This window comes from Methanooceanicella nereidis (assembly GCF_021023085.1).
In the GTDB taxonomy this organism is placed as follows: Archaea; Halobacteriota; Methanocellia; order Methanocellales; family Methanocellaceae; genus Methanooceanicella; species Methanooceanicella nereidis.
Window position 1 is genome coordinate 57,672 of sequence record NZ_PGCK01000010.1, and the last position, 57,671, is coordinate 115,342.

Annotated in this window: 60 protein-coding genes (2 of these 60 cut by a window edge); 23 read left to right on the plus strand and 37 right to left on the minus strand. The window is 46.5% G+C overall.

Going from position 1 to position 57,671, the window contains the following annotated elements:
* Positions 1 to 1,042, minus strand: partial view of a phosphoheptose isomerase family protein gene (locus CUJ83_RS11865; RefSeq protein WP_230742534.1) — the 5' portion only. It extends 122 nt beyond the left edge of the window; only the first 1,042 of its 1,164 coding nucleotides appear in the window; the start codon lies at positions 1,040 to 1,042; its stop codon lies beyond the left edge, outside the window.
* A gap of 128 nt (positions 1,043 to 1,170) precedes the next feature.
* Here CUJ83_RS11865 and CUJ83_RS11870 point away from each other — a divergent pair, with 128 nt between their 5' ends.
* Positions 1,171 to 1,965, plus strand: coding sequence for a hypothetical protein (locus tag CUJ83_RS11870; RefSeq protein ID WP_230742535.1), 795 nt, complete (start codon positions 1,171 to 1,173; stop codon positions 1,963 to 1,965).
* On the opposite strand, the gene CUJ83_RS11875 is transcribed toward CUJ83_RS11870, so the two are convergent.
* The 3 genes from CUJ83_RS11875 to CUJ83_RS11885 form a co-directional block, all read right to left on the minus strand.
* The gene (locus CUJ83_RS11875) at positions 1,962 to 3,275 is read right to left on the minus strand and encodes a TrpB-like pyridoxal phosphate-dependent enzyme (protein ID WP_230742536.1); all 1,314 of its coding nucleotides are present in this window, start codon (positions 3,273 to 3,275) and stop codon (positions 1,962 to 1,964) included. The genes CUJ83_RS11870 and CUJ83_RS11875 overlap by 4 nt on opposite strands.
* Before the next feature lie 180 nt (positions 3,276 to 3,455).
* A complete protein-coding gene (locus CUJ83_RS11880) occupies positions 3,456 to 3,806 on the minus strand; it encodes a hypothetical protein (RefSeq protein WP_230742537.1) in 351 nt (116 codons plus the stop codon).
* A 437-nt stretch (positions 3,807 to 4,243) separates the two neighbouring features.
* The gene (locus tag CUJ83_RS11885) at positions 4,244 to 4,555 is read right to left on the minus strand and encodes a hypothetical protein (protein ID WP_230742538.1); all 312 of its coding nucleotides are present in this window, start codon (positions 4,553 to 4,555) and stop codon (positions 4,244 to 4,246) included.
* Positions 4,556 to 4,646: 91 nt separating this feature from the next.
* Here CUJ83_RS11885 and CUJ83_RS11890 point away from each other — a divergent pair, with 91 nt between their 5' ends.
* The 4 genes from CUJ83_RS11890 to CUJ83_RS11905 all read left to right on the plus strand — a co-directional run bounded on the left by CUJ83_RS11890 (position 4,647) and on the right by CUJ83_RS11905 (position 6,991).
* The gene (locus tag CUJ83_RS11890) at positions 4,647 to 4,943 is read left to right on the plus strand and encodes a hypothetical protein (protein ID WP_230742539.1); all 297 of its coding nucleotides are present in this window, start codon (positions 4,647 to 4,649) and stop codon (positions 4,941 to 4,943) included.
* Between the two features lie 37 nt (positions 4,944 to 4,980).
* Entirely contained in the window at positions 4,981 to 5,343 is a 363-nt protein-coding gene (locus CUJ83_RS11895) for a hypothetical protein (protein ID WP_230742540.1), read from the plus strand.
* Positions 5,344 to 5,834: 491 nt separating this feature from the next.
* Positions 5,835 to 6,650, plus strand: coding sequence for an SIMPL domain-containing protein (locus CUJ83_RS11900; protein ID WP_230742541.1), 816 nt, complete (start codon positions 5,835 to 5,837; stop codon positions 6,648 to 6,650).
* 89 nt (positions 6,651 to 6,739) lie between these two features.
* Positions 6,740 to 6,991, plus strand: coding sequence for a hypothetical protein (locus tag CUJ83_RS11905; protein ID WP_230742542.1), 252 nt, complete (start codon positions 6,740 to 6,742; stop codon positions 6,989 to 6,991).
* A 40-nt stretch (positions 6,992 to 7,031) separates the two neighbouring features.
* On the opposite strand, the gene CUJ83_RS11910 is transcribed toward CUJ83_RS11905, so the two are convergent.
* From CUJ83_RS11910 to CUJ83_RS11930, 5 genes are read right to left on the minus strand one after another with little or no spacing between them, the layout of a single operon-like run.
* Positions 7,032 to 7,694 carry a cytochrome c biogenesis CcdA family protein gene (locus tag CUJ83_RS11910; RefSeq protein ID WP_230742543.1) on the minus strand — a complete coding sequence of 221 codons (663 nt, stop codon included), beginning with the start codon at positions 7,692 to 7,694 and terminating at the stop codon, positions 7,032 to 7,034.
* A 5-nt stretch (positions 7,695 to 7,699) separates the two neighbouring features.
* Entirely contained in the window at positions 7,700 to 8,557 is an 858-nt protein-coding gene (locus CUJ83_RS11915) for a DUF7714 family protein (protein WP_230742544.1), read from the minus strand.
* On the minus strand, positions 8,554 to 9,528 hold the full coding sequence (locus CUJ83_RS11920; RefSeq protein WP_230742545.1) for an isocitrate/isopropylmalate dehydrogenase family protein: 975 nt from the start codon (positions 9,526 to 9,528) through the stop codon (positions 8,554 to 8,556). Before CUJ83_RS11920 ends, CUJ83_RS11915 begins: the two co-directional genes overlap by 4 nt.
* Complete coding sequence (locus tag CUJ83_RS11925) at positions 9,525 to 9,998, minus strand: 3-isopropylmalate dehydratase small subunit (protein ID WP_230742546.1); 474 nt, start codon at positions 9,996 to 9,998, stop codon at positions 9,525 to 9,527. The genes CUJ83_RS11920 and CUJ83_RS11925 overlap by 4 nt, the downstream gene beginning before the upstream one ends.
* Positions 9,995 to 11,236 (minus strand): 3-isopropylmalate dehydratase large subunit, encoded by a 1,242-nt coding sequence (locus CUJ83_RS11930; protein WP_230742547.1) that lies wholly within the window; start codon positions 11,234 to 11,236, stop codon positions 9,995 to 9,997. Before CUJ83_RS11930 ends, CUJ83_RS11925 begins: the two co-directional genes overlap by 4 nt.
* Positions 11,237 to 11,348: 112 nt before the next feature.
* Between CUJ83_RS11930 and CUJ83_RS11935 the strand changes: the two genes are divergently transcribed.
* Positions 11,349 to 12,530, plus strand: coding sequence for a homocitrate synthase family protein (locus CUJ83_RS11935; protein ID WP_230742548.1), 1,182 nt, complete (start codon positions 11,349 to 11,351; stop codon positions 12,528 to 12,530).
* Positions 12,531 to 12,540: 10 nt separating this feature from the next.
* Here the strand turns inward: CUJ83_RS11935 and CUJ83_RS11940 are convergent, their stop codons facing one another.
* From CUJ83_RS11940 to CUJ83_RS12000, 13 genes are all read right to left on the minus strand, one after another.
* Positions 12,541 to 13,170 carry a hypothetical protein gene (locus tag CUJ83_RS11940; protein WP_230742549.1) on the minus strand — a complete coding sequence of 210 codons (630 nt, stop codon included), beginning with the start codon at positions 13,168 to 13,170 and terminating at the stop codon, positions 12,541 to 12,543.
* 118 nt (positions 13,171 to 13,288) lie between these two features.
* Positions 13,289 to 14,788, minus strand: a complete 1,500-nt coding sequence (locus tag CUJ83_RS11945; protein WP_230742550.1) for a thiamine pyrophosphate-dependent enzyme — start codon at positions 14,786 to 14,788, stop codon at positions 13,289 to 13,291.
* A 476-nt stretch (positions 14,789 to 15,264) separates the two neighbouring features.
* Positions 15,265 to 16,245 carry a radical SAM protein gene (locus tag CUJ83_RS11950; protein WP_230742551.1) on the minus strand — a complete coding sequence of 327 codons (981 nt, stop codon included), beginning with the start codon at positions 16,243 to 16,245 and terminating at the stop codon, positions 15,265 to 15,267.
* Positions 16,245 to 17,165, minus strand: coding sequence for a methanogenesis marker protein 11 (gene mmp11 / locus CUJ83_RS11955; protein ID WP_230742552.1), 921 nt, complete (start codon positions 17,163 to 17,165; stop codon positions 16,245 to 16,247). The genes CUJ83_RS11950 and mmp11 overlap by 1 nt, the downstream gene beginning before the upstream one ends.
* 64 nt (positions 17,166 to 17,229) lie before the next feature.
* Positions 17,230 to 17,856, minus strand: coding sequence for an NTP transferase domain-containing protein (locus CUJ83_RS11960; protein ID WP_230742553.1), 627 nt, complete (start codon positions 17,854 to 17,856; stop codon positions 17,230 to 17,232).
* Positions 17,841 to 18,683 carry an adenosylcobinamide-GDP ribazoletransferase gene (gene cobS / locus CUJ83_RS11965; RefSeq protein ID WP_230742554.1) on the minus strand — a complete coding sequence of 281 codons (843 nt, stop codon included), beginning with the start codon at positions 18,681 to 18,683 and terminating at the stop codon, positions 17,841 to 17,843. Before cobS ends, CUJ83_RS11960 begins: the two co-directional genes overlap by 16 nt.
* A gap of 10 nt (positions 18,684 to 18,693) precedes the next feature.
* Complete coding sequence (locus CUJ83_RS11970; protein WP_230742555.1) at positions 18,694 to 19,629, minus strand: cobalamin biosynthesis protein; 936 nt, start codon at positions 19,627 to 19,629, stop codon at positions 18,694 to 18,696.
* A 1-nt stretch (position 19,630) separates the two neighbouring features.
* Positions 19,631 to 20,728 carry a threonine-phosphate decarboxylase CobD gene (gene cobD / locus CUJ83_RS11975; RefSeq protein WP_230742556.1) on the minus strand — a complete coding sequence of 366 codons (1,098 nt, stop codon included), beginning with the start codon at positions 20,726 to 20,728 and terminating at the stop codon, positions 19,631 to 19,633.
* A 320-nt stretch (positions 20,729 to 21,048) separates the two neighbouring features.
* Complete coding sequence (locus tag CUJ83_RS11980) at positions 21,049 to 21,237, minus strand: CxxC-x17-CxxC domain-containing protein (RefSeq protein ID WP_230742557.1); 189 nt, start codon at positions 21,235 to 21,237, stop codon at positions 21,049 to 21,051.
* A 15-nt stretch (positions 21,238 to 21,252) separates the two neighbouring features.
* Entirely contained in the window at positions 21,253 to 21,441 is a 189-nt protein-coding gene (locus CUJ83_RS11985) for a CxxC-x17-CxxC domain-containing protein (protein ID WP_230742558.1), read from the minus strand.
* 15 nt (positions 21,442 to 21,456) lie between these two features.
* Entirely contained in the window at positions 21,457 to 21,645 is a 189-nt protein-coding gene (locus CUJ83_RS11990) for a CxxC-x17-CxxC domain-containing protein (RefSeq protein ID WP_230742559.1), read from the minus strand.
* 407 nt (positions 21,646 to 22,052) lie between these two features.
* Positions 22,053 to 22,445: a hypothetical protein gene (locus tag CUJ83_RS11995; RefSeq protein ID WP_230742560.1), complete on the minus strand. Its 393-nt coding sequence runs from the start codon at positions 22,443 to 22,445 to the stop codon at positions 22,053 to 22,055.
* Positions 22,446 to 22,495: 50 nt separating this feature from the next.
* A complete protein-coding gene (locus CUJ83_RS12000) occupies positions 22,496 to 23,821 on the minus strand; it encodes a cobyrinic acid a,c-diamide synthase CobB (RefSeq protein ID WP_230742561.1) in 1,326 nt (441 codons plus the stop codon).
* A 171-nt stretch (positions 23,822 to 23,992) separates the two neighbouring features.
* Between CUJ83_RS12000 and CUJ83_RS12005 the strand changes: the two genes are divergently transcribed.
* Entirely contained in the window at positions 23,993 to 25,588 is a 1,596-nt protein-coding gene (locus tag CUJ83_RS12005) for a Na/Pi cotransporter family protein (protein WP_230742562.1), read from the plus strand.
* A 410-nt stretch (positions 25,589 to 25,998) separates the two neighbouring features.
* Here the strand turns inward: CUJ83_RS12005 and CUJ83_RS12010 are convergent, their stop codons facing one another.
* The 3 genes from CUJ83_RS12010 to CUJ83_RS12020 form a co-directional block, all read right to left on the minus strand.
* The gene (locus tag CUJ83_RS12010) at positions 25,999 to 26,781 is read right to left on the minus strand and encodes an ABC transporter ATP-binding protein (protein ID WP_230742563.1); all 783 of its coding nucleotides are present in this window, start codon (positions 26,779 to 26,781) and stop codon (positions 25,999 to 26,001) included.
* Between the two features lie 18 nt (positions 26,782 to 26,799).
* Positions 26,800 to 27,906 carry a FecCD family ABC transporter permease gene (locus CUJ83_RS12015; RefSeq protein ID WP_230742564.1) on the minus strand — a complete coding sequence of 369 codons (1,107 nt, stop codon included), beginning with the start codon at positions 27,904 to 27,906 and terminating at the stop codon, positions 26,800 to 26,802.
* Positions 27,907 to 28,033: 127 nt separating this feature from the next.
* On the minus strand, positions 28,034 to 29,044 hold the full coding sequence (locus tag CUJ83_RS12020; RefSeq protein WP_230742565.1) for an ABC transporter substrate-binding protein: 1,011 nt from the start codon (positions 29,042 to 29,044) through the stop codon (positions 28,034 to 28,036).
* Between the two features lie 363 nt (positions 29,045 to 29,407).
* Here CUJ83_RS12020 and CUJ83_RS12025 point away from each other — a divergent pair, with 363 nt between their 5' ends.
* The 5 genes from CUJ83_RS12025 (at position 29,408) to CUJ83_RS12045 (ending at position 35,714) form a co-directional block, all read left to right on the plus strand.
* A complete protein-coding gene (locus CUJ83_RS12025) occupies positions 29,408 to 30,877 on the plus strand; it encodes a cobyric acid synthase (protein WP_230742566.1) in 1,470 nt (489 codons plus the stop codon).
* Positions 30,878 to 31,148: 271 nt separating this feature from the next.
* Entirely contained in the window at positions 31,149 to 32,558 is a 1,410-nt protein-coding gene (locus CUJ83_RS12030; RefSeq protein ID WP_230742567.1) for an AAA family ATPase, read from the plus strand.
* A gap of 14 nt (positions 32,559 to 32,572) precedes the next feature.
* Positions 32,573 to 34,108 (plus strand): vWA domain-containing protein, encoded by a 1,536-nt coding sequence (locus CUJ83_RS12035; protein ID WP_230742568.1) that lies wholly within the window; start codon positions 32,573 to 32,575, stop codon positions 34,106 to 34,108.
* Between the two features lie 146 nt (positions 34,109 to 34,254).
* A complete protein-coding gene (locus CUJ83_RS12040; protein WP_230742569.1) occupies positions 34,255 to 34,890 on the plus strand; it encodes a hypothetical protein in 636 nt (211 codons plus the stop codon).
* An 83-nt stretch (positions 34,891 to 34,973) separates the two neighbouring features.
* Entirely contained in the window at positions 34,974 to 35,714 is a 741-nt protein-coding gene (locus CUJ83_RS12045; protein WP_230742570.1) for an MBL fold metallo-hydrolase, read from the plus strand.
* A gap of 8 nt (positions 35,715 to 35,722) precedes the next feature.
* Here CUJ83_RS12045 and CUJ83_RS12050 read toward each other — a convergent pair whose 3' ends face one another.
* Positions 35,723 to 36,682 (minus strand): cell division protein FtsZ, encoded by a 960-nt coding sequence (locus CUJ83_RS12050; protein ID WP_230742571.1) that lies wholly within the window; start codon positions 36,680 to 36,682, stop codon positions 35,723 to 35,725.
* A 352-nt stretch (positions 36,683 to 37,034) separates the two neighbouring features.
* Between CUJ83_RS12050 and thiC the strand changes: the two genes are divergently transcribed.
* Entirely contained in the window at positions 37,035 to 38,309 is a 1,275-nt protein-coding gene (gene thiC / locus CUJ83_RS12055; protein ID WP_230742572.1) for a phosphomethylpyrimidine synthase ThiC, read from the plus strand.
* A 155-nt stretch (positions 38,310 to 38,464) separates the two neighbouring features.
* Here thiC and phoU read toward each other — a convergent pair whose 3' ends face one another.
* The 7 genes from phoU to CUJ83_RS12090 all read right to left on the minus strand — a co-directional run bounded on the left by phoU (position 38,465) and on the right by CUJ83_RS12090 (position 44,077).
* Positions 38,465 to 39,118 (minus strand): phosphate signaling complex protein PhoU, encoded by a 654-nt coding sequence (phoU, locus tag CUJ83_RS12060; RefSeq protein WP_230742573.1) that lies wholly within the window; start codon positions 39,116 to 39,118, stop codon positions 38,465 to 38,467.
* A gap of 15 nt (positions 39,119 to 39,133) precedes the next feature.
* Positions 39,134 to 39,898: a phosphate ABC transporter ATP-binding protein PstB gene (pstB, locus tag CUJ83_RS12065; protein ID WP_230742574.1), complete on the minus strand. Its 765-nt coding sequence runs from the start codon at positions 39,896 to 39,898 to the stop codon at positions 39,134 to 39,136.
* Positions 39,898 to 40,758, minus strand: coding sequence for a phosphate ABC transporter permease PstA (gene pstA, locus CUJ83_RS12070; protein ID WP_439651970.1), 861 nt, complete (start codon positions 40,756 to 40,758; stop codon positions 39,898 to 39,900). The genes pstB and pstA overlap by 1 nt, the downstream gene beginning before the upstream one ends.
* Positions 40,759 to 40,760: 2 nt before the next feature.
* Positions 40,761 to 41,621 (minus strand): phosphate ABC transporter permease subunit PstC, encoded by an 861-nt coding sequence (gene pstC / locus CUJ83_RS12075; protein ID WP_230742576.1) that lies wholly within the window; start codon positions 41,619 to 41,621, stop codon positions 40,761 to 40,763.
* Between the two features lie 54 nt (positions 41,622 to 41,675).
* Positions 41,676 to 42,554, minus strand: coding sequence for a phosphate ABC transporter substrate-binding protein (locus CUJ83_RS12080; protein ID WP_230742577.1), 879 nt, complete (start codon positions 42,552 to 42,554; stop codon positions 41,676 to 41,678).
* Positions 42,555 to 42,819: 265 nt separating this feature from the next.
* Positions 42,820 to 42,972, minus strand: coding sequence for a hypothetical protein (locus tag CUJ83_RS12085; RefSeq protein ID WP_230742578.1), 153 nt, complete (start codon positions 42,970 to 42,972; stop codon positions 42,820 to 42,822).
* Between the two features lie 100 nt (positions 42,973 to 43,072).
* Positions 43,073 to 44,077 carry a phosphate signaling complex PhoU family protein gene (locus CUJ83_RS12090; protein WP_230742579.1) on the minus strand — a complete coding sequence of 335 codons (1,005 nt, stop codon included), beginning with the start codon at positions 44,075 to 44,077 and terminating at the stop codon, positions 43,073 to 43,075.
* Positions 44,078 to 44,397: 320 nt separating this feature from the next.
* Here CUJ83_RS12090 and CUJ83_RS12095 point away from each other — a divergent pair, with 320 nt between their 5' ends.
* The gene (locus tag CUJ83_RS12095; protein ID WP_230742580.1) at positions 44,398 to 45,159 is read left to right on the plus strand and encodes a 23S rRNA (uridine(2552)-2'-O)-methyltransferase; all 762 of its coding nucleotides are present in this window, start codon (positions 44,398 to 44,400) and stop codon (positions 45,157 to 45,159) included.
* Positions 45,160 to 45,518: 359 nt separating this feature from the next.
* On the opposite strand, the gene CUJ83_RS12100 is transcribed toward CUJ83_RS12095, so the two are convergent.
* Positions 45,519 to 46,154: a DedA family protein gene (locus tag CUJ83_RS12100; protein ID WP_230742581.1), complete on the minus strand. Its 636-nt coding sequence runs from the start codon at positions 46,152 to 46,154 to the stop codon at positions 45,519 to 45,521.
* Between the two features lie 214 nt (positions 46,155 to 46,368).
* Between CUJ83_RS12100 and mch the strand changes: the two genes are divergently transcribed.
* Positions 46,369 to 47,316, plus strand: a complete 948-nt coding sequence (gene mch, locus CUJ83_RS12105; protein WP_230742582.1) for a methenyltetrahydromethanopterin cyclohydrolase — start codon at positions 46,369 to 46,371, stop codon at positions 47,314 to 47,316.
* 607 nt (positions 47,317 to 47,923) lie between these two features.
* Here the strand turns inward: mch and CUJ83_RS12110 are convergent.
* Together CUJ83_RS12110 and CUJ83_RS12115 are read right to left on the minus strand one after the other, a co-directional pair.
* Positions 47,924 to 49,597, minus strand: coding sequence for a sulfate adenylyltransferase (locus tag CUJ83_RS12110; RefSeq protein ID WP_230742583.1), 1,674 nt, complete (start codon positions 49,595 to 49,597; stop codon positions 47,924 to 47,926).
* Positions 49,598 to 49,846: 249 nt separating this feature from the next.
* A complete protein-coding gene (locus CUJ83_RS12115; protein WP_230742584.1) occupies positions 49,847 to 50,107 on the minus strand; it encodes a DUF8738 domain-containing protein in 261 nt (86 codons plus the stop codon).
* A gap of 214 nt (positions 50,108 to 50,321) precedes the next feature.
* Between CUJ83_RS12115 and CUJ83_RS12120 the strand changes: the two genes are divergently transcribed.
* From CUJ83_RS12120 to CUJ83_RS12145, 6 genes are all read left to right on the plus strand, one after another.
* Positions 50,322 to 50,969 (plus strand): hypothetical protein, encoded by a 648-nt coding sequence (locus CUJ83_RS12120; protein WP_230742585.1) that lies wholly within the window; start codon positions 50,322 to 50,324, stop codon positions 50,967 to 50,969.
* 6 nt (positions 50,970 to 50,975) lie between these two features.
* Positions 50,976 to 51,650, plus strand: coding sequence for a competence/damage-inducible protein A (locus CUJ83_RS12125; protein WP_230742586.1), 675 nt, complete (start codon positions 50,976 to 50,978; stop codon positions 51,648 to 51,650).
* 301 nt (positions 51,651 to 51,951) lie between these two features.
* The gene (locus tag CUJ83_RS12130; protein WP_230742587.1) at positions 51,952 to 53,451 is read left to right on the plus strand and encodes a carboxypeptidase-like regulatory domain-containing protein; all 1,500 of its coding nucleotides are present in this window, start codon (positions 51,952 to 51,954) and stop codon (positions 53,449 to 53,451) included.
* 223 nt (positions 53,452 to 53,674) lie between these two features.
* Positions 53,675 to 54,631, plus strand: a complete 957-nt coding sequence (locus CUJ83_RS12135; RefSeq protein ID WP_230742588.1) for an aminopeptidase — start codon at positions 53,675 to 53,677, stop codon at positions 54,629 to 54,631.
* A 13-nt stretch (positions 54,632 to 54,644) separates the two neighbouring features.
* On the plus strand, positions 54,645 to 55,295 hold the full coding sequence (locus CUJ83_RS12140; protein WP_255668556.1) for an alanyl-tRNA editing protein: 651 nt from the start codon (positions 54,645 to 54,647) through the stop codon (positions 55,293 to 55,295).
* Positions 55,296 to 55,611: 316 nt separating this feature from the next.
* A complete protein-coding gene (locus CUJ83_RS12145; RefSeq protein ID WP_230742590.1) occupies positions 55,612 to 55,923 on the plus strand; it encodes a winged helix-turn-helix domain-containing protein in 312 nt (103 codons plus the stop codon).
* 7 nt (positions 55,924 to 55,930) lie between these two features.
* On the opposite strand, the gene CUJ83_RS12150 is transcribed toward CUJ83_RS12145, so the two are convergent.
* Positions 55,931 to 56,188, minus strand: coding sequence for a hypothetical protein (locus CUJ83_RS12150; RefSeq protein ID WP_230742591.1), 258 nt, complete (start codon positions 56,186 to 56,188; stop codon positions 55,931 to 55,933).
* A 168-nt stretch (positions 56,189 to 56,356) separates the two neighbouring features.
* Between CUJ83_RS12150 and CUJ83_RS12155 the strand changes: the two genes are divergently transcribed.
* Together CUJ83_RS12155 and CUJ83_RS12160 are read left to right on the plus strand one after the other, a co-directional pair.
* The gene (locus CUJ83_RS12155; protein ID WP_230742592.1) at positions 56,357 to 57,133 is read left to right on the plus strand and encodes an SAM hydrolase/SAM-dependent halogenase family protein; all 777 of its coding nucleotides are present in this window, start codon (positions 56,357 to 56,359) and stop codon (positions 57,131 to 57,133) included.
* 48 nt (positions 57,134 to 57,181) lie between these two features.
* Positions 57,182 to 57,671 carry the 5' portion of a RibD family protein gene (locus CUJ83_RS12160; RefSeq protein WP_255668545.1) on the plus strand. Its footprint extends 194 nt past the window's final position, so only the first 490 of its 684 coding nucleotides appear in the window; it begins with the start codon at positions 57,182 to 57,184; its stop codon lies off the right edge, out of view.

The window sequence follows — 57,671 nt, forward strand, 5'->3', positions numbered from 1 at the left end:
TTTTCGTCGCGAATATCTTGCTCATCTCTTTTTCGCCGTATAAACGCAGATCTTCTTCCGGAAGCGGGACATACATGATGTTTTTCGACATTCCCCAGGAGTCCATTAAAGCACCCAGCTTTGAGTCTTTGTTTACCATGATGGGGAAAATATCCGCGCCGTGAGACTTTGCGGACATGGCGCCCTCTATTATTTCTCGTGTATTGCCGCTGCCGCTTATCGGGATATACGCGTCGCCACGTAAGAATGCGGGAGTGGTAGGGCCGTCACGCATGAATACATTGTGCCCGAGGTGAGTGAGCCGCATGCCGAAGGCTTTCGCCACGAATCCGGAACGGCCGACACCATCCACGATAAAGTTGCCCCTGCGGTTCAATAGCTTATCTATCCATTCGGACAGGTGATCCCTTTCTATCTCCGATAAAAGTGTAGCGTTCTTGATAAAATGATTTACCTGGTTATAATATTTTGATGTCACTTTGCCGTCGCTATGCTCATAAAGAGCCGGTATCAGTGAGTTCAAGAGCACTGCAAGCTTAAGCTCGAACTCCGAGCCAAGTGCTATCAAATGCTTTCTGTCGACTGCTTTCATAGGGTCTATGACAAAAACATAGCCGTTATCATAATCCGAGACCATTTTATAGGCGGTGGAATTTACCCCCGAGGTTATCAGCAAGACCGGGACATTCAGCTTAAATGATTCCTCCAGATACCTCAAGACGCTTTTTGTCTCGCCGGAACCTGTCGCCGCAATGACGAGATTGTTTCTTTCAGGGTCTATGTAGCGGCGGATAGGATCGTCCAGCGTTAACGGGAAAATGTTCTCATACTTGGAGGACTGCTGTAAAAAGTCATATAGCGATAGAGCGCTTCTACCTTCGGCGATGCCGTATATCACTTTTGTGCATACGGTGTTCTCCAGTATGAAACCGCTTAGCAGTGCGATGAGTTCGCTTATTTTCTTTTTATCTATATCGTAAAGCTGCTTTATGAACCGCCTTTGTATCTCAACGGATTCATAATAGATGTCAGTAGAATACATCAAATATAGATTATGTAAAGTTAGATATAAAATTTGACATTAGTATAAATTCACAAAATTAAAAAATATAGACATTGTTTTGAATGATAAGTGCATAATATTAAGCAATTACCTATGTAGTGATGAAAATGAGCGCCGTACAAAGTGAGAATAAAGTTGTGATAATGGGAGTCGGGCAAAGCGGTTCGATCGTCACGAGCTTGATCAGGCAGTCGAACGCGGAAGCACATATCATAGCGGTCGACGATAACAAAGATATATTGGGCTCTGCCGATGCTGACGTAAAAATACTGATCAAGGATGGAAAATTCGAGCCGGAGCCTGAACTTGATGCCTTTAAACTGATATTTATCATAGCAGACCCTTCGGAAGGTTCATCCCTGACATATTCACAGGCAATAGCATCAAAAATGTCGGATAAGAGTTTTGTTTACGGCATAATGATCAAGCCCCAAAGAGGATGGACGGAAAAGGACAGGGACGTATATTCTTCATTCGATGGTGCCGCAGTCGTTGATGTAGGATGGGTCTTCGAAAAGAGAGGGAAGAGTGACGTTGAGGACGCCATGAGGATATCATTTAACTTTATCGCTCACACCCTGGCATTCATTTCGGCAGCGATAACGTCCGGCGACCTGAGCCTGGACGCGTTCAGGAATATACTCGCAGGAAAAGTCGCATCCTTTGCCGCCACATCTGTATCGCAGCCCGCCACCCTTTATATCCTCACTATGAGCGATATGAACAGGAGTATGGTAAGTTCAGGACTGATATTTATGCCAGAGGATACCGAAGATATTATTGCCCGCAGGCTATTCCTCGGTGTCGCCGGCACTCTGCCGCCCGCTTCGGACCTTGCCACGTTCAGGATAAAAGGCGTGGAGCCTTTCAGGATACTGGCTATACTCGCCCGCCCGTATTAAAGGCTGAAGATATTTGCATAGTTTTGAAGGTCTAAAAGCCCATGGCCGCTGAGGTTAAAGACAATGACCCCGGGGTCGCCGGTCTTTTTACACTCTAAGGCATGGCTTATGGCGGAAGCAATTGCATGAGAGGATTCGGGCGCGGGTATGATACCCTCGGTACGGGTAAAAAGCCTGCTTGCGGTGAACGTGTCCTCCTGCCCTATGGCCTCCGCGTCGATGATACCGTGATCATAAAGTAATGATACTGTCGGTGCCATGCCGTGATATCTGAGGCCGCCGGCATGTATCGTCTCCGGTATGAAATCATGGCCGAGAGTATGCATCTTTAATAGAGGCGTCATTCCGGCAGTATCCCCGAAGTCATACTCATAGCGGGAGGTACCTTCGGCAACGCCCGTCAGCGACGGCACGCTTTTAGGCTCGACAGCTATGAACCTGATGTCGTTCTTGCCCTTCATTTTGTCACGGATGAACGGGAATGTAAACCCTGCGAAGTTACTTCCGCCCCCGACGCATGCTATGAGCTTATCGGGTTTTTCGCCAATCTTTTCAAGCTGTTTTTTAGTTTCTAAGCCTATGACAGTCTGATGGAGCATGACATGGTTCAATACGCTCCCTAGAGAATATTTTGTCCTCTCGCTTTTCATGGCGATCTCTATCGCTTCGCTGATGGCGATACCGAGGCTGCCCGAACAGCCGGGGTCTTTCTTTAGCATACACCTGCCGTATTCGGTCGTATCGCTTGGCGACGGGATCACGTCCGCACCAAAAAGTTTCATGACATATTTACGATATGGCTTGCTATCATATGACGACCGGACCATGAACACTGTACACTTCATTCCGAAATATGATGCGGCCGCGCTAAGGGCAGATCCCCATTGGCCCGCGCCCGTCTCCGTAGTAAGGTGTTCAATACCTTCGGAATAGTTGAAGTAGGCCTGGGCTATGGCCGTATTAGGTTTATGCGAGCCTGCAGGGGAGACGTCTTCACGCTTATAATATATCCTTGCCGGGGTCTTTAAGGCGTCCTCAAGCCTTTTCGCCCGATATAGCGGCGTAGGCCTGCCGATACGTATAAGTGCTTCCCTTACCTCATCGGGTATCCTTATGTCGGTTTCTTCGGACAGTTCCTGCCTTACCAGCCCTTTAGGGAACAATGCCTCCCATTCCTCCGGCCTCAGCGGCTCTTTCGTCGCCGGATGAAGTGCTGCCGGGAGCGGCTCAGGCAGGTCCGGCAAAATATTATACCATGTCTTCGGCAGCTCATCAACGTCCAGTGTGACTTTTATGATATTTTCGGCCATAAGAACACCTTCAACGATCATTAACAAGAATACATGAGCGTATAATTATACACCATAACGTACATAATTATACATAATTATAAAATATTGTATAAGAAAAATTGGGACTTGAAGAAAATCCGGTCAGAGTTGAGTTTCGAGAAAAAAACCTGGAAGCGACTGCATTATCATGCAGTACGCTTAAAGCCACTCTTCGAGAAGATACTTATTCTCGGATCTGATAGTACAAAAGAGATTGTCATCTATAAAGTACTCTTCTTCCCCGGATAATAACATGATCTTTGCCGTCATGTCCTTTACGGAGAAGCATAATCTTATTTGCTTTCCACTGTCAGTCGTGGTAAAGTAGCAAAGTAACGTATCGTCTCCAACACTAATCTCCTCTTCGTCCCACTTTTCGAACGGAGGCGCTATTTCATCGTTCTTTGCGAGTATAGCGTACGCTGCACTCAGAACAACGTCAAGCGACGCTTCGGAAATAGCATTCCCGTTGAGCCGGTAGGCCCTGGTAGTACTATCCAACACTTTCATTATGTTACTATATGGCACGGTCATTATATATAAATTTATTGTTTGTTGTAATATAATTTTGTCTATTTTGATTTAAAAAGTGAACAATATTTAAAACATAACTGTATGGAGGGCTGATAATTATACAATAATCGCCGGGATCAATTACCATTTGTCCTGCTTAGAAGTATATCACGTCGGTTCGTGGTTCGATATCCCCGATCTTATGGCTTCAAAGGCAGCATAGAGGCTACATATTTCACTATTCGGGAAAAGAAATTGACCCCGGTTTCAAAAATTTTTTGATAGTATGCTTATTTTAAAAAAGAATTATTGAGCCTTCTGCTCCCATGTGCCCATTTATGTGAAAAAGTAGTAGACATTTGTGCCTGCTTTCTTTTATGGAACGACCGGAACGGACAGAGGTTAACGTAAGTATCGTAAAAACCGGTAAGGCGTCACATCCATTCCACAGTGATATGCACGTCATACTTTGAGATGCATATGCCGGTAGATTCGATAGCCTTGAAAAATGCGGAAATGACATCCATAGGATGATGACAAACGGCCGTTTCGGACACATAGTCAAACATAAATCGTTTAGGGTACAGCACAGATGCCTGGTCAAAACTGGTCTCTATCGTAAAGTCATATTTTTCTCCAAGCGAATCGACCATCTGTTTTTTTATCCCGTAAACCTGTTTTTCAAACTCAAGCATACATGGCAGGTCATTTCTGTCCTTCTGCTTAACGGTAAACATTACCTTCATCTAATATCCCGGCATAAATGAGGATCTATCTAATAATATGTTTTTCCCCGGAATGTCAATGATTTATATATGGCGGCGATAATTACTCATTATGGACTCTCCTTACGAAGCCGTGAAGAGGACCTTAGGGCAGGATATGGTGGAAGCCGCCGGTATCAATATCTTCAGGTTCCCGGGCACGAGGGATGATTTTGCGGACAGGCTTATAAATACGGGAGCGCAGCAATGTATCATAAAATATGGCCTAAGATTTGAAGACAGGCTGATCGACCTTGACGTGCTATTCCAGGTAGTCGATATCATAACGACGATAGACGGATGTGTCATATTTTATAATCCGGACAGCAGGATACTGGACCTTAAGGTCGTAAGGCGTCCGCCAGCGTAAGAAAGGATTATTTATTATAAGATTAAATTTGTTTTTAATGAAACATTCCATATGTTTATCGGAAAGGTCACGGATATTCGTCGAGTTAAGAAAAAAGGATCTCTCAAGCGACGAATATGTAAACATGATACTGGAAAACCTGCTTGACCTGAGCGAAAAAGGTCACTTCATCCCGGATCGTATCAGCATCATAGACGCTATTGAAAGCCATGTCATACTGAACCCGCAAGAGAACCTGATCGAGAAAAGCAGGGAACTCGAAAATATAATAGATATGTTAAGAGATGCTTTCCATGATAAAGTCCCTGCGCATATCTTTCGAGAAAAATGCAGGATAGCAGGGATGAACGAGAAAGATATTGAGTTCGCTGAAAACATGTTCAAAGAATGGCTGGTATGAGTCCTCAGGTGATATATACCAGTTATAATGAACAAATGATATTTTAGGAAGCGGAATATACGTCCGCTTCCTGCGTATCCACAACCATCCGGATATTCTCAAATATCATCTTTGGGAGGTGTCCTCCGAATGGAAATATAAGGCCCACATTATTTTGACCTACCAATTATTATGTTAGAGTCAGATAAGTTAAAGGTTTCTATGATAAAAACCAACATTACCATACATTTTGGTTATTTTCTAACAATATTATTAATGAAATACTAAAATAATAATAAAAATCCGGTATTTATCAAAACGGTCATTATCTTTAAAAAGAAACATTACTGATTTGTTTTCAATTTATTAAGCGTAAGCGATACATGGATATTTTTAGCAAATCGGCCATTTACAGGACATACAGTCAAAAATATAGCAAATTATGCCAAATTAACTAAAATTACAGATAAATAACTACGATCTGATTTGTAGTCTAAATAAATGTTATATACATGGCTATCGATGATTTATACGGTGAATCTCTTATGGAGTTTAAGCGAGGGTTTCTATTTGGTCTCGGCATGATCACTGCATTTGCCGTTTTACTTGCAGTGTTAGGCAATTCGTGCGTAAACGGCATAGGTGTCGCAAGTTCGGCATCGGAGAATAACGAGTCCGAAAGAACCGTAACAGTAACGGGTAACGGATATGTCTATACGGAACCCGACATAGCAAAGGTGAGCGTGGGCGTAGTGACTGAGGCTAACACCTCGTCCGAGGCGATGCAGATGAACGCGGACCAGATGGACGCCGTTATGAAATCAGTTAGAAGGTTAGGTATACCGGAGAAGGACATCAAGACAAGCCAGATCTCGGTACAGCCGGTATACAATTACCAGTATCAGCCAAAGGACGCTACGGAAAAGCCGAAGATAGTCGGCTATAAGGCCAGTAACACTGTCACTATCACTGTAAGGGATATGTCCAAAGTTGGCCCTGTTATCGATGCTTCATACGGGTCGGGCTCGAATAAGATCGATGGCGTGAGCTTTATGCTATCGGAGGAAAAGCAGTCGCTAGTCTATAAGCAAGCCCTTGAGAAAGCAGTGAAAGACGGTGCCGATAAGGCAAAAACCATAGCTTCAGCCGCGGACATAGAGGGAATGAAACTAAAGACAATATCCGAGTCCGGAGGCTTCTATCCGGTATATTATGACTCGTATAATATGGCAGCTGCGGAAAGAGCCAGTGGAGCTGCACCGACACCGGTATCTCCGGGCGAGCAAAAAGTCCAGGCCACAGTGACCATGGTATATACATTTGGCTAATATTTTTTAGCCTTGCTTTTTTTATTCCAATTTTTTCTCTTATTTTAGGTTTATATAGTAGGGCTTACTTATAATAGACATAGAGTATTATGACTGACAGAACGGCTGGAAGCATCGCTGTAATAATTTTAGGGACAATGCTTGCTATACTGCTATTAATATTCCTGGCGAGCACTTTCGACCTTCTCAATGATCAATATATAGAATGCTTGATGAACGGCGGAGGTCTATATTGCTGGGCAATAGACCAGTCGGCTAAAAACCTGCTGGCACTGGTAGCAATATTAGTCACATGCGGCATAGGCATAATATGGTATATCCTGTCAAGCGAACACACATGACCATCGAAAATTTTCCTTTTTTAACGCTGATAAAAGGTCATTATAAGGCCAGATATATGAAATACAACCCTATCAGTATGATCGCGAGCCCGATGGCAGTGTCCAGATAATTCCCGTACCTGGAGGTCATGTCCTTCAGTTTACCGCTTATCGTCCCTCCCGCAGAGCCGATAAGTGCAAGCGGTATTACCATTCCCGTTGAATAAAGGAGCATTGTGCCCAGTCCTTGCAGCGGGCCCTGGTATAGACCGATATAGGTAATGACTGCCAGAAGCATCGGGGCGCCCCGGCCGATGGTTATCGCGCCGAAAGAAAGGCCGAGTAAAAAAGTCCCTGCCGCAGTATTAGTTTTTGAGCCCTTGAACATATTGAATATACTTTTAATCGGGGGCTTATAGATCTTGAGGAGCTGTAAACCCATAAGTATCATAACCAGGCCGCCGAACGCCCATGCGACGGATTCATTGATCAATAAAAGGTAATCGCCCATTATACCGGCTATCAAACCAAGAGGTAAAAGAATGATGATCGTGCCTGCGGCGAACGGAATCATCAGCTTTAGGTTATCAAGGAAACTGGTATTTTTTTCGGATCCGGCGATATAGCCTACCAATCCTAAACACAGCACACTATTACACGGGCATATACCGGCGATGATCCCGAATATGAATATACCGATCAGTGTCGGTTCAAAAGCGGCCATGTTGATCAGTTTTTATTTTTTATCGCTTCGGTAAGAGCTTTTACTGCTTCGTAGATTTCACGCGGGTTCGCACCCCAGTGTACAGCTATGCCCTGGATCCCGCGGATACTTGTCAGCCCCAGCTTTTCTGACTGGCAGCATCGGAGCACGAAAGGACGCTCAGGCCGGATAGTCGATAGAAGGCAGATATTGACATGCTCATATTTTTTGTTCGGGAACCTTGCCTCGAACACCTGCTTTGACGTATCGCAGCCGATAAGTTTTATATCACCCTGCGGCTCGCCATCCAGAGAGTCCAGGAACAAGCCTTTAAGGCCAGAAGCATAGCATGGGAATATGATCGTATTATCCGGATCCTCAAACTCTTTTAAGTTTTTAGTATAATAGTTAAATGTAAGCATTAGCTCCCCGAACATTCCGGCATCGTCAAGCCTCTTGATATTATACTCAAGCCATGCGGGCTCGGGCGGCGCGATGTCGTATACATCTATAGAGGTTAGCCCGTCGGTGGACGGGGAATGTACGAAATTCAGGTGCTGGTCGATTCCCCTGAACACGACAGTATTGACCCGATCATCGCAGAGCCTGGAAGCGATCCTGATCAGGTTAGCGCGGTTCGAGAGATCTACAGGCCTGTCATATACCAGTGTCTCGTTTATCCCGGCTATTTTCTTAGCTTCCTTTTTCTTTTTCAAAAAAGTCCCTTCGCCCTCGCTCCTGACCTCATAGACCTCGCATCTGTCAGGGGCCTCGAAGACAAGTACATATTTCGACGAGAAATAGATGATATCTTCAGGACTGTATTCCTTTCTCAGATATTTGTTAATAGCGCCGATAAACTTGCAGTGCTCCGGGAATATCATATTTCCGCCTCTATGAGCTTTAAGAGTGAATGCTTAACGTCAGAGGTCTTATATATGCCTCCAAGGTCCGGCGTGAATATTCTTTCTTGCAGTATCGTGTCCACGGCTCTCTGGACTTTCTCGGCCTCTTCCCGTTTTCCGGCCCACTCGAGAAGCATCTTAGTGCTAAGCACTGCTGCTATCGGGTTTGCCACATCCTTTCCGGCTATGTCCGGAGCGCTGCCGTGCACGGGCTCAAAAAGAGCGTATTTATCCCCGATATTGGCGCTCGGCGAAAGCCCAAGCCCGCCTATCAGGGCAGCCGCCTCATCTGAAAGGATGTCGCCGAACAGGTTCGTCGTGACTATGGTATCATACCGGGACGGACACCTTATAAGATTATATGCCATGGCATCCACCAGCATCTCTTCATACGGCACCATCAGCCCTTCTGCCACTTCAATACAGCAGTCCCTGAATAAAGCGCATGACTTTAAAACGTTAGCCTTGTGCACGATAGTGAGCTTTTTTAACCCCGGGTTTTTACATGCCATCCTCGCTATGCGCTCGCTCGCTTTTTTTGTGATGACCCTGGTCGACCTTACCTCATCTTCCGTTACATCTTCAAGCCCCAGATAAAGGTCTTCGCTGTTTTCCCGGTAAATGGTAAAATCCACTTTAAAAGGAGAGATCGCTGATGACTTGAACGGCCTGATGTTAGCGTATAGCCCGAGCTCGCTCCGCAGGGTCAATATCACGCTTCTGTAATCCCTTTTCGGCGGCGTGGTGATCGCCCCGAAGAGCACGCAGTCGCACGACCTGACCAGGTCGATATCCTCTTCGGTCATTGCTTTGCCCTCGCGCCTGAACCTCTCATATCCTACGTCCACCTGGACAAGCTCTGCCCCGGGAAGTATGAGCCTGAGCATATCGAACGCTACGGGTATGACTTCTTTGCCTATCCCGTCGCCGGGCAATATCGCGATCTTCATCGCCTGCCTCTCCTGTATGCGACCAGCCCTCCGGCTTCAAGTATCTCCTGAAGGAAATCCGGCAGCTTTGTGCTGGTGTACTCTTTTCCGTTCGCGGTCACTATGCCCGAATCCAGGTCGACCTCTATGATCTCGCCCTTGCTCACCGCGTCGGCGACGTCAGCCTCTACGATAGGGAGGCCCACGTTAATGGCATTCCTGAAAAATATCCTGGCAAAGGATCTTGCGACGACACAATCTATACCTGCATATTTTAAAGCGATAGGGGCTTGTTCCCTTGATGAGCCGCATCCGAAATTGTTCCCGGCGACAATTATGTCACCTTTCTGCGGCTTGAAATCCGGATCAATACCTTCCATCGCATGTTCCGCGAACACGTTATAGTCGGTGCTTCTCAGGTATTTTCCGGGTATTATGACATCGGTATCCACGTTGTCGCCGTACTTCCATACTTTTCCCCTGAACTTCATAGATACCGCCTCGGATCGGTTATCTTTCCATTGATCGCGGTCGCTGCTGCCGTCAGTGGCGAGCCGAGATATACTTCGGAGCCCTTACCCATACGCCCCTTGAAGTTCCGGTTTGTGGTCGACATACATCTTTCACCCTCTGCAAGGACACCCATATGGCCGCCAAGGCAAGGGCCGCAGCCCGGATTACATATCGTCGCGCCCGCTTTCAACAGAGTGGCGGCAACGCCCGAGTCTACAGCATCGATCATCACGCTTCTGGACGCAGGTATTATCAGCGTCCTGCATTTGACGGTCCTGCCTTTTAATATCATGGCAGCGCTTTCCAGATCCTCATACCTGCCGTTAGTGCACGAGCCTATGAGCACCTGGTCGACATCCTTACCCTCGACCTCTTCTATGTCATGGACGTTATCGACATCTATGGGGCATGCGACCTGAGGCGAAATATCAGAAATATCATAAGTGAACTCTTCACAGTAATGAGCGTCGATGGCATAAACCGGCCTGTACGGCTCTACTGCCCTGCCGCGAAGGTAATCATCGGTCTTTTCGTCAGGAGGCACTATCCCGGCCTTTCCCCCCATCTCTATCGCCATATTACAGATGGTCATCCTGCCGGCTATGGATAAGGCCCTTATCGCCTCTCCGTAAAATTCTATCGCTTTATATGCGGCGCCATCAGTCTTTACATCCTTTATGATACGTAATATGATATCTTTGGCAGTAATGCCTTTAGCAAGCTTACCGTCAACTGTCACCTTTATCGTCTCAGGTACCCTGAACCAGAGCTTTCCGGAAGAGTATACCTCTGCCATATCGGTAGCGCCTACACCCGTGGCGAATGCACCGAACGCGCCGTACGTGCATGTGTGAGAATCAGCGCCCACGATCACCTTACCGGGCATTGCGAAGCCTTTCTCGGGAACGAGCTGATGGCATATACCTTCGCCCACATCGTACAGGTTCGTGATCCCCTGTGCTTTTGCCCATTCCCTGATGTCTTTCTGCAGCAGGGCGGTATTTTCGTTATTCGCCGGGACAAGATGGTCGAACGGTATTATTATCCTTTTAGGGTCCCAGACTTTTTCCACCCCCATCTCCCTGAACGCTTTAACGGCAAGCACTGACGTCCCGTCATGGCTCATGGCATAATCGACGGGAGCTATGACAAAATCTCCGGCGCTGGCTTTTTTACCGGCCGCTTTTCCTAGAATCTCTTCGCTAATAGTTCCCAAATTTTCCCACGCTCGCATACTGAGGTAGAAAGTTATTAGTACCCCGAATATTTAATTGTTATTGTGAGCGAAATTTTCGGTATCGAAATTTTCGGCATAAAATGGTGAGAACATGACCGGATACTCGAAAAACGAGTGGATGAAGTATGTGCAGAACGATATCGGGGACATCGAGATATGCGATGTGACCCTGAGGGACGGGGAGCAGACGCCTGGAGTCACCTTTACCAGGGAGGAAAAGATAGACATAGCGCGCATGCTGGATGAGATCGGTGTCGAGATCATCGAAGCCGGATTCCCGGTCGTGTCGCAGGCGGAAAAGGAGTCGATCAAAGCAATAGCCGGCTTAGGGCTTGACGCAAAGATATGCTGCCTGTCAAGGGCCATTAAAAGCGACATCGACGCAGTGCTTGATTGCGATGCGGATGTCGTGGGGATATTCATAGGGACGTCGGACCTTCATCTGAAATATAAGCATAAAAAGACACAGCAGGAAGCCATCGATTGTATCGTTCCTGCGGTGGAGTATGCAAAGAGGCACGGCCTGATAGTAAGGTGCGCCGCAGAAGATTCGACAAGGACTGATCTTGATTTTCTTAAAAGGTATTATAAGGCAGGAGAAGACGCCGGCGCGGATTATGTAAGCATCGCCGATACTGTCGGCATAATGAATCCGACCACCATGAGATTTTTAGTCGGCGAGGTCAGGAAGACAGTGAAGATACCCGTATGCGTACACTGCCATGACGATCTCGGTATGGCTGTGGCCAACACGCTGGCTGCCGTAGAGGCAGGTGCAACGCAGCTTCATACTACGACGAACGGTATAGGCGAGAGGGCGGGAAATGCCGCACTGGAGGAAGTGCTGTTAGGCCTCCTGCTGCAGTACGGTATCGATAGGTACAAGCTTTCCACCATCACGGACCTCTCAAAGTCCGTCGAAAAATATTCCGGCATTAAAATAGCGAAGAATAAGGCCGTAGTGGGCGACCACGCGTTTGCCCACGAGTCAGGGATACATATTGCGGCCCTTCTTGAAAATGACCGTACATACGAGGTATTCACTCCCGAGATCGTAGGAGGCAAAAGAGAGTTCATCCTCGGAAAGCACAGCGGTAGCAAGGCATTATGCTATATGGCAAGACAGATGGGCTTTACGCTTACAGAGGCCGAGACGAACATTGTCCTTGAAGAGATCAAAAGGCTGAGTGAGGATAAGGTATCGTTCAGGCGGGAAGATCTGAGAGAATTGATAACCGGCTTATTGACGGATAAAAAGGCCGTTATCGCGTAGGCCTTTTTTCTTACTTTTTTCTTAACCCGTATTTATTCATCCGGATCACATCGTCAAATCCGGTCCCATAAGAAGTTATTTTTCCACTGAGCCGTTTTTCCAGCTCTTCAAGCTTTTCCGATAATAGATCGCCGTTAAGCGTGCCCATGATCGAATTATCTGCGCCGTTTATCGTCTCTTCCATCCATATGTCGCAATTTGTCGAAACAGTAAGCGTTGCCATGGGCTCTTCCGCCTTGATTTCGCTGTCAAGCCGGAAGCTAAGGGCATTAGGTATCAGCGCCCGTGACATGCCCGTCACAGTAAAAGCATATACATACGTAAGACCGTATATCATGGCGTTAGGTGAAAAATCAGAGTCTTTTGACCCCATCATTTCCCATCTTTTTTCAAGGGCTTCACGCAATGATCCCGGGGTTATGGGCCTTATCCTGTCAAAGAGCGTATACTTATAGGGGCACTCTACCCTTGTCACGACAAAAATGTCGCCCATGATGCCCATCATATCGACAAGTATGTCGGTCAGGTACCCATTGCCGTAGGCGCTTAGTTTTTCCCGGTTAAGCTGGATGGTTATGGTCCAGCTTCCCACATATTTGTCATACCAGCACCATGCCGAGGGTTTATAGCTAACGTCCAAAGCCGGTCACGTTTAAAATGTTGACCTCTGCGATAATCACATATTCCATTATTAATAGCGGTGCCCGACTCCGTAAAAGAAGCTTGCCATTAAGAAAAAGGAAAAGACCGGGTTAATATTACTTTTTAACGCACAGCCCTTTAACAAGATAGACCTTCATGGAAGGCTCTTCATACATTTTTTTAAGGTCTTCATAGACATTTTCGGCAGTGAGCCCTTCCGCTTCATTTACCGAACAGTCATCTCCGAACAGGCTTTTTATTATGCCGGTGACTTCGGGTATTTTTTGTCCCCCTGTCATAGCAGCCTCCTCGTTCACGAACACGACTACAAGCACATTATGCCCGTGTAATTTAGCGTTCAGCATAGACTGTAAGCCGGTATGCAGCAAGCTGAAATCGCCTGCCATAGCCACTCCTTTTTTATTGAAGCCGCATGCAGCGCTTATCGAAGACCCGAGGCCGCAAGCGACAGTAACGATGTTATAAGGGGGGTTCGCCGTATATATCGAACAGCCTACATCGCTTGATACCGGAGCGTCCAGCATTTTGATAGCGTCGTAAACGGGCTTGTAAGGGCATTCTTTGCAAAGGCTTTTAGCGAAGCCTCTGGATTCCAGTGTCTCGGGAACGATCTCCGGATTAATACGGTCTTTTAAAATATTCTCGACCGCGTTCATTATGTTATCCTCATCCAGCACCCCGGCCCGTGGAAGATGTCCTGTCATCCTTCCCCTTGCCTTTGGCGAATTTATGTGCTCTTCCAGGAATGGCGCGACATCCTCGCATACCAGCACGTACTCCATTTCAGAGATAAAGTCATTTACCTTATTCTTTGGGAACGGGTTCACAAACCCGAGAGTCAGGTGGGACATGCGGTATGATGCTGCGATGGCAGCAGCGGGGATAGATGCGTGCCCCGACGATATAATGCCGTACGGGCCGCGTCTCACTATCTTATTAAGGCCCGACCGTGAAGACTCGAAGCTGGCGGCGCTCCATCCTTCCTTAAGGTATTTTTGATGCTTGCCATACATCGTGTAGTTCCAGATATCCCTCCCCAGCTTACCGGGCTCGGCCGTGTATTTTCTTCTGGTAATATCACTACGGTCATTAAGGACTGCGACGGTGACGCGCACTAGAACGGGCGCCGATATGCGTTCGGATAGCGCCAGGCCGTCAAATATGGAATCATAAAGGTCCTGCGGCGTTGATGGATCATATACAGGGATCTCTGCAAGCTTACCATACCACCGGGAATCCTGCTCATTTTGTGAAAGCTCCGCACCGACATCATCCCCGGCGATAACAACTATGCCAGCCCCTATGCCGTGTGTTGCAGAGATTATAAGAGGGTCCGACATCACATTGATACCGACATGCTTGGACACTACTATCGCCCGTTCGCCGCAAGCCGACGAGCCTACAGCCATCTCATATGCGATCTTTTCATTATACTGCCAGTTCGCGCATATTGACCCCGAGCTTTGTAATGATGCGAATATGCCGTTTATCGGATAACCCGGCACACCTGTGGCGAGTTTTACGCTGCCGTCCTCGGCCGCGGCTAAAACAGCTCCGACACCGTCGGTATTTAATGTGCTGACTTTTGAGACCATGAGACCAAAATCCCTGATAGAATAAGACTCTAAAAATCATAAGGCTTTGCGCAAAAATATAACTGTATTCATCGTAAAGCAACTTCACTTCAGAATAATGTGCATTAAAAGAGCTAGCAATTTCACCACAAAGCGCACAAAGGCGAACAAGGTACACCAGTTTCCACCACGAAGCGCACAAAGGCGAACAAGGTACACCAGTTTCCACCACAAAGCGCACAAAGGCGAACAAGGTACACCAGTTTCCACCACAAAGGGCGCTAAGGGCTCGAGGGTTCACAAAGGACTTTTCTTAGAAGATTATCATATGTTAAAAAAAATTTGTGGACCCTTGAGCCCTTCGAGCGCTTAGTGGTGAAAAAAACCGTGTCCTTTGTAGCCTTCGTGGATAGTATTATTGGACACTACATTAAAAAATTATGGATCATATAACAAAGGTAGAAAATTTTATGATATTAATCCGGACAGGTAAAATCTCATAAGTCTCTATGAGGCACCAGGTCGCAGCCGGTACAAAGCAGGCATCCTGTCAGCGCCAGATCTGCACGAAGTCCGTATCTGTCAAGTATCTTCCTTTCCTCGGCAGCAAGTTTTAGAAGACGTTCGGCGGGAACATTCTCTGTATAAACTTCGCCTGCCCTGAGCGGGTGAGGATTAACCTTTCGGAGTATGGGGATAATGCCCTTACTTGCGAGCATATCCATGCCTTTTATAACGGTCTCGTCAGTCTCGCCCAGTCCGATGATTATGTTGGTGAAAACGTGGTTACGGCCGAATATCTTAACGGCGTGCTCTAATGACTTTACGATATAGTCCAGCGATAGCCCCGGACAGACCTTTTCGAAAACATCAGGGTCTATAGTCTCCGCGTTATATTTTATTTCATCCGCGCCTGCCTCTTTTAATATCTCGGAAGAATCGTCAGTCGGGTAGACCGAGACTCCGATGGGGACGTTAAGCTGCTTTAATTCCCTGACTATCTCCGCGACTCTCTCGACTTCCTCTTCCGGCGTCTTCCAGACTCCGGAGGTCAGCGATATCGCCTCGAACGAAGGATGCCGGGAGCCTTCGAGGGCCATTTTAACGACATCGTCTTTCGATTTGATCTTTCCCTGCAGCTTCGGAACGGGACAGTACTTGCAATCAAAAACGCATTTTTCGCTGACAGTGACGTATACCTGCCCCGGGCAGTGGGATATGGCCTCCTCGAGAACCCCTTTTACGAACACGTCGCCATCCTTAAAAATAGTCACTTCGCCCCTGTCCATGACGGCCTTATATGGAGAGCTTTCACGGACGCTCAGCCTTACGCGGCGTCCGCCGGAGCTAAAGAAAAATGAGCTGAGCCCGGCCCCCGGGCCTGCTGTGGACCGGGATAGATAAGGCATAAAAGAGTCGTCTACCTCAACGCCTCCGGCCTCTATTAGCTCAGCCTTTTTTCTCGCGTCCATAAGCATTACAGGATCACCGATTGGGACGGATTACCAAAATACGGCAGCGATGCCATCGCCCCGATAATGCCCCGGCCATCCATCAGTATGTCGGCTCCCGCATTTCTCGCGTTCCTCAGCGTGGTCTCGCGGGATACCTGCTTCTGTTTACACAGCATTCCATAGTCTTTAAGCATCTCGGCGTCAAAGTTTTGAAGGACGACCATACCTGTCTCCTCCGAAAGGGTATGTTTGGCAAGAAGCCTTCCGAAGTCCCTTACAAGCTTTGTCTCGTCGATGCATGCGAACTCTACAACCGTGGAAGTGCAGTTTTGAGTTTTTTGCGGCACGGGATAGAGCTGTACTATTGAGTGAGAGATATACCTTGCATTCTTATTATCCACGTCGGTGGCTATGTTATGCATAAGTGACCAGGTGGCGCCTTCTTCCTTAGTGTCGGTGTCATCCACACCTATAAGGACCCTTTTCCGGCGCGGCACTATTATGGTGCCCCTGCTCTTCCTGCTGCCCCCGGCCTCGGATATGTCATAGTCGATGACGTCTTCGGCGAGAGACCTGCTCATTGTGGCTCCTACGCCCCCTCCGCCAAGACCTGCATACGTTATGGCGACAGTCTCATCGTCGACGACCACCGACTCTATGCCTGCCGCCGCAAGTGACGGCACAAGGTCCAGCTCGGATGTACCGACGCGTGTCATGTACCTGATAGAGTTACTGAAGATCTTTGTGCTTACTATAAGGGGGCTTGTGCGCTTATAGTGGTATTCTGACCAGCAAGCGCCTCCAAAACAATTGGACTGCTCTACTATCTCTACCCAACCATCTCCATCGCATACTGCGATTATGTTCTTATAGGGCACAACCCACTTTTTTCGTGCATAGGAGTTGTCTTTCATCGATGTATAGTCCCCTGAAGTTTTTATCAAGTAAGCACCGGAATCGCTGATGTTACTATACGGGATTATTAATCAAACATATTATACCTATCGATTAGCGACTGGATGGGGAGTTTTTAATAAGTTCCCTGCAAATCTCAAGGTCTTTAGGGTAATTAATGTTAATTGCAAGAGCTTCATTGTCATATACGATAGCGGACTCCTCCTGTGGCCTGTCGATATGCTTACCGTTTATGACATTGATACCGCACGGGACAAGCTTTCTCCCGGAATCGTCTAACGTAAGGTCTTTGTTAATATCGATGTTTTTGAGGCATGACTCATCCACCCATACCGATAGAGCCTCTTTTCCGCAGTTTTCGTAGGCCGTAATGATGTCATCGATAACATCCGGCGTGATCATCGGTATGTCCGACGACAGTATGAGGAAAGGCTCATTAAGCGATAGCAGCTCCACAGCATATCTGGTGTCCTCAATATAGCCTTTTCCCGGGGTCATTATTATCCTGACATCCGGCCCTTTACCATACGTATCCCGCAGGTATTCTTCTGTCAGCGGCACATTTTCTGATATGGCAATATTTATATTCTCTATCTTGCTACTGGCCTTCAGCGCATCGACAACATAGCTTATAAGGGGCTTATCTTCAAGAAGCAGCATAGGCTTTTCAACTGAGCCCATCCGCTTTCCGCGGCCGCCTGACATCACAAGAGCGTCCACATCAGTATCCCCATGATTATTAAGGCTACTATCCTTGCGACCTCGTTAGACGCGCCGATGACATCCCCGTTCGCGCCACCGAAGTTCTGGTCCGCGACATACAGCATTATCAATCCGGTCACGATCGAGGAGCCAAGCGCGATCAGCCCGATGAGCAGCACGACCGAGCACCTTATTATAACCGCTGCGGGGTCCATTGTCTGGAAAGGCAATATCGGGAACAATCCTGCCAGACCCATAACGACCCATACTATGCCCAGCGCCATAATAAGGCCAACGGCATAGTGTTCACGTGTGGCGCCTTCCATGGTAAGGGAGCCCATGCCCGTGTGTATGCTTTTTCCGAAGGTAGCCACCGTCGTCATGGCGGTCTTCGCGCATATCTCGGCTACGAGCAAAATGAAAAACAGGTTCGTACCAAGCCCGAGGAGCAGTGATATAGCAGAGTGGAGGAATAGCAGGTCCAGGACTATGAACAGAAGCCCCCCTGTTCCCGCATGCACGTCTTTCATCGCCTTGATCTTTTTCTCCACGCTACCGCTCGCTATGATGCCGTCAGCCATGTCCGATAGCCCGTCCATGTGGTTGATGCCGGTGAGCAGGTATATGCATGCTATGATGAATATCGCCATAAGCGCCGCAGGGAAAAACGTTTGTATCAAAAAGCCTGCGGTCCCGAGGATAACCCCGATAATGGCGGCTGCGATAATGAACAGGTAGATCCTTTTTGTGAATTGTTCAAAATCGCCATCCTTGATGTTCACGGGGATGTTCGTGAAAAACCCGATCGCGGCCCGAAGACCTTTCAATTCATCGTTCAACGTCATATCGCTCACCTTATACCTGTATCAATGGAAACCCCGTGAAGTAAAGTATTATGATGATAATGGATACCAGTGCCGCAGTCAAAGCTTTATTGTACAGTATCGCCCTGCCGATGTCGTTCACGTCGCAAGGCCTGAGACCCTCCCCAAGCACGTAGTAGCCGATCTTTTCCAGCCTGACGCCAAGAGCGCCGGCGAACGCTGACATCGGATAGCCTGAGTTTATGCTCGGTGTGTTTCTCGCGTCCTTCAGAGCGGTCTTCAGCGACCTTATGGGACCGCCGAACAGGATCGCGACCAGGGCCATTAGTATGACTGATAATCTCGCGGGTATGAAGTTGGCGACATCGTCTATCTTTGCCGATGCGAAGCCGATCTGCCTGTGCTTTTCGTCCTTATAGCCCACCATTGAGTCGAGAGTGTTTATGGCCCTGTATGCCAGCGCTCCGGGAAGACCGAATATGGCAAAATAGAACAATGGCGATAAAATGCCGTCCACAAAGCTTTCTCCAAGGGACTCTACCACGCAAGAAGACATCTGTCCCGGGTTTAGCTTGCTGACGTCCCTGCCGACGAGCGCCGGAAGCTTCGACCTCGCCAGGTCCAGCCTTCCTGCTTTAAGGTCGCTATAGATGTCGCCTGAAATAGCCCACAGGAACGATAAGCAAAACGTTGATTTCAGCAGATAGGCGGTCGCAAGTAGCGCAATAAGAGGTGAAAATCCGTAAAGGATCACAGATATGCCGTAGCCGATCCCCACGGTAAGCCCTATAGTCAGGAACGCGAGCAAGAACCCATAGAGAACTTTGAACCTTTTCGGAGGATGCTCTTTTAGATATCCGATGAACCTGCCTATCCATACGACAGGATGATATTTTTCTTTTGGCTCCCCGAAAATAAGGTCTAAAGCCACCGCCAGTGCAAACGCTTCGAGCAGAAATGTGATCAATTTAAGCACCCGCTACATTTTTAAGAGCCTGGACAAGCCTATCGTTCTCCTCGCGGGTCCTCACGGCAAGCCGGATAAACGATTCGCCAAGCATCCTGAACGAGTTGCATTCTCTGACAATGATCTTTTCCTTTAATATTCTTGAAGCGAACTCCGGGCAGTTCATTCCCGTGCCGCTCACATCCACCAGGAAATAATTGACAGTGCTGGGATATGCATTTAATCCTTCTATGGCCGAGATGTTTTTCATAAGCCAGTCCCTTTCCCGGGTTATGTATGACCTTGAAACGTCGAGATACGCATGAGAGTTTTCCATATAATAGATGCCGACCTCGCTCGCTATCGAGCTAAGGTTCCACGTCACCCTGGCCACATTCAGTATTCCTGCCGTTTCCGCGTTCGTGATGCCGAAGCCGAGACGGAAGCCCGGAATAGCGAAGCATTTTGTCAGCGACCTCATTACGAACAGGTTGTCGTATTTTTCGACATACTTCGCCACGCTCTGGCCGGGGTCGGCGAGATCGATAAAAGCCTCGTCAACCACAAGGATGATCCCGTTTTTCTTACAGTGGTCCGCAATGCTTAAAACGTCCTCTGCCGGCAGGAGTACACCATCCGGGTTATTGGGGTTGCATAGAAACGTGGCCACGCATCCGTTGAGATGCCAGTATTCCTTTTTTATGAGATCTGAATATCGGACATACCTGATGTTCGCTCCGAAAAGCCTGCACTGCTGCTCGTATTCACCAAAGGTCGGGCAAGGTATAGCTATCAGGTCTCCTCGCTCTAGTATAGATTCGGCGAGCAGCCGGATGATCTCTGTAGAGCCGTTGCCCGGCACTATGTTCTCCATTCTCGCACCGGTGAACTTAGCGGCGCTCCTCTTGAATCTTTCATAGCGGTTATCGGGGTATCGGGATACAGAGCCATATGCCTTTGCTATGACATCGCGCACGTCCATCGGTTGATAGGGATTGATGTTAACGCTAAAATCTAAAAACTCGCTCTCGCTAAAGCCGTTCTGCTCGGCTATTTCCTGAAGCTTTCCGCCATGGGCGCATGGAGCGAGGCCCTGAAGTTCTTTACGTACCTTAAACACTGGCAGCCATCCGTGGGTTAATCAATTTTACTTTTCAAATATTAAATATTATGGAGTAAGGGTATCTGACCAGTATATGAACATAGTCAGAATTAAAGTTAACGGATAAGACATAAAATGTTTTATGGCGAGGCCGGATCAATTAAAATATCAGAATATTAGGCGATATTATTTTTATAGTTAAATTTCTTTAGAGGATGCTATGAGCTTCGCTCAAAGAGCGATAAAGAATGACATTGTAAAAAACGATGTTGATATGATAGAATAGAATAAAATAAAATATACAACGAAGAGGTGATCTCTTCGTATTTGCTTAGATCTTAGAACCTGGGTTTCCTGTGCTTTGGTAAGCAATCCCTGCAGTATACAGGTCTGCCTTCGGTGGGCTCGAATGGAACTTCGCACTCTTGACCGCAGTCTGAGCAAGTTGCCTTGTGCATCTCTCTCGGACCGCTGCTGTTTCTTGGGCCGCCGAAGCTTCTGCGACCGCCAAATCCGCCGTCTCTCATTATTTTACACCCGCCTTAGAACCTGGGTTTCCTGTGCTTTGGTAAGCAATCCCTGCAGTATACAGGCCTGTCCTCGCTGGGCTTGAAAGGCACTTCGCACTCTTGACCGCAGTCTGAGCAAGTTGCCTTGTGCATCTCTCTCGGACCGCTGCTGTTTCTTGGGCCGCCGAAACTTCTGCGACCGCCAAATCCGCCGTCTCTCATTATTTTACACCCGCCTTAGAACCTGGGTTTCCTGTGCTTTGGTAAGCAATCCCTGCAGTATACAGGTCTGCCTTCGCTGGGTGCGAATGGCACTTCACATTCTTGACCGCAGTCTGAACAGGTTGCCTTGTGCATCTCTCTCGGACCGCTGCTGTTTCTTGGGCCGCCGAAACTTCTGCGACCGCCAAATCCACTGTCTCTCATTATTTTACACTCTCTTTTATAGAATAGTGCTAAGAACTAAGCTCCCTTTCCCGTGGGCGTTAATAACTGCAATAAACTGGCTTGCCGACTTTCTGCGAAAAAGTGAACTTTCTTTTGCCGCTTTAAGAACAAGTTGATTTATGCCTTTATTTTGGCCCAAGGTTTATTGGACCCAGATATTCATTATCACTTTCTAATTTATATTACAGGTTTTTCCTGCAATACCAGAAAGGTATAACATAGTATAAAAATCTATGCATGATTTTTTGTTAGGAATATCCAAAACTGCTTGAAAAGTCGTAAGATCCTTTTTTCATTTTACGATTATCATGCATTTGAATGGATAACAGGATATAATAAAATAAAGCCGGGAAACCGGACAGGTATCCCTGATGGTTCCGGGTGTTTCACAGAGCAGATATTTCTTTGTTCTTTATGACATGTAAATGGACACGATCGTCCTTACCCTGCATAGAATCAAATACGCGGAATGCCAGATCTTCCATTTCACTGACGTTATCTGCCGATATGACCATCCTGAACCGGTTAAATCCGAGGTCATCCCGTTCCTTTATACCTTCCTTGATCAGTCCGTCCAGCTCTTTTTCAATGAAAATAAGGTCATTGGTCTCCAGGATATATACGAGAAGCCTGTTACCTATGTTTATTCGATCGCTCAGGCATACGTTGCCCGGCATATCAACGTCCTTATTGTGCTCAATATAACAGAACACTTCTTCCGGGCACCCGCAGCCCAGCGTTTCCTGGACGAATTCCTTGATCTTTTTTTCATCAGACATATATTCACCGAAATATGATAAGTATTATATTTTTATCAGGTTAAAGAACATTACGTTCTGTTATATCGATATGCAGACCGTAACAAAGAGTCAGCAAACTCATTATTGAAGTATGCATGAGTATACGAGCCCATGGCATTATGCTCATACATGCCGTCCCTGCCATCCATTATCCCTTTACCTCTTGTCATTCGTATGGCGAACCTGGCGCTGCTCTCACATTCTACTTTTGAGTAATGGAACTCATGGCCTTTATAGGATATGCCCGGAGAGAGCAAGGAAGGGCCGCCTATAAATCTGGCATCGACATATCCCAGACTTTGCAGTTTTTTTGTCATGAAAGACATAGCGGGAAGCACCCCGGCCATTTTATGCTCTTTTTCGGCGACGATGCCGCCTGTAAGATACATGAGCCCGCCGCACTCGGCATATACCGGCATCCCGTCATCTACTGCATTTTTAACGTCATCCCTGCATCGGGACGAACCCAGTTGTTCTGCGTATAGTTCCGGGTAGCCGCCGCCAAGGTAGATTGCGTCGACCACGGGAAGACGGTCGGCAATAGGGCTGAAAAACTTTAGCTTTGCACCCCGTCCTATGAGCCTGTCAAAATTGTCCCGGTAGTAGAAACAGAATGCGTCATCCATAGCGATGCCTATTGTGACATCATGGTTAGATGTCGCACAGTATGCCGCATCATCGGTGATCGGCGGTGAATCTCCTGCTGCATCCAGGATGGCATCGACATCACAATTTTCTTCTATGATCTTACCGAAGGCGTTCATACCCGTGACCTCGCCGGCCATCTTAAGCCCGAGATGCCTGCTGCTGACGGATAGATCGTCCTTCCTCGGCATCCATCCCAAAGCCCGGATACCCATGGAAGCCGTTATCATTTCCCTGTGCCTTGGGCTTCCTACGTTGTTGAATATTACACCGGCGATGTTCACATCCGGATCAAAGCCGGTATAGCCTTTAATGAGAGCGTTGGCGCTCCGGGACATGCCATTTACGTCGACGACAAGTAATACAGGCGCGGACAATATTTTTGACACGTGTGCTGTGCTGCATGTATCGGTACCTTCAAGGCCGTCATACATCCCCATGACGCCTTCGATGACCGCGACGTCAGCGCCCCGGCACGATACCCGGAAGGTTTCGAGAACCCCTTCCTCACCCATCATGAAAGGGTCGAGATTTCTGGACGGCCTGCCGCATATGGCCGTGTGGTGAGTCGGGTCGATAAAGTCCGGCCCCACCTTGAATGGCTGCACTTTCATGCCGCGTGCGGTGAGCGCGGCCATCAGTCCGCTCGAGATGGTCGTCTTGCCGCATCCGCTGTGAGTTCCGGCTATGACTATACGTGGAATGTCCATATTATACCTTCATTAAATTGATGTTAATTAAAGTTTTCTTTATTAGCGTTACTGCGCTTTAATAATAAAAGTAACTATCTCATGACAGGAATGTGATTGCCGGACAATGGCAAAATATTTATCCTTATGGGAAAAGAATGGCTTAATTTTAATGGCTAAACACGGGTAGATATGATAAGCTGGGAACTTTTCGCGCTCATTCCGGGACTTATTTTGTTCCTTTACGGAATAGAGAATTTCAGCAACGAGATACAAAAGGTCGTAGGGGACCGGTTTCGATCCCTTCTTGGAAAGCTGACGAATACCAGGATCAAAGGCGCGATATTGGGGGCTGTGGTAACAGCCATAGCACAGTCAAGCACTGCGACTACCGTAATTACCGTAGGGCTCGTAAATGCCGGAGTCATCTCATTCTCCCAGAGCCTCGGCGTGATAATCGGGACCAATGTCGGCACCACGATGACCGCACAGCTTGTGGCGTTCAGGTTAACGGCGATAGCACCCTTGTTCATACTTCTCGGCTTCCTTATCAGCCTGTTCGGAAAAAAATACAGGTTCCTGGGAAAGCCGATATTTTATTTCGGCCTTGTATTTTTCAGCCTGAACATTATGTCGGATGCTATCGAGCCCTTCAAAGAAGATCCGGATATAGCGTTTCTGTTCGCAAGCTTCACGAACGTGGCCATAGCGCTGCTCGCAGGTTTTCTGTTCACGCTGATAGTCCAGTCAAGCTCGGTCACGACCGGCATAGTGGTCGTGCTGGCGCAGGGAGGTTTTATTTCCCCCATTCAGGGCATACCCATTCTTTTAGGGGCCAACATAGGCACTACGGCGACCTCATTGCTCGCATCTTCTAGGATGAGCCTTCACGCAAAGCGGGCATCTGTGGCGCATTTCCTCTTTAATTTCATCGGCGTGCTGCTGATCCTGCCGTTCCTGGCGGACTTTGAAGAGCTCATATATATGATAGGCGGAGGGCCGGCGCAGCAGGTAGCTAACGCCCACCTGGTGTTCAACATCATAATGGCGATCGTGTTCCTGATCTTTATCGGACAGTTCAAGAAAGCCGTCGAGCTTGTCGTGCCCGGCACCGAGGACGAGATCCTTTTCAAGACAAAATACCTTAATAACAAGCTGCCCGAGGACAATAAGGAAGCATTCGGAGTGATCGAAAAAGAGCTCGGACACCTGTTCGATGTCAGCACAACGCTGTTCAAGGAGTCCATGTCATGCATAAACGACAATAATGACGGAAAGACACAGAGAGTGGCCAAACTGGGCGGGCTGACAGATTTCCTGAATAAGGAGATAGAGCAGGCCATACTGGACCTGTCAAAAAGAAAGCTTAACGCGAATGAGGCTAGAAAGACGATATTGCTGGTCAGGATATCCAACACCCTTGAGCATCTAAGCGACATAGCAGTCGACTTAAGCGAGCTTTCGAGAAATATGATGGATACCGGGCTCAGCCTGACACCTGAGGGCGTCAGCGGACTTCGGAGCATCTATGGAAAGTTTAATGAGAACATGATAGTATTGCGGGAAAGTTTCCCGATGATCAAGAACGAGGACATCGATAAGATGAGAGATAATGACGTCGAGCTCAGAGAGCTGACGAACCTGGATTACGGCGATTACATCAACAGGTACCTGGTGAGAAAGGTCAGTTCGGGCAGCATGTTCATTGAGATGGTCTCGGTCATAGAATCGGCTAACTACAGGCTCAGGGAGATAAGGAAGCTGCTGCAGGAATATCGTACGTTATGATATGCCCGGGAAGATTCGACATAGTTGTTAGTCCCATAAATATGTTTTATAGTATCTTGTTACGGATACGAATTATGATGGATGCACTCTTTTTTAACCACTAAGCGCACAAAGGCAAACAAGGAACACAAAGACTTCTTTTATAAGATTAGCATAAATAAAAAAAATTTTGTGTACCTTACTCGCCTTCGTGCGCTTCGTGGTTAACAGTTAGTGTACCTTGGTCGCCTTCGTGCGCTTCGTGGTTAACAGTTAGTGTACCTTGGTCGCCTTCGTGCGCTTAGTAGTTAGAAAGAAGATATAATAAATCTATGAATTAACGGGACATACCACATAGTCTCATCTGCCACATCATCCATTTTCATCTAAGAGAGGGTATACATCCGGTCCTTCCGGCAGTGTGGTCCGCCTTACGCTTTCTGCCTTCCGTTCGTTTTGATAGGGACGATATGAGTACCGTAATCGCTCTTTATCTGCAATGTGTCCACATCGTAGACTTCCTTGATGTTCTCGGGCGTCAGCACGTCGCCGGGCTTGCCCTGAGCGAATATTTTTCCGCCCCGGAGCATGACGACCCTGTCAGAATAGTTAAATGCAAGATTAAGGTCATGTAGCGCTATGATAAGGGACGATCCTTCCTCTTTTGCCAGCCTGCTCGTAATTTCCAGCACTTCCATCTGGTGCTTCAGGTCGAGATTACTGGTGGGCTCATCGAACAGGAACAGTTTTGGCTCCTGCGCGAGGGCCCTTGCGATATGCACTTTTTGTTTCTGCCCCCCGCTAAGCTGGTCCATGAATTTGCCTGCGAGGTCGCTTATGCCCATGTCGTTTAATGCGTTCTGGACTATTTCAAGGTCCCTTGGGCTGATACTCCAGGTTATATGCGGCTTCCTGCCAAGCAATACGGTTTCCATGACGGTGGAAAAGAACAGGTAATGGAAATTTTGGGGCACATAGCCTATTAGCCTGGCAACCTCTTTGAGGCTGATCTTTGAGATGTCCCTGTCGTCCAGGTATATCTTCCCTTTTGAGGGCTTATGTATCTGCGCCATACACTTGATCATGGTGCTCTTTCCGGAGCCGTTCGGGCCGACGAGACTGACTATCTCTCCGGAACTGACATCAAAGGATATGTCCTCGAGTGCCTTATGTTTACCATAGTAAACGCTGACGTTATCCGCTATGATCTTCAACCGCGCTGCCCCCCTGACCTAATATATATGACTCTCCCTCCCTCTGAGAAGAAGATAAAGGAAAAACACTCCGCCGAGTATGTACATGATTATGCCGACAGGTATCTCTATGGGGCTCATAATGGTCCTGGCGAAAGTGTCCGATATTAACAGTATAAGTCCGCCCATGAGTGCTGCACATGGTACGAGGAACCTGTGGTCGTTGCCGATCAGCATACGGCATATATGCGGAGCCATCAGCCCTATGAAGCCTATGACGCCAGTGAACGCGAGACAGCTTGATGCCGCCATAGTGGCGATCATCAGGCAGAACAGCCTCGTGCCCTCCACGTTTATTCCCAGGTTTTTCGCTATCTCGTCGCCTGCGGACAGGGCGTTAAGCCTCCACGCCATCAGCCATAGCAGGATCACGCATATGGTCGTAATGATCGAGACTATGATAACTGCGTTCCAGTTAGCGCCCCACATGCCGCCCATGAGCCAGACGACCAGCTCTTTAAGCTTTTCGTTATTAGAAGAATATTTTAATATCAGCACTCCGGCCTGGAAAATATAGCCGATCACGACGCCCGCGAGTATAAGCGTTGCCTGGCTTGTGCCTTTGACACGGGCTATGGCATATATGATCAGCATGCTGAAGCATCCGAAAAGGAATGCGTTGAATATTATGTCATAGTTCCCCATACCGGCCATGAACAATCCCAGTATCCCCGTGCCCATCACTATGGTCATTGCCGCCCCGAACGATGCCGCTGAAGCAAGGCCAAGCGTAAAAGGGCTTACAAGCGGGTTCCTAAGGGTACCCTGCATTACCGCTCCCGCGACTGCGAGAGATACGCCGGTAAATATCGCGAGCAATATTCTCGGCAGCCTCATGTTGAGAACTATTATGGATGCGAACTCATTATCAGGCCCTGCAAAGAGATCAGGAAAGATGCTATGGGCTATGGAAAGGAACACATCTTCAATGCTGATGTTGGCCGTCCCTGCCGATATGGCATACAGCGATGTGAATACCAGGACCGCCAGGATCACGATCAAAAGAACCACCCTTTTTAGATGACTCTCCTTATACAGGTCGACTACGTGCTGTACTTGTAGATTCTTTTTTCCGGGTAAATTCATGAGCACACCCTGGCCACTATTGACGGAAAACCATCAGTTTTCGCATCCGGCTTGAAGTTGTTACCCTTATTCCTTTATAAAGTTATGGAAATAAGAAAAAGATGAGCTTAAACAAGCTCATCCGATTTTACGGGTTCGGGTATATGAAAGCTCCCTTGTTCGCTCCGTCGACATACTTTTGGGCGTATTCGTCCAGAACCTTTACCGGGTCAACATCCGCGAAAAGGTCCGGGTGTATTATCTTTGCCGTATAAAGCAATCCTACAACGCCCTTCGGTCCGAACATTATTGCCTGTGATCCGACGTATACCCTGTCATTCTTGACCGCGTCGACCTTCGGCATGCCTTCCCTGCCCATAAGGTCATTCCTTATGAGGGTCATGTTTTCAATCGATGCTGTTGTGGTGGATGCGGTCTTTATGATAACGTCCGGGTTTTTATCCAGGACCCATTCGGCGCTCACTTTCGGGTATGACCCTGATTCTCCGCCTGCGATGTTAATGCCGCCGGCCATTATTACCAGCGTGTCCCCGCCCGAGCCGTTACCCGCGGTACTGTAAGCGGCGTTCTGTTCCCAGTAAACATCTGGCTTTTCGGCCTCCGTAATGTTGGCTGTCCTGACCCTGACAAGTTCCATGTTATCGTCAAGGAATTTTGCGAACTCATTCGCCTTTTCCTCTTTACCGGTCAGCACTCCCATCGACTTGATGTCGGAGGTCAGCGTATACATCTTATAGCAGTCGCTTGCGACTATCGTGATATTAGCGGCCTCGAACTGGTCGATGTTCTTTGGCTGCCAGCTCGAATAGACTATAACGACATCTGGCTGTAACTGGACGATCTTTTCCATGTTAGGGTTCTGCCAGTCGCCGATATCCTCGACATCCGCAAGTAATCCGGACAATAAGGGGTTATTTTTGACTGTGTTTGAAACTCCGATGATGGTGTCTTTTGCACCTATCGCGATCAATACCTCGGCAGCATCGGAGTTCGTTACAATGATCCTCCTGGCCGGTTCCGAAAGGTTGATCATGTTACCTTTCGAGTCGATGACCGTTATGCCCTGGCCATCTTTGCCTTCGTCCGGACCTGTGGTCGGTGTCGGCTGGGTGCAGCCGGAGACACAGGATACGAGCACGATGAGACAAATTACGAAACCTATGATAGTTCTTTTAGTAATGGTAAATACCTCCCATATGGGCCTCTATCGATTACCCTAGAAATGTTTGTATAAAATAAATGGTATTAATACTTTTTGAAATATTCATACTAAATGTGATGAAAATATAATATGTTATGTTTAAAAACGCAAAATAAGCACTTTTATCACCGGAGAGCATATTGACCATCTTAAACGAATAAAACAGTAAATTAAGGGTATCTTCCAGATCACTTTCTGATCATATCCTGATAGGGCTTATTGACCGCAAGACTGTTATAAAGTAAGCACTTTATACTTATTCAAGTTTTATTTAATATCTTAAACTTTACCGGAATTAACATGTCACAAAATAACGGCACCAGATATATCACCATACTCGGGACGCAGTCACATGCAGGGAAAAGCGTACTGGTCACGGCGCTTTGCAGGATCCTGAAAAGGCGTGGATATAACGTAGCGCCTTTCAAAGCGCAGAACATGAGCCTTAACTCCTGGATTACGAAAGACGGAAAGGAGATCGGCATAGCCCAGGCGATCCAGGCTTTTGCCGCAGGTGTCGAGCCGTCGGCAGAGATGAACCCCGTACTGTTAAAGCCTAAAGGGGACATGACTTCCCAGGTGATAGTCATGGGCGAAGCGATCGGCGATAAGAGAGTCGGACAGTATTATTCGAGCATAGACGATATGATGGCCGTTGCGAAAGGCGCTATCGAGGATCTATCGCAGAAATATGATATGATCGTCATAGAAGGTGCCGGCGGCGCCGCGGAGATAAATCTCTATGACAGGGACATCGCAAACTCCAGAATGGCCCATGCAGTAGGCTCGCCGATCATACTTGTTGGCGACATCGAGCGGGGAGGGGTTTTCGCAAGCATATACGGCACGATAGCCCTGATGCCTGAAGGGCATAAAAAGCTTGTAAAGGGCATCATCATAAATAAGTTCAGGGGAGAGGTCTCCCTTCTCAAGAGCGGCATCGAGGAGCTGGAAAAGCTTACCGGGGTGCCGGTACTGGGCGTCATTCCCTACAGGGAACTGGAGATACCCTCCGAAGACTCCGTCTCGATATCGGATAAGAAAGCATCGGGCAGCCTCGATCTTGACATCGCTATCATTAGATTCCCGTTCATTTCAAATTTTACGGATTTCGAGCCCCTTGAAAGAATAGCAAGGGTCCGCTATGTCTCAATGAACGATAAGCTGGGCTCTCCGGACATTGTGATATTGCCGGGTTCGAAGAATACGGTGAGCGATCTGAGATCCCTTGGAATGTCCCGATTATGGGATGAGATAAAAGCGATCTCCGGAAGCGGGACCCCGATATTAGGCATATGCGGCGGATACCAGATAATGGGGCAGCGAGTGGTAGATAACGGGATAGAAGGCGATAAGGAAGAGAGCATAGAAGGACTGGGATTATTACCGTCTTCGACCGTTTTCGACAGGTATGAAAAACAGACACGCCAGACAGTAAAGATGGTGACTGCCGGTGGGCCGATATTAGGAGCCATCAACGGCTCGAACGTCAGAGGATATGAGATCCATATGGGTATGAGCACGACGCCAAGCCCGGCGTTCGACGATGACGGATGCGTGGACGATACCGGCACGATGATAGGTACGTATCTGCACGGCATCTTTGATAATAAGAACTTCAGGGACGCGCTACTATGCTATGCCTGCCGGCGTAAAGGCATACCTTACGAGTGTGCGACAAATGCAACTGATCCTTATGATGTTCTTGCCGACCATGTGGAGTCAAGCGTTGACATGGACAGAGTGCTCGAGATAATTAACGAAGAATGATCTTTATTTTTTGCCATACTACGATTTTGGGTATTTATCGTTGTTCCTTTCGGATGGCGGGTAAACACTAAAAACATCACCCCCAAAAGCCGAAAAATATTCTTTTTACAGAACCGGCAATATCCGACCCCTATCAGGAGAGGGCGTGATTACGGTCGGAAATGATGCTATATAATTATACGAACATTAATATACATTTGAAAAGTACCCTGTTAGTGCGCGATACTCTAATAGAAGGGGTGGAAAAATTAAAAACGTCATAGTCGGCATAATGTCCGAGTTCGAGGATCACTTCAAGGAGAGAAGCGATGAGATAAATTGTGCTTTGCTTGCCATTATCTCCGGAGAGAACCTGTTATATTTAGGGCCTCCCGGTACCGCAAAGTCGCTTCTGTCGAAGAATATTTGCGAGGTCGTTGACGGGTATTTCTTCTATTATCTGCTTACACGTTTTACGACACCCGAAGAGATATTCGGCCCCCTATCTCTTAAGGCCCTTCAGCATGACGATTTCAGGAGAAAGGTCGACGGATACCTGCCAACGGCGCATATAGCTTTCCTTGATGAGATCTTTAAATCCAATAGTTCCATACTTAACAGCCTGCTCACCATCCTTAACGAAAAAAGGTTCCATAATGGAAGAGATGTCATTAAGATACCCCTATTATCCGTATTCGGGGCTTCTAATGAATTGCCCGATGAGGATGAGAACCTTGAGGCGCTTTATGACAGGTTCTTATTCAGGTGCTCTGTCAGCTGCGTCCGGGACGAGAATAATTTTAAAGAGCTGATATTCGGGGATGCCGATAGCTTTAAGCCGTCTTTCAAGATCCCGCTGGAAAAGATAGACGAGATAAAAAGGGTCTCCGGGAAAGTTAAGATAGACAGGGATGTAGAAAAGATAATACTCGAGACCAGAAAGGAGTTCTTGAGGAAAAATATTCACCTGTCCGATAGGCGATGGAAAAAGATCGTCAACGTGTTAAAGATAGCATCGGCAAGCATGGGCAATGAGGTCGTAGACAGGTCAATGGTACTTCTGTTGCAGCATATGACCTGGGATACCCCGTCACAAAAAGAGCATATTCGAAACATTCTGATAGACCAGATAATTTCCGGCGGGGAGAGCCTGGAAAAATTGAAAAAGGACGTGACAGACCTGTATTTCCTCGTCCAGAGAACTATGGATTACAAATTCCCGTTGCCGATCAGGTGCTATCAGTGCAACGAGATATTCGATACCTCAAAAAAGCTTGGTGTCCACAGAAAAATATTCTCAAACCATATGTACTACGACCCCCACAGGATAAGCCTGAACCTGAGGTACTTCAACTACCCGGACCTTGTGAAGGTACTAAAAGAGGAGTATAAGTGGAACTTTATAGATAACACGCCGGAAAGGTCAAGATCTTATGCCACAGAGCTTGTCGACCTTAAGGAAAGGTTCGAGCATGCGAGAAAAAAGGTCGAGGAAGAGTTCGAGCTGCTGAAAAAACTTTTCGCGGAAAATATCTGGATAACGGAAAATGACCGGATAGAGGTGCTTAACAGGTATGAGCATAAGATCAATCCGCTGCAGGAGATAAAGGAGACGTTCCGGATGATAGAGTCGATGCTCGAGCAGAACGAACAGATCAGCATCGTGGAAAAGATGTCCTCTTTAGAAGCGACCGCGCAATAGCTCTGGCATATTTTATGATGGAGACAGGATCGTTCAAAGAGTTCTCGGAAAACGAAGAGATAAGAGAAGTCTTAGCCGTGCCTCGAAATATACCCAGGAAGATACGGGAAGAGATAGCGGAGATAATATTTCATGAGATGATCCTTGGCGATAATTATGAGATAAGGGATCACAGGAAATTCGTAGAGAGATACGGGGCTTTTTATCTTTTGTTCAGCACTATGAAAAGCTCCGATGAATGGCCCAGGATAAAGGACATCGCGAAATCGAGCGATATAGCGGCGACCTACATTCTCAGGGACATCGTTGAAAAGATCCTGGATATACTCGACGAGACAGGCTTATACCTGGAAAGTATGAAAAAAGGGTTGCCGGAAAACATGAGCCTGCTTATGGCAGAGTTTGAAAGGATCATGGAGGATACGCGAAAGCTCTGGGACAGAAAGGTACATAAGAACGCAGCTCCCGGATACGAAGATGAATATTTTGAGCCGCCCGTTGATCAGGTACTGGCCGAGAGGATCGATCTTTTTCTTAATGAAGAGAACTCAAGAAAATTTTTGATACATATTACCAGGCAGTTATTATTAGAACGGTTCATGCAGTCGGTGAGAAATGCGGAAGAGCATTTAAGATCGATCGAGCTGATGACTCTGCTATATCCGGGAAGAGGCTGGGATCACTCGATGATCGAGCTGCACAGGAAATATTTTAGCGAGATACATAAATATTCCAGGATCTTCGAAAGGAACGAGGATCTAAAGAAAATATTGAGGCTTCTGGGAAAGATAGAGATGGAACATGGTTTCCGGATGTCGGGCATTTCCAGCCATTCAAGATCCGAAGTCTACTCCATTTCAATGTCAAAGAACCTTGAATATTTACTTCCGGCCGAACTTATCAAGCTACAGGATAATACTCTAAGGACCTTGTTTTTCGCTAACATGCTGGAGGGGAGACTGCTCACTTATCAGCTCAGAGGTAAAGACCAGTCACGTAAAAGCCGTTCTAAAAAAAGAAAAGGACCTGTTATCACGCTTGTCGATACATCAGGATCGATGCACGGCGCTCCAGAAATAGTAGCAAAATCGGTCATACTGGCCATAGTCAAGAACATGTTAAAAGAAAAAAGGGATGTGAAGGTCTTTTTATTCTCTTCGGTTGACCAGACCATAGAGATAGAGATGACCGATATTAAAAAGATGGCTACGGAGTTCCTTGACTTTCTGAGCTACACGTTCGAAGGCGGGACGGATTTTAATACTGCCCTAAAGGCCGGGCTTACCTCTCTGAGAGAGAAGAAGTTCCGAAGCGCAGACCTGTTATTTATAACGGACGGCCTATCCGATATTACAGACACTTCGCTGATCAGGGAATACAATATTTTAAAAGAGCAGTACGATACAAGGATATTTACCCTGATCACGGGCAATAACGATGCAGGAGGATTAAAAATGGTCTCAGACCATATTTTTTTACTCGACAGAGAAGATAGCTGGGACCCTGACGATAACCCTGCAAAGCTGATAAAGATAATGACGAGAGAATGAATTTTTTTTAAAAACGATTAATTCGATTATAATAGATATCTTAAACCATAATAAATATAAACTATAAACAAATAACTTATTGTTTAATAAAAATTATTTACTATGGTAAAACTAAATTTATTTTGGTTTTCAGGGGATTATGCGGCATGGTAGGAGGGACAAATAATACGGTAAGCGACAAGGACGTATTTTCAGGGTATTACGCTGACAATGACACAATTTTAGAAAATAAAAATGAAAAAATTGAAACATCGATCAACAGGACATATTACCTGCTTTCGCTATCGTCGTATTCATTTTGCCTGTATGGCGACATCCTGGACTATAGTTTTAATGACCTTAAAAGCCCCTACATTCTTGCAAAAAACATAGAAAATAACGAGATTAAAAAGAATGTTTATATTATCAACACTTTTGATAGTATCACATCAAACAAAGATGCCATAGATAGTAAAGATCCCGGAGAGAACCACGATCTCAAACTATTCGATGGTCTTGACTTCGTCATAATGAATAGAGGAAATGGCAATGATGCTCTGCTATCAGTGAAAAATAAGATATTTTCATTCGCACACGTCAGCCTGAACGAATATGAATATAATACCAGCGCACTTGAGTTCATATATGAAAGGATGGTATGCGGAGGGATCATTCTTATAGATGATACAGGTGAAAATATCAAGGGCAATACCATTAATAATGTAGCTGAAGATTTTATGTGGGATAAGGAAGAGCCATATATCTCATTATCCACCGGGCAATGTTTTATCATAAAAAGCTAAATGATCCGTCATAAAACCGTGGGGCATAAAAAAGATAATTAAAGGCTAACTTTTTTCTATTTTCACGACATAATAGCCTTACCATGCCAGTAAAAACTATCAAGGTAATCAAGCAGGGAAGCCTGCCTATCGATGGATTTGAAGAGCCCGATCCTCGTTTAATGGCGTTCAAGAACCTCGCCGGGGTCGGAGGCGGCTCGACCGTGACGTACATTGAATCCGACGTAAAGATAATAGTCGACACGGGCTTTGATTTTGACACGCATATGACGGATGAGAACGTTAAGCAGAACAAGAAAAACCTTACCAATGCCTTAAAGAGCTTTGGCCTAAAACCGTCTGACATCGATATTCTTTTTATAACTCACTGGCACCTGGACCATTTCGGGAACTATAAGCTATTCCGAAAGAGCAAGATATTGACTTATGAATCTGCTGTGGATAAATGCAGGATAAAAGTTACCGGCGTAAAGGACGGGGAGTCTATCGCGGATGGCGTCAGGGTCATGCACACCCCCGGGCATACTTCTGATCATGCGTCGTTACTCGTCGAAACGGATAGGTTAAGGTATTCGATCCCGACCTCAGCGGGAGGCAGGATAGTCGGCATCGGAGAGCTAAAGATAGCAGTTGCCGGTGACGCGATCCTTTCGCCTATATTCTATGCCATGAATAAGACATGGACAAATAACAGGGACTTCTATTCGAATGAAGCGGCCGGGGAGAGCAGGAATAAGTTAACTGAGTATGCAGATTACATTATCCCCGGACACGGGAATGTATTCAGAAATGTGATCAAGGACAGGGACTCTCAAGATACCTGACATACCATTTATTTTTTGAATCCGGTCAGTATTATCAGCAGGCCGAGCTTTTTTTCGAAGTCTTTTTTAATTTCTGCTCCCCATATTATATCTATGCCAGAAGGCAATACTTTTTTTATCCCGTCCATTAGCTTTACTGATTCGTCAAAAGATATGTTCCTGGTAGAAGTCATGACGACATATGCCTTTGTCGCGCCGCTGGCATCATGCTCTGACATCGGGAATTCAAGGGCTGTTTCCAGAGATCCAATCAGGTCGCCGTCCATGGGATATTCTCTCAGGAACATGACACCAAGCCCGGTCCGTTCAAAGAATCTTTTATAATCCCATATGGCTATATGCGACAACGACCTTTTTGTCACTATTTCCACCATCAGCCGGATCTTTTCCGCCAGCAGTTCATCCATCATGAAGTAGGCATTCTCTTTCGGGATGCCCGGATCATACCCCGGCAGTTTTTCATAATCCATTACAACGACAGTGTCGGCATTTTTCAATACCTCGTTAATGCCTTCCTCTGCCAGTTCCCGTTTTTCTTTTTCCTCCTTAAACGGTAAAGTGACGAGCGCTATGACATGGGCGCCATACTCTCTTGCAAGGCGTGCTACTACCGGAGCGCTCCCGGTCCCCGTAACTCCCCCCATGCCGGCTATCAGGAAAACGACTTTTGATCCCTGAAAAGCCTCATGAAGCCGATATCCGGAGACCTCGGCGGCTTTTTTTCCGAATTCAGGTGTTCTTTTCTCCGGAGCTTCTAATGAGCTTCCTATATGGAATTTTTTACCCGCCCGGATAACATCCAGGTGTCTTTTATCGGTATCGACCGCATAGGTATCCGCACCGAATAGCCCGATGCTATTAATGTAATTGATAATGTTATTGCCGGCGCCTCCGCATCCGACCACCTTGATCATCTTCGGGAAATAGTCATAAAGCTCGGCTTCAGGAATGTTTTCTTGTTCAAGCATCTTATATCACCAATATCGAGAACTGCGGCATGATGTTGACTGTTTCAGTGTCATTCTTAGGAAATTTTACCGGTACATGATCTTTTCATGATGTTCGGACAGGCCGGAAAACCTGCACATTTGAATATTTTTATGCGAACAATAAATATTTTATCTATTTTCCATCAATAGGATAGTGAAAAACTCTCTTTTACGAATTCTTTTCAGAGCCTGTCTACTCTTTAGAAATAATATTTTAAAATATTCGGCATACGTAAATACTAACTAAACTTTTATTGTTTTATAAAAAGTAAACTTTATATATGTTAAACGTACACTTCTAACCGTTCAATAAAAAAAGGATTGTATTACGATGAGTTTCCTTGAAGACGCAAAAAAAGGCATTATCACAGATGAGATGAAAGCTGTCGCACAGGCTGAAGGCGTAACGCCGGAGTTCGTACAAAGAGGCGTGGGCAACGGCCATATCGTCATACCCATTTCACCTTACAGGAAAGTAAAAGTTTGCGGGATAGGTAAAGGCCTCAGGACAAAGGTCAATGCGTCCATAGGGACATCTTCGGATATAGTAGACATCGAAAACGAGATCAGGAAGGCCATAGCTGCCGAAGAGGCGGGTGCCGATACCCTGATGGAATTATCTACCGGAGGAGATTTTGCCGATATCAGAAGGCGTGTCTGCGAAGCAACATCCCTGTCCGTAGGAAGCGTCCCGTTATACCAGGCGTTCATCGAGGCCGCAAGGAAGGATGGCGCAGTCATCCATATGAAAGAGGACGATCTTTTCCGTATAACAGAGGAACAGGCAAAGCTCGGGACGAACTTCATGGCGATCCATACGGGCATAAACCGGATCACAGTGGAGAGGCTTAAAAGGCAGGGAAGGCACGGAGGCCTGTGCAGCAGAGGAGGGGCTTTCATGACCGCCTGGATGATCCATAATGACAAAGAGAACCCGTTATACAGCGAATTCGATTATCTTCTCGAGATCCTCAAGAAGCATGAGGTCACGCTATCAATGGGTAACGGCATGAGGGCCGGTGCAGTCCATGACGCTACCGACCGCGCCCAGATACAGGAGCTTATCATGAACGCCGAGCTCGCCGATCAGGCATACAATAACGGTGTCCAGGTAATTGTAGAAGGCCCGGGCCACGTTCCGATAGACCAGATCGAGGCGAACGTCGTATTAATGAAACAGATGTCAAACCATAAGCCGTTTTACATGTTAGGGCCGCTTGTGACTGACGTCGCACCGGGTTATGATAATATAGTTGCAGCCGTAGGCGCTTCGTTATCCTCAGCCTACGGCGCTGATTTCATTTGCTACGTTACACCGGCGGAGCATCTTGCCCTGCCAAACGTAGAGGACGTCAGGACAGGAGTCATGTCCGCAAGGATAGCCGCGCATATTGGCGATATGGTCAAGTATAACAAAAGGGATGATGACCTGGCGATGGCGCATGCGCGTAAGAACCTTGACTGGAATAAAATGTATGAGGTCGCGCTTGACCCGGAGTACGCGAAAGAGATCAGGGCGAGCAGGATGCCCGAGGACAAAGAAGCGTGCACGATGTGCGGCGACTATTGTGCGTTGAAGATCGTACGCAGCACATTCAACTTCTAAGGACTTTGCGTCCTTAGAACACTTTATTTTTACATAAACGTCCACATAGCTTTAATTTGCTTATTTTATTACTTTATAATCTAAGCCGGGTAAAAATTAAAAAGGGGGCGTATAGGATTATGCTCCCGTGTCCGTAAAAAATAGGCAAAAATCTTTTACCTTATCTTGAGCCTTTCACCGGTCACCATGTAAACGGTACGCGCCGCTATGACGCATGCATGGTCCGCGCACCGCTCAATATACCTGGAGACGAACGAAAGGTGCGAGGCCATATCAGTAGCCTTTGGGTCCTTGATCATCTCCTCGATGAGCTCTCTTCTTACATGGTCATACATTGCGTCTACCTCATCATCCCTGGCGCCCATGTTCCTTGCCATCTCCAGATCCCTGTTCACGAACGCATGAATGCTGTCCGTCATCATGCTTTCCGCCAGGTCATACATTCTCCTTATATCCTTTATCTCGGGAAGTAAAGGCTCATCGCCTATCTTGACAACTATTGCGCCTATATCGTATGCCAGCCGGGATAAGCGCTCAAGATCGGTCAGTATCTTAAGCGTGGACGTAATGAACCTGAGGTCGGATGCCATGGGCTGCTGAAGAGCCAGTATCTCGACACAATTATGCTCGAGCTCCAGTTCCATTTCGGATATCTTACCGCTTCTCTCCATGACTCTCTTTGCCATCTCTACATCCCGGGATTCCAGCGCTTTGATAGATAAAGATAGCAGCTCAAGAGAGTCCTCTCCCATCTTTAGAAGATCGTTTCCAAGTCCTTTGATCTGCTGAAAATAATATTCTCTCGTCAAATCTTATCCCACCAATTATCCGAACCTGCCCGTTATATAATCTTCCGTACGCTTATCCCGGGGGTTCTCGAATATTTTCTTCGTCGCATCGTACTCGATCAGATCACCCATCAGGAAGAACGCCGTCCTATCCGACACACGCGCAGCCTGCTGCATGTTGTGCGTGACAATGACTATCGTGTATTTTTCTTTAAGCGCTCTCATAAGATCCTCTATCTTTGAAGTCGCTATCGGGTCCAGGGCTGAGCAAGGCTCGTCCATCAATATGATCTCAGGCTCTACCGCGAGACAGCGGGCTATACATAATCTTTGCTGCTGCCCTCCGGAAAGGCTCATGGCCGACTCCTGCTGCCTGCTTCCGACCTCATCCCACAGGAATGCCTGTTTCAAGCTTTTCTCTACGATCTCGTTAAGCCTTTTTTTATCCTTGATGCCATGGATCCTTGGGCCGTAGGCGACATTATCATATATGGACATCGGGAACGGGTTTGGTTTCTGGAATACCATGCCGATGCTCTTTCTCAAGCCTACGACGTCCACGTCCTTGTCGTAAATGTTCTTGCCCCGGTAGGATATACTTCCCGTTATCCTGACCCCTGGAACAAGATCGTTCATTCTGTTCAGGCATCTGAGGAAAGTCGACTTTCCACATCCCGACGGGCCGATGATAGCCGTAATGCTACGTTCCGGTATCCCCATGGTCACGTCTTTCAGTGCATGTGTCTTTCCGTAAAATAGGTTAATGTCCTTTGACTCAAGGATATTGCCTGTAGCTTCCATTATATTTTACCGCCTAGTTTTGAAATGTATCTTCTTGTGATCATGTTACTGATTATCGTGATCGCCAGTATCATCAATACCAGCACCGCCGAGGTGCCGTATGCGTTCTTCATCGAAAGGTTCTCCATCGCCAGGACGTACACGTGAAGCGTCATCGTACGGACGGGATCGAATAGAGTCGTGGGGACTTTTGCCACGGTACCCGCAGTAAGCATCACGGCTGCGGTCTCTCCTACAGCCCTTCCCATGCCGAGTATCACGCCTGTGATCATTCCGGGAAATGCTGCGGGCAGTACGACCTTTCTTATAGTCTGCCATTTGCTGGCTCCAAGCGCCATGCTCCCGTGCTTATAGGATTCGGGCACTACACGTACAGCCTCTTCGGATACCCTCAGGATGATAGGCAGCGCCATCAGAGCCAGCGTCAATCCACCGGCCAGTATCGAGAAGCCCATCTTTAACGTATATACAAAGAACAGGTAACCGAACAGGCCGAAAATGATGGAAGGAATGCCGGCAAGACTGTCGGCACCGAACCTGACTATCTTAGTGATCCGGTTTTCTCCGGCATATTCTGCCATGTATATCGCCGCTCCGACACCAAGAGGCGTGGCGACAATGACCGCTACAAGTGTCACTGCTATCGTACCCACGATCGTCGGATAGATCCCGCCTTCACGCCCCATCTTTTTAGGGGATTCCGTCAGGAATTCCCAGTTTATCGCGCCAATACCGTTGACCAGTATGTAACCGATGACGACCAGGAGTATTAACAGTGTGATAATGCCGCACATCCAGAGCATCGCTATGCCCATATTATTATAGAGGTATCTCCGGTCTTTTTTCTTTTCAGGCAACATACTCATATCCGGGTCCCCATTGACTTTTTCTTATATGCGACATATATGGCAATATTGAGCGCCATGATTATGACCATCAAAACAGCCCCTACGGCGAATAGAGCCTGCTGGTGCTCACCGGCGGCATAGCCCCATTCCAGCGCGATCACGGCAGTGAGCGGTTCCACAGGGCTCAGGATGGAGTCCGGTATCATCGCCACATTACCGCTTACCATCAGGACAGCCATGGTCTCTCCGATAGCCCTGCCCATTCCCAGTACGGCGCTTGCGATTATGCCCGATTTCGCAGTGGGGACGACTATCCCCGATATCATCTGCCATTTTGTCGCGCCAAGGGCTAGCGAGCTTTCTCTTAATTCACGCGGTACAGCCCTGATCGCATCCTCGGATATGCTGATAATGGTCGGCAATATCATGATAGCTAAAATGACTCCGCATGCAAGCACACTTTGACCTGTCGCCGCTCCGAGATAGTTCATGATCAGCGGTACGATTATGATAAGGCCGAAAAACCCGTATATGACTGATGGTATGCCTGCCAGTGTCTCGATCGCAGGCCTGATAGTGTTCCTGACACCCGGAGGGGCCACCTCCGATATCAATAATGCGCAACCGAGGCCCAGCGGAAAGCCCAGGATAAGCGCCAGGACAGTTACTGCGACAGTCCCGATTATCATGGGAAATATGCCGTATTGATAAGGCGGCATCCAGACCGTGCCTAAAATGAAATCTATAATGCCCCCTTTCATAAGCAATGGAAGGCCGTTAGTGAGAATATAGAAGATTATTAGAAAGATCGTGATGATGGATGATAGAGCGCATAATAAAAGGCTCGACTCGATTGTTTTTTCGATGATCTTCATAAGTTATCCCGCTTTTAGAATATTAAAATGACGGGTCAATACCCGTCAGAAAACCTAATTTGGTGATACCAGATTTCCTTCCTGTAATACTGCCTGGCCTTCGGAGCCGAGAGTGAACTCGAGGAAAGCCTTTACAAGAGCGTTGGTCTCTGCGGTGTTGCCTTTTGTAACGAACAGGAACGGCCTCTGTATACTGTAGGTCTTGTCCTTAATGGTCCCTACCGAAGGTGCGATGCCATCCACCTTTAAGGCCTTTACATCGTCGCTCAGAGTGCCGAAGGAGATGTAACCTATAGCGTTAGTGTTGCCCTTGATCACAGTAGATATTTGACCGTTTGAGCCCTGCTGGATGGCAGCCATCGTAATGTTAGCCTTGCTGCCCTTTTGCATAACAAGCTCCTCGAAGGCTCCCCTTGTACCGGAACCCGCCTCTCTCGTTACCACAACTATCTGTGCATCGTTACCGCCGACGTCCTTCCAGTTAGTGATGTTGCCGGCAAATATCTCTTTGATATTATCTGTGGTCAGGTCTGATACCGGGTTAGCCTTGTTAACGATGATCGCTATACCGTCGTAAGCTATGATATGGGGTTTAAGGTCCTGTGCCTCTTCCTCGGCCTTTAGTTCCCTGGATGACATGCCCATGTCACAGGTGCCGTCAGCGGTCGCTTTGATACCGGGACCGGAGCCGATGCCCGATACGAGTACCCTTGTGCCCCTATATTTCTCTTCAAACGCAAGCGCAAGTTCATCCGCATAGGGCTGTACGGATGTTGAACCGGTGACCTGTATCGAGCCGGATAAGGTTGGTTCGCCGGTCGCTGCCGGAGTTGGGGTTGCAGTCGGGGTCTCCTGAGTGCAGCCTAGCGCAAATGCGCTAATGCTTATGATCGCTATTGCTAGAATCGCTAATACGGATTTCTTGTTAAACATTAGATTGTTCACCTTATGGCATACCTACCCGCATATGATGTTAAACATAACCTATGTTACATCAGTAGTGATATATAGAATATATAGTCCAAAATTGGATATTTAGTAATATTGGGTTAAAATAAGCGAAACAGGGTTATAGGCCCTATAAATTTAAAAATAGAGTTCTATTATAAAATATAGATAAGATTTTTTATGTAAGAATACACTGCCGATCTTAATGATTATATGATTTACAAAGAACTTTAAAAATTAGTTTAAGGGATTAAGCCCTTACAACATTATCCATTACTTTGACCGGCCTGACATTGCAGTCGATCTCGCCTTTGCGGCACTGATACCAAAAAACACAGTCCATGCATATGCTGCTGAATCGGGATTTTTTAGCATCGCTGCCATTCATTAATTTATTTTCCATTATTTCACCTTTTATGATAATGAGTATAGTAAGTGATCATATATAAATTAGCATGATAAATTATATAGCACTATATAGAAATTAAAAATAAGTGTCAACTCTATTTAGAGTTGGCCGTCGATACGGCAGAGTTTATAGCGATCTCGGAGATATTACAGCCATAATCGCATATCCTGTCCAGACTGTCGAGAATAATGCCGATAGGCATCGATACTTCCGAGCTGAGGTTCAGGACGGACTCGTCTATGACACGTATCTTTTCCGTCAGTTCGGTACGCCTCAGGAAGGTCGAGTTCGCAAGAGTGATGTTTTTCTTCATTAGCGCTTCCATCGAATCTTCGACTATCTTCATACAAAGCTTATTCGCTTCATCGATCCTGTCGATGACATCCTGCGGCACTTCCATTTCCCCGATCTGTATGACCATGTTGCATATCTTGTTCGCGTGGTCCCCTATCCTCTCAAAAGGATATGCCGCAAGCCTCAGGTCAAGGTGCTCTTCCATGGTCATATCGAATTTATCCGCTATGGATATATCCCTCATGACCATCCGGAACTGTTTAGAGACAAGAAGATACAGTTTATCCACTTCGCTATCCCTGTCCGCCACGTCCTTCGCGAGGTCGAAGTCCTTCTCCTTAAGGGCAGTTATCGCGTTCTCCTGCATGGAGCTTGTTATCATGAACATTCTTTTTATGCTCTTTTTAACTGATAGTTCGGCAGGATTAAGGATGTCCTGTAGCACGATCTTATCGGACGTTTCCTCGATGATCTCAGGGCCGATCAGCATATTGACGGTCTTCCTGACGGTGTCGCGCTGTCTCGATAAGATCTTGGCAGATTTTAGCTCTATTGAAGTGAAACCGGCTATATAGGCTGCTATGATCTCCCTGATCAGGTTATCGCCATCTTTATTCTCGATATAGATGGTCTTGGAATGATGCACTTCCGGCGCATTCTTGGTGCGTATCGATAGCGAGCCGTCTGACTGAGGCACCAGAGAGACTTCATCGCCACCCTTTAAATTCACCTTGTTAGCCCATGACTTGGGAAGAGATACAATGAGTGTTGTTCCGCCTGTGATCTGAACCTTACGAGTTTCCATATTTTTCCCCTGTATAAACGGTAACATTATTTTCAATAGCCCCTCATATTTAACCTGTCATATCTATAGCCATGGTATGTATGATATATACCACTATATAGAGTATATATAATTAAAATATTTTATGATTAAATACGAATTATATACAATATCCTGACACAATATAATGTAACAAAATAGATATATTGATATAAATATATATTTAAACAATAATAAGCTATTTCAACAAGTTTTTCATAGACATAAGAAAAGTATTTACTCGTATCGAAATGTACGAAAGATACATATCACATGTGCGATACTGAGTTCAAAGAGGGAATATGCCAGCTAAAAAGAGAGACTTCTTTTATAATAAGGCCAAGCAAATGGGATACCGTTCGAGAGCCTCATTCAAATTACAATACATAAATGAAAGATATGAGATCATCAAGGAAGGGGACACCGTCGTAGATCTGGGAGCCGCCCCAGGAGGATGGTTACAGGTAGCAAAAGAGATCTCCGGCGGGACAGTGATCGGCGTCGACCTGCAAAAGATAGAGCCCATTGAAGGAGTTACAACTATCAAAGGAGACATGACAGCACCCGCGACACAGGAGAAGATATTCGCGCTCGTGGACAGGGTAGACGCGGTCATATGCGATGCCGCCCCCAACGTTTCCGGAAACTGGGCGCTTGACCATGGCAGGTCAATAGACCTCGGAAAAGTCGCGCTTGATGTAGCGGCTAAGCTATTATCGCCGGGCGGTAATTTTGTCGTCAAGATATTTCAGGGGGACATGTACGACATGTACCTGAATCTTGTTAGAAAGAACTTCGCATTCGTGACATCATACAAATCCGAAGCCTCTAGAAAACAAAGCGCAGAGATTTACGTTATTGGAAAAGGCTTCCTGACGGCGCCTGTGAAAAAAGGTCAGGTAATGGAAGTAGTGATCGAGGATGTTGGCAAGTCCGGAGACGGTATCGCAAGAGTGGAAGATTTTGTTATCTTCGTAAAAGACGCTAGGAAAGGGCAAAAAGCGAAAATTAAGATTGACGACGTTAAGGAAAAATTCGCTTTTGCGAAGGTACTATCGGAATGATCAAATATCATTCTTTTTCTTCCGTTTAAAATGATATATGATCCCGGTTTTTACTGGATCTTTTATGTTCAATGATGAACACGAAGGCTACTAAGTGCTCGAAGTACCAGCATTTTTCACCGCCAGAGGCGCAGTGGGCACCAGGGTTCACAAAGGATGTTTTTAATGGTAGAGGCATCTTTTAAAAAAAAAATTGTGTTCCTTTCTCGCCTTCGTGCGCTTAGTGGTGAAAAATGGTGGTACTTCTAGCCCTTAGAGCGCTATGTGGTGAGAAACCGTGCCCTTAGTAGCCTTCATGTTGATCTTGATAATATATTAATATACACGGGAGACTTTACATGCACGCCACTAAGTTCCTTTTATCTTGTCCCCATAATGGCATCCATGCTTTCTTTTTTATAGAACGCTTTATAGCCAGCGTATAGAACGAACAGCACGACACCCAGGACAATGGCTATATCAAGATATATCCAGTAGTCTTCCAGCCTCTTCCAGTTTTCGCCAAGAAGTATTCCCGCATAGGCTAAAGCGTAGCACCAGGGTATCGATCCGACAAATGAATAAACGGAAAATTTTTTAAAGTCCATTCTTGCTATGCCAGCCGGAAGAGAGATGAAAGTGCGTATGACGGGCAATAGCCTCGCAATGAAAACGGCCTTGCCGCCGTATCTCTCGAACCATCTGTCAGCAATGACCATCTTATCACTAGAAATGAGGACATACTTCCCGTATTTTTCCAGGATCGGCCTGCCGCCATAGTATCCCACGGCATAGGATAACACCGACCCGATAAGACACCCGACGCTTCCTGCAAGCCCGACAAGGAAAAAGTCCAGGTCGCCCCTTTGTGCGGCGAACCCACCAAAAGGCATTACGATCTCGCTCGGGACGGGCATACATGCGCTTTCCAGCGTCATCAGGAACACTATGCCAAGATAGCCGATCTGCGTAATAATGTCAGTGATATAAAGTGATAAGAATTCGAATAAGACCAAGGCCAGACCCCTTAATATATTTACCGTATTTATATTATTACTGTATAAATGTTTCTAATATCAGCGCCTATATATCCTATTCACATTTGACATATATTTTTTGTATGTTTTAGTATGCGAAATGCTTTTATGTTATCTGATAAGGATTTGTATAGTTAGGATAATCTAAACTATCGCTTATCCATATCATAAGAAAAGAGGCAGGAAGTCGAAAATGATCTCCATAAACGATAACGTGACAAGGTATATTGATGAGATACTTGACAGGGAAGAAGAGCTGAACGTAAAGTCATATTATCTTGAGAACCAGGCCACGGTCATCGATTGTGGAGTCAATGCGGTCGGCAGCATAGGCGCCGGCATACTATATGCAATGGTAAGCCTGGGCGGCTTCGGCAAAATATCAATGGTCCCGGGCATCATCGATGACTATTACCTGCATTTCTCGCAAGTCTACATAGACAGCCCATACCTTGCGTGCCTGGGGTCCCAGAAGCCTGCGTGGAAATTAAAGATAGAAGGCTACACCGGCACGGCTTTTGGTCCGGCAAGAGCGATATCCCAAAAGCCTAAGGCGTTATATTCGGCGATAGATTATACTGATGATTCCGAGACGGCCATCATAAACATCGAATCACAGGCTTTGCCGGGAGAGAAAGAGATAGATTTCATAGCAAAGCAATGCTCGACAGACCCGGAATGTGTAGTGGCGCTGGTTGCTAAGCCCAACTCAATAGCAGGCTCGATCGTTAACAGCACGCGCACCGTGGAATGGGTATTGAACAGGCTGTACCAGCTGGGATATGATACGAGAAATATCACGTCAGCTTCAAGCGCCACGCCTATCGCCCCGGTAATGAGCGGCGAGCAGGAATCAATGGGCGTATCCTTCGACAGCATTGCATATTACGGTATGGCATTTTTATATGCAAAATGCCAGGATGAACGTTTCAAAGACGCGGTCTCAGCGTCATCAAAGAACTACGGTAAGGGCTTTTTATCGATAATGAAAGAATCGCAGGGAGATTACTCGAAGGTCGATCCGGCGATGTTCACAACGGCCAGGCTCACGGTCAACGGCCTTGAGGACGGTATCACGAAAGGATATGGTAAACTGAACCCGTCAATGCTGATGACCTCATATGGCTTGAAGAATATTTAAGACACATACCTTTTTTATGAAGTGTTCCGGGAACCGGATGCATGATCTACTAACTGCAGTGTATCTTAAATCCTTAATTTTATAATGAGAATTTATCATGGCCACGTTTTTATTCCAAAGACGCAACGTTCTTAGTGGTGTATCCCTTAAATTCATTGTTTAGCATATCTTTATACCATAATCACAAAGGGCTCGAAGGAACACCAAACTGCCAACCACAAAGCGCACAAAGGCGACAAAGGAACACAAAGGACTTCCTTTAGAAGATTAACATATGCTAAAAAAATTTGTGTACCTTATTCGCCTTCGTGCGCTTTGTGGTTAAAAAAATAGTGGACCTTAGAGCCCTTCGTGCGCTTAGTGGTAAAAAACCGTAGTCTCGGTTGCCTTTGTGTTTAGATTGATTTATGAGGAACTGATATTTGTATAAAGAGCTTACGGGACAGAGCCCTAAAAACTCGGCGTGTCTTTAAAAAAGAGTGGAGCCTTTCAGATTAAAATGCATCATATTCACGTAAAACATTAATAAAAACGCTCCGCATTAAGAAAAGAATTTAAAATTTATACGAAGAGCCGGACACTGGATGATGCCCGGCCTTTTAATACCTTAATGGTATTCTTCGTATTTTAGCGGATTCCAGATAATCTTCTTAGAGTCCAGGCGTGAGTTCGGCAGGTTCTCATAGACATGCTTTGCAGATTCGAGTTCCTTTTCTGCCTCCTCTTTGCTCTGGAACATTCTGTTATCAGCGCTCGGGTCAGCTGTCTTCACTTTTTCCTCGAGGGCTTTAATAAGGCTGAGCTGCCTCTCGCGGGCATACTCGTCCCCGTCCAGGATCCATTGTGGCGCCAGGTCTCTCCTGACGTCGCCGAAGTATTCGACCTCGCGGGCTATGTCACGAAGTATCCTTTCGGAGTTCTCCCTGACATCCATAAGGGCCTTCTCAACGTCCTCTATGGTGAGGTCTTCCCAGCTCAGGGGCTTATCCCTTAGCTGTCCTCCCAGCCTCTTGGCGACCAGATAGAACGGGAACATCTTCTTTATGATAGAGCCTACTGGATAAATGGACCCTCCGTTCTCGTCAAGACCCTTAGGCTGAACGCCCTGCATCGCTATTCTGGCGACCTCGGGCCTGACGACCTCCTTCGGAGGCATATAGCCATATCTCATAAGTTCCCTGATCGATGTGCCGCTTATGTTTATCCTGTACTGTTTCCCGTGCGGGCAGGTATTCTCCGTCGCCGTTGTGCCGCAGCGTGTGCAGTAGAACACTTCGCTGAAGAACAGAAGATCGATGCCAAGCTCCTTTGTTCCTCCTTCGTACAGGCGGTCGAATATCGTCTGGCATTCATAGTCGCCGTAATAGCTGCCTACGCCTGCATGGTCCCTTCCTATGGCGAAGCTCGTCGCTCCGAAGTTCTTTGACACAAGCGCGTGCAGTATAGCCTCTCTCGGGCCTGCGAATATGTATGTCACACGAAGCGGGCTGATCAATGCCCTTTCTTTCGGGTAATATTTGTTGATAAGAGTCTCGTAAGCCTGAAGCCGGTACTCGGACCGTACATACTCAGGCTTCGCCAGCTGCACCAGGGGCTGGATGAGCAGCATGTCATTGTTCTCAAGCGCCGTGCGGTGAATGTATTCGTGGCCGCGGTGGACAGGATTGGCGCCGGTAATGAAGCCGACAACGCTCTTTGCGCCCTTTTTCTTGTAGAAGTAATCCCTGCATTCTGCCGGTGTAAGCCTGCATTTCTCAAATGCTCCCCAGTTGGCCCGGGTCATGAGCTCGACCTTTCCGGCAAGCGACCTGTCACCCATCCTCTCATAGATGCTGCGCACTCCTGGGTGGCGCTTATCTGTCGTGCCGAAAACACACTGCGCGCGTTCCTCGCGGTCATACTCGAAGACTTCCTCGGTGATGATGCGCGCTATCGGCTCTTTATTCTTGTTGATAAGAGTAACGATGTCCCCTTTGCTGAGACCTTTCAGAACATCCTGGTTGCGTTCACCTGCGACCGCGAAAGACAGCGGTGTCGGCCATGGCGTACCGTCGGCAAGCCTGCCCGTATGTAACACAGACCTGTAGTCCTCCTGTGTGTGGAAACCATCACATGGACTCAGGGCGCCTGTAGCTATCATCTCGATGGTGATCCATGCTTCCTCGTCTACCATGATGGTATCCTGGTTCTTAGAAAGGCTTTCCAATGCTTCTTCAAGGGCCACTTCCCTTGCCGGACCCTCCAGTATCGTATTGACAAGCTTCAGTTCTGTTCGGCTCATTATCGGTCTCCATTCATCTTTATAATTTATAATCGTTATAGATTTAACACTGCTGAGTAATTAAATTTATCCTACTTATACATATCGCTCGACAAATGACTAAAATGCATGAATGTCGACCTTAATAAATTACATGTCTTCCAGTATTATAAAAATAAATTTCGGCATACGCTGACTTTGTTAATGAAAAATAATGATAAATAAATACACATATACTATAATGAAAATTCATTATAAATCAATTTATCATCAGTCCATTTTAACCATACCATTCCCTATGTGAAACTCGTATTTTTTATCGCCGAATGATAAGACGATCCTGTAGCCCTCGACCAGCATCTGCGCATAAGACTTGCCGGGTTCGGGCATGCCAAGGCTGGTGTCGGGCCAGGTGATCTCTTCGCTTGATATGACCGCCAGGGTATTTTGAGGCGCGCCGAGCATTTTAGATAATTTATTTTTCGCCATCTCGATAGCTTCCTGTAGACTCTCCGGGTATTCGTCAGACATATTCATTCATATGTCGCTGGATATTGTTCAATGTTACTCAAAAATGGCACATAAAAAATTGAGGATTTGAAGACCATATGCAATGGCGGGAGCGGTTTTATATCCCTGCGGTCCGGCCGAACATACTGAAAAGGGACTTTATCGATATCGCTGGTTTCTATCTGACACCAATATGCTTTTAAACGTATTGTAATACATTTAGAGTCTGATGCATATGAAGTCCAAAATAATGCTTATCACGGCACTGATGGTGCTGTGCTTTGTTACTCCCGCTCTTGGGGCTGAAGACAATATAAGTTATGTCAATCAGGTCTATGAGAACAAGGGTATACAGATACATTTTGACAGGATAGAGGTCTCGGACAAGCCGACAGGATACTCGCCCATCAATTTCCCGTCATCTGAATACAGGTTCATTAAGCTTTATTACTCATTGTATAACCCCACGAATGAAAACGTAAAATACCTGCTCAATGTCACCATTCGTGACGATGACGGTAAGATATACTTAAGCGATGAGCAGACAACTTCCGAATCGATACCGCCCGAGCAGAAGTACTACAGGTTAAAGGAGTTCGCGGTCTCGAGGAACTCATCATATTATACATTATTATGGAATTACTTTGACTGGGACGCGTTCATGGATAAGAGCACAGAGGTGTACACGATAAGGCCCGATGCCACCGCGACACCGACACCTACGCCAGTTGCGACCGTGACGGCTACCGCGACACCCACGCCCACGCCTTCTCCAACCCCGTCCCCTGGAACCGGATGTATGCCATTCCTCCCGCTAGGCCTGTTTATCGGCGGTGTCGGCGGAATGGTCCTGATAGGTAGAAATTACATTAAAAACAGGTGAGACATTTTGGATGCCACGGTGATATGTATCGGGGATGAACTATTATCCGGCGACATATCGGACATGAACTCAGTATGGCTTGCTAAGCGGCTGACCGATAATGGAGTCGCTGTAAAAAAGATAATAGTCATACCCGATGACATAGAGACCATAGCGGATGAAATAAAAAGGGCCGCTACGGATAAGGTCATCATCACCGGAGGCATTGGCCCCACCCATGACGACATAACAAGGTACGGCGTAGCTAAAGCGGCCGGAGTTGGCCTTGTGCGGGACCCGGAAGCAGTAAAGATAGTAACTCGTGTCACATGCAAGCCCGACGCCCTGACCATGGCGGACATACCGGCAGGCTCCGGGGTAATACCCAATCCGGTAGGGGCTGCACCGGGATTTATAGTTGAAGGGAGGATCTTTGTTTTTCCGGGCGTTCCTTCCGAGATGAAAGCCATGTTCGAACATGTGATGGACATGTTCACAGGTAAAAAGATGTTCGTTGACTGGCTGATCTCCAAAAGGCCGGAATCGGACCTTGTATCAGGCCTTAACGAGGCTGTAAAAAAATTCCCCGATGTCCTGTTCGGCTCATATCCTTCCGGAGTCGTAAAGATCAAAATGAGATCATATGACGCCGAACAGCTAAGATCGGCAAAAAAGTGGCTTGAGGATAGAATAAGGGAATAATCCATATATCGGTACGTCTAAAAATCCCGTAATATATGCCGATCTTTTTTATCGCCACACATACGATGAACCCCTTTTTTTATAAACTTGTCATCGCTTAACTAATAATCATTTATATAAAATAAAATTACTAATAATTAATTTTCGCTTATAGTTCCATATAAACGTTTAAAAAAACATAAAATGTTTTATAATTTACAAAAAATACAAAAGATTACTTTAGAGAAGATTATTTATGAAACTAAGGCTAATACTATGCTCTATACTAATTTCGATTGTAATTATTGCCAATTTAGGGTTAATGCTACCTGTAGAATCATCGAACGACCGGATGCCGGGGAAAGTGGATTCTCTTTCAACACTGAAGGTCACTGTACTGGATAGTAATGGAGAACCCATCAGTTCGATGCTTGAGAATGTCAGCCTGGTTTTAATAAACAAGGAGAGCGGTGAAAGATGTTTCTACAGGTCCCCTTCTAACACATTCTATAATTTAGTCCCGGGCGAATATGCCCTTACGGCAAATATTCTGGACATAGGCGGCCATCACTATTCAGTGCTAAAGATGGTCAACATAGGATCACGGGAAGAGCGCATTGACATCATAGTGCCGGGCTACACTGCACATGACCCGCTTCGCATAGAATATCCGCAAAAATTTGCCGATAACCCGGGATCAATAGAGCTGAAGGCTTTTTTTGTGGATGTAAATGCACTGCCGGAAAGGTTAATATGGGTGGAGGCAGGTCCGAAGATACACCTGGAGAGCAATTCTGCAGTGCTCCTGATGGCCGTCGACGAGAATGGGACCCCGATAAAAGGAGCAAATATCACTTCGACGGGTAACGGGCAATATCGTTCAAACTCGACGTCGAACATTATGGCCATCTACTATGACGGGGGCCTGTCCCGGGATATTTTTAAAGCGGAGTTCAATGGCACCTACTCTAATGATGTGGAAATAAGCCTGGACACCGCACAGAACCTTGTGATATCAGACCTTTCGGTATCCGATGATTTTCCTGTTCAGTTTGAAAATTTTGATATTACCTGCACGATCAGGAACATCGGTACGGGAGAGCTGTCGGATCTCAGGGCTTTGCCAGCTATACGGGTCTATCCGGAGTGCGAGATGAAAGATAGCATAATAAAACAGCCCGATACCATAATTGTCCATACCAATCAGCTGAAACAATATAAAGCGACAATATATTGCAAAGAGCCCGGTGAACACTTCGCTTTCATCGGCAACAACATGATTAAGTTCAACGTATACCCTTCGGAAAACCCCGTATTGACTTTCGCTATAAGAGGTAATCGGATCGACCTGAAGGCAGGACAGTCAGAGGAGATGACGCTCAGGGATGAAAAAGGTCTGCCGGTCAGCGACGCAAATGTTTACATAGGCTCAATGCCAGTCGGTAAGACGGATGAGGGCGGTAAGATCACGTTGATGTTCAGGGATGAAAACCCCGGGCCGGGATATCTCGTAAACGCTTTCAAAAAAGGCTACAGTTCCCCTGAACCGGTAATAGTATACGTGTCAGGCGAAGGAGATAAAAGCGTTCTCGCCGACGATTCGATCCAGATATACAGGAACACTGCTACGGTCCCTTCAGACTCCCGCCGCATCATTGACCTCGTTTTTTACTGGACATCACGGGACGTCATGGCCTGCGGCATTATAATTCATAATTTACTTTTCAGTGCGATAGAATACTGGTTCGTGACATTGATCCTGGCAGTATTCTTTATTCTTATAATCGTAGGATGGCTTAAAAATAGATCTGTCATTGATTAGAAGATACGATAGCCGGGTATCCTTAAACAGGCTAATGCTTAGCCCATATCTTTGATCATCCGTACCTTTTTTAACATGTTTTGTCTGATCATAAAACGAATCAATAGGCCATAAAAGCCGGGCTAATGACCATTTTTTCTCTGACAGGCCGCCCAAAAGATATATCGCTGAAAGACTATTTTATTGTCTAATAAAAATTTCACACATTCAGGATCGTGAAAGCATGGATATTAAGAAGAGCGCTATGATCGCCGTTAAGGACTGTATGGGAGTAAAGCCGCACGAAAGAGTATTGATTGTAACTGACTCCGTAAGGAAGGATATTGGTATCCCACTATATGATGCGGCGATCGAGCTTGGATGCGATGCTTTATACATGGAAATGAAGCCTCGCTCAAGGAGCGGGGAGGAGCCTCCTAAGGCAGTAGCCGATTCGATGCTGGAGGCGGATGTCGTGATCGCGGCCACGAAAGTGTCACTTTCGCATACCGAGGCCAGAAGGAACGCGTGCAGGAAAGGGGCGCGCATAGCTTCCATACCGATACAGGAAGCGGACGGGGAACTTGTCATGAAAATGTTCTCCACGGGCGGAATGAGAGCGGACTACGCAAAGATGGAGGAGAACATCGATCGCCTGTTAGAGAGACTAAAGGATTCGAGCATAGCTCGTATAACTACTGCCCTGGGAACTGACGTCACCATCGAGTTCGGAGGCAGGGAATTTCATAAGGATACGGGTATAGCGCATAACACCGGCGACTTCACCAACCTTCCCGGAGGGGAGATATATCTTGCCCCGACCAACGTTAACGGAAAGGTGGTCATAGACGGCTCATTCGGGGACTATGGATTATTAAGGTCGCCTCTTGAGCTTATCATCAAGGACCGCCATGTCGTCTCCGCAAAAGGCGACCGCGCGGACGACCTTGAGAACACATTCGAGCTTTTAGGCAAGGATGCCCGTAACATAGCCGAGCTTGGTATCGGGATGAACCCGACCGCAAAATTATGGGGCATACTTCTTGAAGATGAGAAAGTAGGAAACACCATACATATAGCTCTCGGGGACAATACGAGCTTTGGCGGGGACGTTAGCGTCCCGATGCATTATGACGGCATAGTTACAGCCCCGACGGTGATCATTGACGGAGAAAAGATAAACCTAAACGACTACCTTTAAGGAGGAAATTTACCTGACGCCAAAGGATCTCTACTTTGATGACCCGTACAGGAAAGAGTTCGAAACTACCGTAGTTTCGGTGAACGGGAACATGGTAGAATTAGAGGATACTTATTTTTTCCCGCGCGGAGGAGGCCAGGTCGGCGACCAGGGAACCATAAACGGCATAAAAGTTGTCGATACGGTCTACGAGGACGGCCGGATCATCCATGTAATGGAAAATGAGCCGCCCTTCAAGACAGGAGACCTGGCAGCATGCGCGATAGACTGGGATAAACGCTACAGGAGAATGCGCCTGCATTCTGCGTCACATATCGTCCATTATTTAATGGGCGAAGTCTTTGGCAACGATTGTAAAGCGGCCTCATCAGGGCTCCTGGACGAGGAAAAGGAGAGGACTGATTTCCTTTTTGATGTATCTCTTGACAGGGAAAAATTAATGGAAGTGGAAAACAGGACGAACAGCATCATAGCACAGGACCTGGAGATCCGCTCATACAGGGATGAAGCTGATCCGGAGACCCTTGTATGGGAGATGGGGAACTGGAAAATGTTATGCTGCGGCACTCACCCGCGCAGATCGGGGGAGATAGGGCCAATACGTCTCGTCAGGGGTAAAAAGCCGGGAAAAGGCAGGGAAAGGATAGAGATACACCTTGCATAATTTTTATGGTTTTGTGTATTAAACAAAATAATTTCTTTTTTGTACAAAATGTACATACACTTAGGTTGTATTGGTTTATATACTAATAAATTCTATCCTTATTTGCTGTAGGACGGCAGAGGTATAAGATACAAGCTATATACCCCCCAAAATCGCGAAATATTTCTACCTTTGCCATCCTGACATCAAATTTTTATAAATTATAATTTTTCATTGAAATTTACTTATAAATTATGTTTAAAAATGTATAGAAACATATAAATAATAGTCAGTATAACAAGCACTTAAACATAAGGAGTCTGGAGGAAGAGGAAAGATGGACATTTTAAAAACGCTTTCATATGCAGGGACGATGGACGTACTTTTTTCCATATGTAAAGGGAAATCCAAATTTACGGATATAATGTTCGAGACAGAGTTAAATCCGGGGATCCTTAACAGGTTATTAAAAACGCTCATAGTGTCAGGGATCCTCATTAAAGACCTTGACGGCTACCACCTCTCGGAGAAAGGAACAAAGGTCGTCCTGTACACGTTACAGATACTGAACACCGAGAACGAGAATAAGAACTATGAGGCTCTGATCGATATACTGTCCGGCAGGATACAGCACCACGCGGAAGCTTGATCAACCCTTAAAAATCATCTTCCAGCCTTACGGTTTTAATATCAAATACAGGTGAGCCGGATGCGGGTTTATTAGAGTATAGCTCTATCCGCTTACCACATATCGGGCATACGATAGAAGCAAATATGACGCTTCCGTTTTCGTTTATCTCCATATTGTCTATTGCCGCTTCTGAGAAATACAGGATGTTTTTACACCGGTCACATTCTTTCTTTATGGTAAAATTACATTCGTCGACGGATACGTTCTTAATATTCTTTATCATCGGACATCACATATCCCGGTCCTTAAAACGAGTTACCGATATTTGATAATGGGTATTGCTTTACCATACATATAATATTTGTAATAAAAATGAAATTACTGTTTAGAAAGATACTTTTTAATTATATATCATCAGTGATTAATAAGAGGCATATTAATGGCTCCAATAATGACCGTTACGACAGATTTCAGGGATGTTTACCCCGCCATCATGAAGGGCGTCATAATGAATATAGCCCCTGGAACGAATATCATTGATATCACTAACACCATAGAACAGGGAAATATTCTGCAGGGTGCGTTCATACTGAAGTCGGCCTCCGCGTATTTTCCGCCGGGCACTATCCATCTGGCAGTGGTCGATCCGGGGGTGGGCAGCAAACGTAGAGCCCTGGTGATAAAAGGCGAGAGATACACGTTTGTCGGGCCGGATAACGGGCTTATGATACCGGCAGCCAGAGAGCAGGGAGAGTTTAAGGTTTTTGAGATAACAGACCCGGAGTTCTATACGGACCATGTTAGCCCTGTGTTCCACGGAAGGGATGTTTTCGCCCCCGCTGCGGCATTCATCGCGGCAGGTAAGGAAGTCCCGCTATCCGGTGAGATATTGGACTATATCGAAATTGACCCGGGCAAAGAAAAAGTAGCTGATAGATCGATATACGGGAAGGTAGTATATGTCGACGGGTTCGGAAACATGATCACCAATATAACGGGCGAGACTATGTCGGGCATTTATGACTATGGAGATAAAATTAAAATAAATGGCTCGCCTTCAAAGTTCGTCAAAGCATATCATGAAGGCAGTGAAGAGACTGCGATAGCGCTGATAGGGAGCCATGGAATGTTAGAGATCGCGGTCAATCTGGGAAGCGCCTCGAAAGCGCTGAGTATTAATGCAGGCGATGAAATAAGTATAGAACCGATCAGGGGAAACACGTATTAATAATCGAGTAATATTATTTGAGGAATTTTTTTACAGGGTTTGATAGCATTGAAAAGACCATATACGGTGTTAATTTCAGAGATGACCGTCGACGGTAAGCTTACTTTAAAAAGAGGATTATCAAGCAAGATAATCATGGGCCTGATGGATGATGAAAGCCACAGATTTCTCCATCAAAAGCGTACGGAGTTCGACGCGATCATGGTAGGAAGCAACACGATAAAGATCGATAACTCCATACTCACTAACAGGCTTGTTGAGGGGAAAAGCCCTGTAAGGGTCATCCCTAACAGCGATGCGTCAATACCACCGGGCTCGAACGTATTGAATAGTGACGCGCCCACCATAATCGTAGTTTCGGAGAACGCGGATAAAGAGAAAGTCAATGCCATCAGGTCCAGAGGCGCGGATATAATCGTTTGCGGTAAAGACAGGATAGACATAGACGGCATGATGGAACGCCTCGTCGACCGCGGCATAAGCAAATTAATGGTCGAAGGCGGCCCCACCCTCATATGGCAGCTTATCAGCAAAGCGA

Excerpts from the sequence above, each read along its gene's own strand:
- CUJ83_RS12155 (WP_230742592.1), top strand. The coding sequence starts at position 56,357 with ATGACCGTTACGACAGATTTCAGGGATGTTTACCCCGCCATCATGAAG.
- CUJ83_RS12090 (WP_230742579.1), bottom strand. The coding sequence starts at position 44,077 with ATGGAAACTCGTAAGGTTCAGATCACAGGCGGAACAACACTCATTGTA.
- CUJ83_RS11870 (WP_230742535.1), top strand. The coding sequence starts at position 1,171 with ATGAGCGCCGTACAAAGTGAGAATAAAGTTGTGATAATGGGAGTCGGG.
- CUJ83_RS11995 (WP_230742560.1), bottom strand. The coding sequence starts at position 22,445 with ATGTCTGATGAAAAAAAGATCAAGGAATTCGTCCAGGAAACGCTGGGC.
- CUJ83_RS12030 (WP_230742567.1), top strand. The coding sequence starts at position 31,149 with ATGTCCGAGTTCGAGGATCACTTCAAGGAGAGAAGCGATGAGATAAAT.
- CUJ83_RS11925 (WP_230742546.1), bottom strand. The coding sequence starts at position 9,998 with ATGAAGTTCAGGGGAAAAGTATGGAAGTACGGCGACAACGTGGATACC.
- mch (WP_230742582.1), top strand. The coding sequence starts at position 46,369 with ATGATCTCCATAAACGATAACGTGACAAGGTATATTGATGAGATACTT.
- CUJ83_RS11890 (WP_230742539.1), top strand. The coding sequence starts at position 4,647 with ATGGACTCTCCTTACGAAGCCGTGAAGAGGACCTTAGGGCAGGATATG.
- CUJ83_RS11905 (WP_230742542.1), top strand. The coding sequence starts at position 6,740 with ATGACTGACAGAACGGCTGGAAGCATCGCTGTAATAATTTTAGGGACA.
- CUJ83_RS11990 (WP_230742559.1), bottom strand. The coding sequence starts at position 21,645 with ATGAGAGACAGTGGATTTGGCGGTCGCAGAAGTTTCGGCGGCCCAAGA.
- CUJ83_RS12050 (WP_230742571.1), bottom strand. The coding sequence starts at position 36,682 with ATGCTTGAACAAGAAAACATTCCTGAAGCCGAGCTTTATGACTATTTC.
- CUJ83_RS12115 (WP_230742584.1), bottom strand. The coding sequence starts at position 50,107 with ATGTCTGACGAATACCCGGAGAGTCTACAGGAAGCTATCGAGATGGCG.
- CUJ83_RS11895 (WP_230742540.1), top strand. The coding sequence starts at position 4,981 with ATGAAACATTCCATATGTTTATCGGAAAGGTCACGGATATTCGTCGAG.
- CUJ83_RS12085 (WP_230742578.1), bottom strand. The coding sequence starts at position 42,972 with ATGGAAAATAAATTAATGAATGGCAGCGATGCTAAAAAATCCCGATTC.
- pstB (WP_230742574.1), bottom strand. The coding sequence starts at position 39,898 with ATGGAAGCTACAGGCAATATCCTTGAGTCAAAGGACATTAACCTATTT.
- CUJ83_RS12150 (WP_230742591.1), bottom strand. The coding sequence starts at position 56,188 with ATGATAAAGAATATTAAGAACGTATCCGTCGACGAATGTAATTTTACC.
- CUJ83_RS11900 (WP_230742541.1), top strand. The coding sequence starts at position 5,835 with ATGGCTATCGATGATTTATACGGTGAATCTCTTATGGAGTTTAAGCGA.
- CUJ83_RS12110 (WP_230742583.1), bottom strand. The coding sequence starts at position 49,597 with ATGAGCCGAACAGAACTGAAGCTTGTCAATACGATACTGGAGGGTCCG.
- CUJ83_RS12135 (WP_230742588.1), top strand. The coding sequence starts at position 53,675 with ATGGATATTAAGAAGAGCGCTATGATCGCCGTTAAGGACTGTATGGGA.
- CUJ83_RS12000 (WP_230742561.1), bottom strand. The coding sequence starts at position 23,821 with ATGGACATTCCACGTATAGTCATAGCCGGAACTCACAGCGGATGCGGC.
- CUJ83_RS12005 (WP_230742562.1), top strand. The coding sequence starts at position 23,993 with ATGATAAGCTGGGAACTTTTCGCGCTCATTCCGGGACTTATTTTGTTC.
- CUJ83_RS12130 (WP_230742587.1), top strand. The coding sequence starts at position 51,952 with ATGCTACCTGTAGAATCATCGAACGACCGGATGCCGGGGAAAGTGGAT.
- CUJ83_RS11875 (WP_230742536.1), bottom strand. The coding sequence starts at position 3,275 with ATGGCCGAAAATATCATAAAAGTCACACTGGACGTTGATGAGCTGCCG.
- CUJ83_RS12045 (WP_230742570.1), top strand. The coding sequence starts at position 34,974 with ATGCCAGTAAAAACTATCAAGGTAATCAAGCAGGGAAGCCTGCCTATC.
- CUJ83_RS11880 (WP_230742537.1), bottom strand. The coding sequence starts at position 3,806 with ATGAAAGTGTTGGATAGTACTACCAGGGCCTACCGGCTCAACGGGAAT.
- CUJ83_RS11935 (WP_230742548.1), top strand. The coding sequence starts at position 11,349 with ATGACCGGATACTCGAAAAACGAGTGGATGAAGTATGTGCAGAACGAT.
- CUJ83_RS11980 (WP_230742557.1), bottom strand. The coding sequence starts at position 21,237 with ATGAGAGACGGCGGATTTGGCGGTCGCAGAAGCTTCGGCGGCCCAAGA.
- CUJ83_RS11920 (WP_230742545.1), bottom strand. The coding sequence starts at position 9,528 with ATGAAGATCGCGATATTGCCCGGCGACGGGATAGGCAAAGAAGTCATA.
- CUJ83_RS12040 (WP_230742569.1), top strand. The coding sequence starts at position 34,255 with ATGGTAGGAGGGACAAATAATACGGTAAGCGACAAGGACGTATTTTCA.
- CUJ83_RS12035 (WP_230742568.1), top strand. The coding sequence starts at position 32,573 with ATGATGGAGACAGGATCGTTCAAAGAGTTCTCGGAAAACGAAGAGATA.
- CUJ83_RS11985 (WP_230742558.1), bottom strand. The coding sequence starts at position 21,441 with ATGAGAGACGGCGGATTTGGCGGTCGCAGAAGTTTCGGCGGCCCAAGA.
- CUJ83_RS11910 (WP_230742543.1), bottom strand. The coding sequence starts at position 7,694 with ATGGCCGCTTTTGAACCGACACTGATCGGTATATTCATATTCGGGATC.
- CUJ83_RS12095 (WP_230742580.1), top strand. The coding sequence starts at position 44,398 with ATGCCAGCTAAAAAGAGAGACTTCTTTTATAATAAGGCCAAGCAAATG.
- pstA (WP_439651970.1), bottom strand. The coding sequence starts at position 40,758 with ATGTTGCCTGAAAAGAAAAAAGACCGGAGATACCTCTATAATAATATG.
- CUJ83_RS12025 (WP_230742566.1), top strand. The coding sequence starts at position 29,408 with ATGTCACAAAATAACGGCACCAGATATATCACCATACTCGGGACGCAG.
- CUJ83_RS11945 (WP_230742550.1), bottom strand. The coding sequence starts at position 14,788 with ATGGTCTCAAAAGTCAGCACATTAAATACCGACGGTGTCGGAGCTGTT.
- CUJ83_RS11885 (WP_230742538.1), bottom strand. The coding sequence starts at position 4,555 with ATGAAGGTAATGTTTACCGTTAAGCAGAAGGACAGAAATGACCTGCCA.
- CUJ83_RS11950 (WP_230742551.1), bottom strand. The coding sequence starts at position 16,245 with ATGCTTATGGACGCGAGAAAAAAGGCTGAGCTAATAGAGGCCGGAGGC.
- CUJ83_RS12080 (WP_230742577.1), bottom strand. The coding sequence starts at position 42,554 with ATGTTTAACAAGAAATCCGTATTAGCGATTCTAGCAATAGCGATCATA.
- CUJ83_RS12145 (WP_230742590.1), top strand. The coding sequence starts at position 55,612 with ATGGACATTTTAAAAACGCTTTCATATGCAGGGACGATGGACGTACTT.
- CUJ83_RS12120 (WP_230742585.1), top strand. The coding sequence starts at position 50,322 with ATGAAGTCCAAAATAATGCTTATCACGGCACTGATGGTGCTGTGCTTT.
- pstC (WP_230742576.1), bottom strand. The coding sequence starts at position 41,621 with ATGAAGATCATCGAAAAAACAATCGAGTCGAGCCTTTTATTATGCGCT.
- CUJ83_RS12015 (WP_230742564.1), bottom strand. The coding sequence starts at position 27,906 with ATGAATTTACCCGGAAAAAAGAATCTACAAGTACAGCACGTAGTCGAC.
- thiC (WP_230742572.1), top strand. The coding sequence starts at position 37,035 with ATGAGTTTCCTTGAAGACGCAAAAAAAGGCATTATCACAGATGAGATG.
- cobS (WP_230742554.1), bottom strand. The coding sequence starts at position 18,683 with ATGACGTTGAACGATGAATTGAAAGGTCTTCGGGCCGCGATCGGGTTT.
- CUJ83_RS11915 (WP_230742544.1), bottom strand. The coding sequence starts at position 8,557 with ATGATATTCCCGGAGCACTGCAAGTTTATCGGCGCTATTAACAAATAT.